Annotated in this window: 60 protein-coding genes and 3 pseudogenes (1 of these 63 only partly in view); 56 read left to right on the forward strand and 7 right to left on the reverse strand. The window is 50.8% G+C overall.

Features of this window, described 5'->3' with window-relative positions; translation table 11 throughout:
- Window positions 1-208 (reverse strand): hypothetical protein (locus tag G614_RS27185; protein ID WP_044917539.1); only part of this gene is annotated, 208 nt, incomplete at its 3' end.
- Between the two features lie 300 nt (window positions 209-508).
- Here G614_RS27185 and G614_RS0109495 point away from each other — a divergent pair.
- Together G614_RS0109495 and G614_RS0109500 are read left to right on the forward strand one after the other, a co-directional pair.
- Window positions 509-2,005, forward strand: coding sequence for an MBOAT family O-acyltransferase (locus tag G614_RS0109495; RefSeq protein ID WP_027641784.1), 1,497 nt, complete (start codon window positions 509-511; stop codon window positions 2,003-2,005).
- A 14-nt stretch (window positions 2,006-2,019) separates the two neighbouring features.
- Window positions 2,020-3,192: an alginate O-acetyltransferase AlgX-related protein gene (locus G614_RS0109500; protein WP_027641785.1), complete on the forward strand. Its 1,173-nt coding sequence runs from the start codon at window positions 2,020-2,022 to the stop codon at window positions 3,190-3,192.
- A gap of 101 nt (window positions 3,193-3,293) precedes the next feature.
- Here the strand turns inward: G614_RS0109500 and G614_RS0109505 are convergent, their stop codons facing one another.
- Window positions 3,294-4,157 (reverse strand): YitT family protein, encoded by an 864-nt coding sequence (locus G614_RS0109505; RefSeq protein ID WP_027641786.1) that lies wholly within the window; start codon window positions 4,155-4,157, stop codon window positions 3,294-3,296.
- A 328-nt stretch (window positions 4,158-4,485) separates the two neighbouring features.
- Between G614_RS0109505 and G614_RS0109510 the strand changes: the two genes are divergently transcribed.
- The 9 genes from G614_RS0109510 to G614_RS0109545 all read left to right on the forward strand — a co-directional run bounded on the left by G614_RS0109510 (window position 4,486) and on the right by G614_RS0109545 (window position 14,965).
- Entirely contained in the window at window positions 4,486-6,732 is a 2,247-nt protein-coding gene (locus G614_RS0109510) for a ribonucleoside-diphosphate reductase subunit alpha (protein ID WP_027641787.1), read from the forward strand.
- A 36-nt stretch (window positions 6,733-6,768) separates the two neighbouring features.
- Window positions 6,769-7,812 (forward strand): ribonucleotide-diphosphate reductase subunit beta, encoded by a 1,044-nt coding sequence (locus G614_RS0109515; protein WP_027641788.1) that lies wholly within the window; start codon window positions 6,769-6,771, stop codon window positions 7,810-7,812.
- Between the two features lie 13 nt (window positions 7,813-7,825).
- The gene (locus G614_RS33350) at window positions 7,826-7,948 is read left to right on the forward strand and encodes a hypothetical protein (RefSeq protein WP_278245984.1); all 123 of its coding nucleotides are present in this window, start codon (window positions 7,826-7,828) and stop codon (window positions 7,946-7,948) included.
- The gene (locus tag G614_RS0109520; RefSeq protein ID WP_027641789.1) at window positions 7,905-9,191 is read left to right on the forward strand and encodes a M20 family metallopeptidase; all 1,287 of its coding nucleotides are present in this window, start codon (window positions 7,905-7,907) and stop codon (window positions 9,189-9,191) included. The genes G614_RS33350 and G614_RS0109520 overlap by 44 nt, the downstream gene beginning before the upstream one ends.
- A 50-nt stretch (window positions 9,192-9,241) precedes the next feature.
- The gene (locus G614_RS0109525) at window positions 9,242-10,165 is read left to right on the forward strand and encodes a sugar phosphate nucleotidyltransferase (protein ID WP_027641790.1); all 924 of its coding nucleotides are present in this window, start codon (window positions 9,242-9,244) and stop codon (window positions 10,163-10,165) included.
- Window positions 10,166-10,491: 326 nt separating this feature from the next.
- Entirely contained in the window at window positions 10,492-11,001 is a 510-nt protein-coding gene (gene yyaC / locus G614_RS0109530) for a spore protease YyaC (RefSeq protein WP_002566873.1), read from the forward strand.
- Window positions 11,002-11,060: 59 nt separating this feature from the next.
- Window positions 11,061-12,593: a LysM peptidoglycan-binding domain-containing protein gene (locus G614_RS0109535; protein ID WP_027641792.1), complete on the forward strand. Its 1,533-nt coding sequence runs from the start codon at window positions 11,061-11,063 to the stop codon at window positions 12,591-12,593.
- 103 nt (window positions 12,594-12,696) lie between these two features.
- Window positions 12,697-13,986: a DUF5711 family protein gene (locus G614_RS0109540; RefSeq protein ID WP_027641793.1), complete on the forward strand. Its 1,290-nt coding sequence runs from the start codon at window positions 12,697-12,699 to the stop codon at window positions 13,984-13,986.
- Window positions 13,987-14,020: 34 nt separating this feature from the next.
- Window positions 14,021-14,965 (forward strand): ROK family glucokinase, encoded by a 945-nt coding sequence (locus G614_RS0109545; protein WP_027641794.1) that lies wholly within the window; start codon window positions 14,021-14,023, stop codon window positions 14,963-14,965.
- 226 nt (window positions 14,966-15,191) lie between these two features.
- Here the strand turns inward: G614_RS0109545 and G614_RS0109555 are convergent, their stop codons facing one another.
- The 4 genes from G614_RS0109555 to G614_RS0109570 all read right to left on the reverse strand — a co-directional run bounded on the left by G614_RS0109555 (window position 15,192) and on the right by G614_RS0109570 (window position 20,975).
- Window positions 15,192-16,232, reverse strand: a complete 1,041-nt coding sequence (locus G614_RS0109555) for a hypothetical protein (RefSeq protein WP_027641795.1) — start codon at window positions 16,230-16,232, stop codon at window positions 15,192-15,194.
- 163 nt (window positions 16,233-16,395) lie between these two features.
- Window positions 16,396-17,802, reverse strand: a complete 1,407-nt coding sequence (locus tag G614_RS0109560) for a sensor histidine kinase (RefSeq protein ID WP_027641796.1) — start codon at window positions 17,800-17,802, stop codon at window positions 16,396-16,398.
- Window positions 17,799-18,509: a response regulator transcription factor gene (locus tag G614_RS0109565; protein ID WP_027641797.1), complete on the reverse strand. Its 711-nt coding sequence runs from the start codon at window positions 18,507-18,509 to the stop codon at window positions 17,799-17,801. Before G614_RS0109565 ends, G614_RS0109560 begins: the two co-directional genes overlap by 4 nt.
- Before the next feature lie 27 nt (window positions 18,510-18,536).
- Window positions 18,537-20,975, reverse strand: coding sequence for an endonuclease MutS2 (locus G614_RS0109570; protein WP_027641798.1), 2,439 nt, complete (start codon window positions 20,973-20,975; stop codon window positions 18,537-18,539).
- Between the two features lie 188 nt (window positions 20,976-21,163).
- On the opposite strand from G614_RS0109570, the gene G614_RS0109575 reads away from it, so the two are divergent.
- The 40 genes and pseudogenes from G614_RS0109575 to G614_RS0109780 all read left to right on the forward strand — a co-directional run bounded on the left by G614_RS0109575 (window position 21,164) and on the right by G614_RS0109780 (window position 53,045).
- Complete coding sequence (locus G614_RS0109575; protein ID WP_027641799.1) at window positions 21,164-22,504, forward strand: S1C family serine protease; 1,341 nt, start codon at window positions 21,164-21,166, stop codon at window positions 22,502-22,504.
- A gap of 299 nt (window positions 22,505-22,803) precedes the next feature.
- A complete protein-coding gene (locus G614_RS0109580; protein ID WP_027641800.1) occupies window positions 22,804-23,748 on the forward strand; it encodes a 3'-5' exoribonuclease YhaM family protein in 945 nt (314 codons plus the stop codon).
- 234 nt (window positions 23,749-23,982) lie between these two features.
- A complete protein-coding gene (gene rlmD / locus G614_RS0109585) occupies window positions 23,983-25,464 on the forward strand; it encodes a 23S rRNA (uracil(1939)-C(5))-methyltransferase RlmD (protein WP_027641801.1) in 1,482 nt (493 codons plus the stop codon).
- A gap of 251 nt (window positions 25,465-25,715) precedes the next feature.
- Window positions 25,716-25,922 (forward strand): hypothetical protein, encoded by a 207-nt coding sequence (locus G614_RS0109595; protein ID WP_002587103.1) that lies wholly within the window; start codon window positions 25,716-25,718, stop codon window positions 25,920-25,922.
- 134 nt (window positions 25,923-26,056) lie between these two features.
- Window positions 26,057-26,758: a hypothetical protein gene (locus tag G614_RS0109600; RefSeq protein ID WP_242827462.1), complete on the forward strand. Its 702-nt coding sequence runs from the start codon at window positions 26,057-26,059 to the stop codon at window positions 26,756-26,758.
- 2 nt (window positions 26,759-26,760) lie between these two features.
- Complete coding sequence (locus G614_RS29860) at window positions 26,761-28,401, forward strand: antirestriction protein ArdA (protein ID WP_002587105.1); 1,641 nt, start codon at window positions 26,761-26,763, stop codon at window positions 28,399-28,401.
- Window positions 28,402-29,589 (forward strand): antirestriction protein ArdA, encoded by a 1,188-nt coding sequence (locus G614_RS0109610; RefSeq protein WP_002587106.1) that lies wholly within the window; start codon window positions 28,402-28,404, stop codon window positions 29,587-29,589.
- 23 nt (window positions 29,590-29,612) lie between these two features.
- Complete coding sequence (locus G614_RS0109615; RefSeq protein WP_002587107.1) at window positions 29,613-29,978, forward strand: LPD28 domain-containing protein; 366 nt, start codon at window positions 29,613-29,615, stop codon at window positions 29,976-29,978.
- 92 nt (window positions 29,979-30,070) lie between these two features.
- Window positions 30,071-30,968 (forward strand): annotated as a pseudogene (locus G614_RS27195) (DNA adenine methylase).
- 20 nt (window positions 30,969-30,988) lie between these two features.
- Entirely contained in the window at window positions 30,989-31,249 is a 261-nt protein-coding gene (locus G614_RS0109625) for a hypothetical protein (protein WP_002587109.1), read from the forward strand.
- Window positions 31,242-31,520, forward strand: coding sequence for an AbrB/MazE/SpoVT family DNA-binding domain-containing protein (locus G614_RS0109630; RefSeq protein WP_002587110.1), 279 nt, complete (start codon window positions 31,242-31,244; stop codon window positions 31,518-31,520). The genes G614_RS0109625 and G614_RS0109630 overlap by 8 nt, the downstream gene beginning before the upstream one ends.
- A 3-nt stretch (window positions 31,521-31,523) precedes the next feature.
- Window positions 31,524-32,096, forward strand: a complete 573-nt coding sequence (locus G614_RS0109635) for a hypothetical protein (RefSeq protein ID WP_002587111.1) — start codon at window positions 31,524-31,526, stop codon at window positions 32,094-32,096.
- A 13-nt stretch (window positions 32,097-32,109) separates the two neighbouring features.
- On the forward strand, window positions 32,110-32,670 hold the full coding sequence (locus G614_RS0109640; protein ID WP_003524930.1) for a YodL domain-containing protein: 561 nt from the start codon (window positions 32,110-32,112) through the stop codon (window positions 32,668-32,670).
- A gap of 94 nt (window positions 32,671-32,764) precedes the next feature.
- Entirely contained in the window at window positions 32,765-33,106 is a 342-nt protein-coding gene (locus tag G614_RS0109645; protein ID WP_002587113.1) for a SpoVG family protein, read from the forward strand.
- A gap of 40 nt (window positions 33,107-33,146) precedes the next feature.
- Entirely contained in the window at window positions 33,147-33,377 is a 231-nt protein-coding gene (locus tag G614_RS0109650) for a DUF6133 family protein (protein ID WP_002587114.1), read from the forward strand.
- Complete coding sequence (locus G614_RS0109655) at window positions 33,367-33,837, forward strand: prepilin peptidase (RefSeq protein WP_002587115.1); 471 nt, start codon at window positions 33,367-33,369, stop codon at window positions 33,835-33,837. Before G614_RS0109650 ends, G614_RS0109655 begins: the two co-directional genes overlap by 11 nt.
- Before the next feature lie 166 nt (window positions 33,838-34,003).
- Window positions 34,004-34,888, forward strand: a complete 885-nt coding sequence (gene cpaB / locus G614_RS0109665; RefSeq protein ID WP_002587116.1) for a Flp pilus assembly protein CpaB — start codon at window positions 34,004-34,006, stop codon at window positions 34,886-34,888.
- Between the two features lie 3 nt (window positions 34,889-34,891).
- Window positions 34,892-35,704, forward strand: coding sequence for an AAA family ATPase (locus tag G614_RS0109670; protein ID WP_002587117.1), 813 nt, complete (start codon window positions 34,892-34,894; stop codon window positions 35,702-35,704).
- Window positions 35,698-37,365, forward strand: a complete 1,668-nt coding sequence (locus G614_RS0109675) for an ATPase, T2SS/T4P/T4SS family (RefSeq protein ID WP_027641802.1) — start codon at window positions 35,698-35,700, stop codon at window positions 37,363-37,365. The genes G614_RS0109670 and G614_RS0109675 overlap by 7 nt, the downstream gene beginning before the upstream one ends.
- On the forward strand, window positions 37,362-38,291 hold the full coding sequence (locus G614_RS0109680) for a type II secretion system F family protein (RefSeq protein WP_002587119.1): 930 nt from the start codon (window positions 37,362-37,364) through the stop codon (window positions 38,289-38,291). Before G614_RS0109675 ends, G614_RS0109680 begins: the two co-directional genes overlap by 4 nt.
- Window positions 38,292-38,295: 4 nt before the next feature.
- On the forward strand, window positions 38,296-39,168 hold the full coding sequence (locus G614_RS0109685; RefSeq protein ID WP_027641803.1) for a hypothetical protein: 873 nt from the start codon (window positions 38,296-38,298) through the stop codon (window positions 39,166-39,168).
- A gap of 15 nt (window positions 39,169-39,183) precedes the next feature.
- Window positions 39,184-39,477, forward strand: a complete 294-nt coding sequence (locus G614_RS0109690; RefSeq protein WP_027641804.1) for a hypothetical protein — start codon at window positions 39,184-39,186, stop codon at window positions 39,475-39,477.
- A complete protein-coding gene (locus tag G614_RS0109695; protein WP_002587122.1) occupies window positions 39,471-39,878 on the forward strand; it encodes a DUF4320 family protein in 408 nt (135 codons plus the stop codon). The genes G614_RS0109690 and G614_RS0109695 overlap by 7 nt, the downstream gene beginning before the upstream one ends.
- Before the next feature lie 13 nt (window positions 39,879-39,891).
- Complete coding sequence (locus G614_RS0109700) at window positions 39,892-40,452, forward strand: hypothetical protein (RefSeq protein WP_002587123.1); 561 nt, start codon at window positions 39,892-39,894, stop codon at window positions 40,450-40,452.
- Window positions 40,453-40,614: 162 nt separating this feature from the next.
- Window positions 40,615-41,211, forward strand: a complete 597-nt coding sequence (locus tag G614_RS31185; protein WP_242828051.1) for a hypothetical protein — start codon at window positions 40,615-40,617, stop codon at window positions 41,209-41,211.
- Window positions 41,154-42,744 (forward strand): annotated as a pseudogene (locus G614_RS27205) (hypothetical protein). The gene G614_RS31185 and the pseudogene G614_RS27205 overlap by 58 nt, the downstream one beginning before the upstream one ends.
- Before the next feature lie 12 nt (window positions 42,745-42,756).
- Window positions 42,757-43,221: a hypothetical protein gene (locus G614_RS0109715; RefSeq protein ID WP_027641807.1), complete on the forward strand. Its 465-nt coding sequence runs from the start codon at window positions 42,757-42,759 to the stop codon at window positions 43,219-43,221.
- A gap of 100 nt (window positions 43,222-43,321) precedes the next feature.
- Window positions 43,322-43,657 carry a DUF3852 domain-containing protein gene (locus tag G614_RS0109720; RefSeq protein WP_002587129.1) on the forward strand — a complete coding sequence of 112 codons (336 nt, stop codon included), beginning with the start codon at window positions 43,322-43,324 and terminating at the stop codon, window positions 43,655-43,657.
- Window positions 43,658-43,672: 15 nt separating this feature from the next.
- Window positions 43,673-44,206, forward strand: coding sequence for a DUF4259 domain-containing protein (locus G614_RS0109725; RefSeq protein ID WP_027641808.1), 534 nt, complete (start codon window positions 43,673-43,675; stop codon window positions 44,204-44,206).
- A 15-nt stretch (window positions 44,207-44,221) separates the two neighbouring features.
- A complete protein-coding gene (locus tag G614_RS0109730) occupies window positions 44,222-44,650 on the forward strand; it encodes a hypothetical protein (RefSeq protein ID WP_002587131.1) in 429 nt (142 codons plus the stop codon).
- A 47-nt stretch (window positions 44,651-44,697) separates the two neighbouring features.
- The gene (locus G614_RS0109735) at window positions 44,698-45,600 is read left to right on the forward strand and encodes a conjugal transfer protein TrbL family protein (protein ID WP_002587132.1); all 903 of its coding nucleotides are present in this window, start codon (window positions 44,698-44,700) and stop codon (window positions 45,598-45,600) included.
- 16 nt (window positions 45,601-45,616) lie between these two features.
- Window positions 45,617-45,979, forward strand: coding sequence for a DUF4406 domain-containing protein (locus G614_RS0109740; RefSeq protein WP_027641809.1), 363 nt, complete (start codon window positions 45,617-45,619; stop codon window positions 45,977-45,979).
- Window positions 45,980-45,981: 2 nt separating this feature from the next.
- Entirely contained in the window at window positions 45,982-47,904 is a 1,923-nt protein-coding gene (locus G614_RS0109745) for a DNA cytosine methyltransferase (RefSeq protein ID WP_002587134.1), read from the forward strand.
- 114 nt (window positions 47,905-48,018) lie between these two features.
- Window positions 48,019-48,366 carry a hypothetical protein gene (locus tag G614_RS0109750; protein ID WP_027641810.1) on the forward strand — a complete coding sequence of 116 codons (348 nt, stop codon included), beginning with the start codon at window positions 48,019-48,021 and terminating at the stop codon, window positions 48,364-48,366.
- A 68-nt stretch (window positions 48,367-48,434) separates the two neighbouring features.
- Window positions 48,435-48,698: a hypothetical protein gene (locus G614_RS0109755; RefSeq protein WP_002587136.1), complete on the forward strand. Its 264-nt coding sequence runs from the start codon at window positions 48,435-48,437 to the stop codon at window positions 48,696-48,698.
- Window positions 48,680-49,288 (forward strand): annotated as a pseudogene (locus G614_RS34335) (hypothetical protein). The gene G614_RS0109755 and the pseudogene G614_RS34335 overlap by 19 nt, the downstream one beginning before the upstream one ends.
- A gap of 55 nt (window positions 49,289-49,343) precedes the next feature.
- A complete protein-coding gene (locus G614_RS0109765) occupies window positions 49,344-49,559 on the forward strand; it encodes a hypothetical protein (RefSeq protein ID WP_002587138.1) in 216 nt (71 codons plus the stop codon).
- 17 nt (window positions 49,560-49,576) lie between these two features.
- Window positions 49,577-51,457 carry a VirB4 family type IV secretion system protein gene (locus G614_RS0109770; RefSeq protein WP_002587139.1) on the forward strand — a complete coding sequence of 627 codons (1,881 nt, stop codon included), beginning with the start codon at window positions 49,577-49,579 and terminating at the stop codon, window positions 51,455-51,457.
- Window positions 51,458-51,471: 14 nt separating this feature from the next.
- Window positions 51,472-52,521: an amidoligase family protein gene (locus G614_RS0109775; protein ID WP_002587140.1), complete on the forward strand. Its 1,050-nt coding sequence runs from the start codon at window positions 51,472-51,474 to the stop codon at window positions 52,519-52,521.
- An 11-nt stretch (window positions 52,522-52,532) separates the two neighbouring features.
- Window positions 52,533-53,045, forward strand: coding sequence for a gamma-glutamylcyclotransferase family protein (locus G614_RS0109780; protein ID WP_002587141.1), 513 nt, complete (start codon window positions 52,533-52,535; stop codon window positions 53,043-53,045).
- A gap of 25 nt (window positions 53,046-53,070) precedes the next feature.
- Here G614_RS0109780 and G614_RS0109785 read toward each other — a convergent pair whose 3' ends face one another.
- Window positions 53,071-53,406, reverse strand: a complete 336-nt coding sequence (locus tag G614_RS0109785) for a helix-turn-helix domain-containing protein (protein WP_002587142.1) — start codon at window positions 53,404-53,406, stop codon at window positions 53,071-53,073.
- Window positions 53,407-53,706: 300 nt separating this feature from the next.
- On the opposite strand from G614_RS0109785, the gene G614_RS34340 reads away from it, so the two are divergent.
- From G614_RS34340 to G614_RS0109820, 5 genes are all read left to right on the forward strand, one after another.
- Window positions 53,707-54,720, forward strand: a complete 1,014-nt coding sequence (locus tag G614_RS34340; protein WP_002587143.1) for a C40 family peptidase — start codon at window positions 53,707-53,709, stop codon at window positions 54,718-54,720.
- 62 nt (window positions 54,721-54,782) lie between these two features.
- A complete protein-coding gene (locus G614_RS0109800) occupies window positions 54,783-55,598 on the forward strand; it encodes a DUF6329 domain-containing protein (protein ID WP_242827483.1) in 816 nt (271 codons plus the stop codon).
- Window positions 55,599-55,613: 15 nt separating this feature from the next.
- Complete coding sequence (locus tag G614_RS0109805; protein ID WP_002587145.1) at window positions 55,614-55,880, forward strand: DUF6103 family protein; 267 nt, start codon at window positions 55,614-55,616, stop codon at window positions 55,878-55,880.
- A gap of 437 nt (window positions 55,881-56,317) precedes the next feature.
- A complete protein-coding gene (locus G614_RS0109815; protein WP_002587146.1) occupies window positions 56,318-56,731 on the forward strand; it encodes a ribbon-helix-helix domain-containing protein in 414 nt (137 codons plus the stop codon).
- Window positions 56,732-56,815: 84 nt separating this feature from the next.
- Window positions 56,816-56,883: the 5' portion of a hypothetical protein gene (locus G614_RS0109820; protein ID WP_002587147.1), read on the forward strand. 220 nt of this gene lie beyond the right edge of the window; the window shows 68 of its 288 coding nt (coding positions 1-68); the start codon lies at window positions 56,816-56,818; its stop codon lies off the right edge, out of view.

A 56,883-nucleotide genomic window follows, 5' to 3' on the forward strand; every position in this document is an offset into this window, starting at 1 on the left:
AGGCCTCCAAGCGTTCCGCACTGTTTTTTATGGTCTGGTCCATCGTTTCCAGTGTCTCTACCAGAATGTTCCGTGCCAGATTCAGGCTTCTTTCCTGAAGTTCTTTCCCATAGGAATCAATATCAAGAGCTCCTTCCACAAATTTCCTCATGGTCTTTTCAATTTCATAGGTTTCTTTTTCGATAAAATGTTGTATACTGTTAATCATGGAAAGCACCTTTCTTTGTGAGTGTATGTTTGCAAAACTATATTATCACAAAGGGGTGCTTTCTTTTCATTCCTTTTTATGGTTTACATAAATTCCCATTACCCGAAATTTATTTTACGCTACTCTTGGACATTTAAAGGGATCCATTATCAGCCTTTTAAATCCCGTGGAGGCATGTTATAATATCGCCATGGTCCGGACCGCAGGGAAATGGACGCCAACAGACAGATGACGGCATTCTGCAGGGCATTTCCGGGGATCCTGTGGACGGAAGAATGAATTCAGGAAGGAAAAAACTTCATGCTATTTAGTTCCATGATATTTTTATGGCTGTTCCTGCCCTTTGTGCTGGTGGTCAATCTGGTGCTGCCAATCCGGTTAAGCAGCCTGTTTCTGCTGGCAATGAGCTTTATTTTCTACGCGTGGGGAGAGCAGGAGTATATATGGCTACTCCTTTTGTCCCTGGCAGTGAATTACGCAGGCGCTGTCGGTATAGAGGCTGTGCGGGGCAGCGGGCCGGATGCCGGGGCAGCAGGGGCTGCTGCCAAGGCGGCTGTCAGGTCAGACAGGCAGACCACTTCCGGCGCCGGTAAGCAGACGCTCTTTACCCCGGATAAGCTGCTCCTTGTCGTACTGGTGGCGGTGAACCTGGGGTTTCTGGGTTATTTTAAATACTTTGATTTCCTGACCGGTCTGGTGAATAAGCTGGCGGGAGGCACCGTGGTGGAGCCAAAGAACCTGCTGCTACCGGTGGGCATCTCATTTTACACATTTCAGATGATATCTTATGTGGCGGATGTGTACCGGGGGACCATACGGGCCGAGAGGAACCTGCTGAACCTGGGACTTTACATGTCCTTTTTCCCTAAGATGATACAGGGGCCCATCGAGCGCTATCAGGGGATGGGGGCATGTATCAGAAACCGCCATGTGACGCCGGAACTGTTTGCCTGCGGAGCCAGGCGGTTTATCTACGGACTGGGCAAGAAGGTTATACTTGCCAACCAGTTCGGAAGCGTGGTGGACAAGGTTCTGGCCAATCCCATGGACCAGATTAGCGGAGGTTTGGGCTGGTATGTGGGAATCCTGTATACGCTGCAGATTTATTTTGATTTTTCAGGTTATTCGGATATGGCGGTGGGCCTTGGCAAAATGCTGGGCTTTGAGCTGACAGAGAATTTCAATTATCCGTATCTGGCCAGGACCGTGGGAGAGTTCTGGCGCAGATGGCATATTTCCCTTTCCGGCTGGTTTAAGGACTACCTCTATATTCCTCTTGGCGGAAGCAGGAAGGGGACACTGGTCACCTGCCGCAATCTGATGATCGTGTTTGTCTGTACCGGATTCTGGCATGGCGCTGGCCTGTCCTTCATTGCGTGGGGAATGTATTACGGCTGCCTTCAGGTGGCGGAACGGCTGTTTTTAAAGCAGCGGCTGGAGAGGCTGCCTGCCGCTGTCAGCTATATTTATATGTTCTTCGTTACCGTGGTGGGATGGACCATGTTCCGGGCGGATTCGCTGACCAGGGGACTCATGCTGCTCAGGCAGATGTTTCTTCTGCGGCCCGGGATATATGATACGGCCATGTATATGAGCCATAAGACCATAGTCTATATGGTGATTGGAATGGTGCTGTGCGGCCCGTTTCAGGCCCTGGTTCCCCGTTTCAGGAAACATATGCAGGACGGCAGGAGCATTTACCTGTCTGAAGGCCTGGGACTTATATTGCTGTTCGCCTACTCTATTGTGATGGCTGTGGGCAGCACCTATAATCCGTTTATTTATTTCCGGTTTTAGAGAGGAGGATGCAGATGAGACAACGCGCAAAAGCATATATATTTTCAGGCATGTTCCTGGGGATGATGATACTGCCCAGACTCCTGTTCATACCTCTTAAGGACTATGTGGACACGGAGAATTACGAGAACCGGATTTACCAGGAAAAGCCGGTTCTTAATTTCAGGAATCTTAGGGCGGCGGACCTTAAATCCTATCCGGGTCAGTATGACGCCTACTTTAATGACCATCTGGCTTTTAAGAATCCCATTGTGGCCTTTGGAAAACTGGCGGACATCCACGTGTTTGGGGAAGTTACATCCGATGCCGTGCTTATGGGAAAGGACGGATGGATGTTCTACAAGCTGAAGGGGGAAATGGAGGACAGCATTGCGGACTACCAGGGAACCAATCACTACAGTGAAGAGGAGCTGGAACGGTTTGCCGCGCTGCTTAAACAGGCCAATGAAAACCTGGCTTCCAGAGGGATGAAGCTGGTTTTCTATATGGTTCCCAACAAGGAGCAGGTGTACAGTGAGTTTATGCCCTCCTCCGTGAAAGTGGTTCAGGAACAGTCCAAGGCGGATTTGCTGTACGCATATCTGAAGGAGAATACGGACTGTGATGTGTACTATCCCCTGGATGAGTTCAGAAAGGCCAAGGATGACTGGTGCCAGATATACAGGAAGTACGATACCCATTGGAATGATATGGGGGCATTCATGGCATCCCGGATGGTGATACAGGATATAGACGGGGAGCCGTTCGGACCGGAGTCATACCGCTCTTATGATATTGAAAACAGGGGAACCTTCAGCGGGGACCTGGCGACCATGCTGAATCTTCAGAAGTATTATGACGATGACCCATTCCTCAAGGTGTCAGGCTACAGGGAGGATGTGTCCTTTGAAATAGATTACCAGAATGAACATGAGACCATAACCCACTACTCCTCAGACGCAGAGGGGAAGGCAGAAAAAATCCTTATATGCAGGGATTCCTTCGGGGTACACATGGCTGAGTACTTTGCCAGGAACTACCCGGATGTGACGCTGATGGATTACCGGACAGAGGACTGCGGGGCAGCCGCCCTTGAGCTTCGGCCGGATGCAGTGGTGATTGAGGTGGCGGAACGGTATACGGATTATATGTTCGGACTGCTGGAACGCCTGGGGACCATTGGATACGGGGATGGAATTAACCGCTGACTAAAATGGGCGGAATGGAAAAACGGCAGCGAATCTGATTGGAATCAACCGGATTGTGCTGCCGTTATTTTTATATATGATATGGAAGAGCGCAACTAAGCTTACCCGGCCAGGAATCCTTTTCCGATGATTTCGCTGGAGTTGGATATCAGCATGAAGGCTGTGGGCTCAATGGTGCGGATATAGTTGCGCAGCTTTAATGCCTGGCTGCGTTTCATGGTGGTCATGATTACCGTCTTTTCATGATGGGTAAACGCTCCCTCTGCATGGTATACCGTGGCGCTGCGGTGCAGCGTGTTGATGATATAGTCGCAGATCGGCTCCGGGTCGTCACAGATAATATTAAAGCATTTGCACAGATTCAAATTCTCAATCACATCGTCGATGACCAGGGATTTGGCCGCCAGGCCGATGGTGGAGAACAGCCCTGTCTCAGGTCCGAAGATGAAAAATGAGGAGGCCACGGCCGCCACATCCACCAGCATGAGGACGGTTCCTATGTTAAGGCTGGTATATTTCTTAAGTATCATGGCGATGATATCTGTACCGCCGCTGGAAGCTCCCAGATTAAAGAGGATGGCTGTGCCCACTGCCGGCAGGAAAATAGCAAACAGCAGCTCCAGCAAAGGTTCTGTTGTCAGCGGCCTGCTTAAAGGACAGACACGTTCCAGCAGGGACAGGCTGATGGACATGACCATACTGGCATAAACGGTCTTTATTCCAAAGCCCTTACCCAGGAAAATGAACCCTAATACCAGCAGGGAGGTGTTCACAATAAATGTGAAATCACTGGCGGACCAACGGCCGATTTCACTTACTACCGTGGAAAAGCCTGTAACGCCTCCAAATGCAAAATGATTGGGAAACTTGAAAAAGTAGATTCCAACCACCATAATCCAGATGCTTACTGTAATGATGCCATATTCGGCTGCCATGCGCCAAAATGGACTTTTTATCTCGCTCATAATCCCTGCTTCCCTTGCATGATCCGAGTAACGGATACGCGGGAAGTTTACCCCCTTTGTGGCCTGAATGCCACGTATTCATTGTTGTTCCATCCATATAATAGGCTGAAACTACTACAAGTGCAATCACATTTTTTGTTGAAACAGCCACAAGTATATAATTGTAGCCGGAAAAGCCTTGTGAATAAAGGAGAATACAGTATTTGGGGTATAGGTGGCGCGAAAACAGCTTGTAACCACTATATATATGGTTTATAATGGTGGGCGTGACATCTGGAAAAGGAATGCACGGATGTCAGGAATTAGAGAAGGAGAGCAAAAGGTCATCATGGCGAATAGGAAAGTGGATATAGATTTGGACTATAAAGGGCTGGAACAATGCCTGGAAGGAATTGATAGGGATTTTCAGGGGGAGGGATATGGGCTGGAGCGTCTGCTTGAAAGGTACCGCTCCTTCCACAAGCCGGGGATGGAACCTGCGGAGGGCATGGAAGCCCTGATTCGTTCCGCGGCGGAACTGACTTCCAAGGAAACACCCCTGTGGGAATTTGCAGCGGCCAGGCTGCGGTACTGCCGTTTTGCCTGTGAGATGGAGGAACAGCTTAGGGGGCTGGGAATCAGGGGGCTCTATGAAAAGATTTCATATCTGACAGATCAGGGATTATATGGTGATTATATTCTGAAGCATTACAGCCGGGAGGAGATAGAGGAGGCGGAAGGATTTCTGGATGATGAGAGAAATAAGCTCTTTACCTATGCGGGACTGGATTTGCTCCTTAAGCGGTATGTGATCCAGGACCACAGCCATCATCCGTTAGAGACGCCCCAGGAAATGTATCTGGGCATTGCCCTGCACCTGGCCATGAAGGAAGATAAGGCGTGCAGGATAAAATGGGTGCGCCGGTTTTACGATATGCTCAGCCGGATGCAGGTAACCATGGCCACCCCCACCCTTTCCAATGCCAGGAAGCCGTACCATCAGCTTTCCAGCTGTTTTATTGACACTGTGCCGGACAGTCTGGAAGGAATTTACAGAAGCGTGGACAACTTTGCCCAGGTCAGCAAATTTGGCGGGGGCATGGGCTTGTATTTCGGAAAGGTCAGGGCTGCGGGAAGCAGGATCCGGGGCTTTGAGGGGGCTGCCGGAGGTGTGATCCGCTGGATTAAGCTGGTGAACGATACGGCTGTGGCAGTGGACCAGCTGGGGATGCGCCAGGGCGCTGCAGCGGTTTATCTGGACGCCTGGCACAAGGATCTGCCGGAGTTCCTTCAGCTTCGGACTAATAATGGGGACGACCGCATGAAGGCCCATGACATTTTCCCGGCAGTGTGTTTTCCTGATTTGTTCTGGAGGATGGCTAAGGAGAATCTGGACCAGGACTGGCATCTGATGTGCCCTCACGAGATTCAGACCGTCAAGGGATACTGCCTGGAGGACTGTTACGGGGAGTTGTGGGAGGAACGGTATCTGGACTGCGTGGGAGATGACAGGATATCCAAGCGAACTGTGTTGTTAAAGGATGTGGTGCGCCTGATTATCAAGTCCGCGGTGGAGACAGGCACACCCTTTATCTTTAACCGGGATACAGTAAACAGGGCCAATCCCAACAGCCACCGGGGCATCATATACTGTTCCAACCTGTGCACCGAGATTGCCCAGAACATGTCTCCCATAGAAAGTATATCAACTCAGGTGCTGGAGGTAAATGGGGAGACCACGGTGGTCCGGACCACACGGCCGGGAGATTTTGTGGTCTGTAATCTGGCCAGCCTTTGCCTGGGGGCCATTGATGTGGATGATTCGGACGAAGTGGAGCGTATTGCTGCCAGTGCCGTGAGGGCACTGGATAATGTGATTGACCTGAATTTTTATCCGCTGGCCTATGCCGGAATCACCAACCGGAATTACAGGGGAATCGGCCTGGGAGTCAACGGTTACCACCATATGCTGGCAAAGCACGGCATCCGGTGGGAGAGCGAGGAGCATCTGGCCTTTGCGGACCGGGTGTTTGAGCGGATTCATTACGCGGCTGTCAGGGCCAGCGCCAATCTGGCGGCTGAGAAGGGATGTTATCGGTATTTTGAGGGAAGCGAATGGCAGACAGGGGCATACTTTGAGAAGCGGGGGCTTGTGAGCGGGGAATGGAAAGCGCTGGCGGGACAGGTGGCAGAGCATGGAATGCGCAACGCCTATCTTCTGGCTGTGGCGCCTACCAGCAGTACCAGCATACTTTCCGGTACAACGGCAGGCCTGGACCCTGTGATGAAGCGGTTTTATCTGGAAGAGAAAAAGAACGCCATCCTGCCCAGGGTTGCCCCGGACCTGACACCCCGGACCTTCTGGCTGTATAAAAGCGGATACACCATGGACCAGACCTGGACAGTGAGGGCCGCAGGCGTGCGCCAGAGGCACATTGACCAGGCCCAGAGCGTGAACCTGTACATTACCAACGATTACACCATGCGGCAGCTGCTGAACCTCTATATACTGGCCTGGGAGAGCGGCGTAAAGACCCTCTACTATGTGCGCAGCAAATCTCTGGAGGTGGAGGAGTGTGAAAGCTGTTCCAGCTAAGCGGCTTTTGAAAGGTATATAAGAAAGGATGTTGATATGAGTATATTATCGGCCAAGCCCCTGTTTAACCCTCAGGGCGACACGGATAAGAACAGCAGGAGGATGATAGGCGGAAACACCACCAATCTCAACGACTTTAATAATATGAAATACGCCTGGGCCAGCAGCTGGTACCGCCAGGCCATGAATAATTTCTGGATTCCGGAGGAAATCAACCTCAGCGCGGATTTAAAGGATTATAAGAACCTAACGGCTCCGGAGCGGACTGCCTATGATAAGATACTGAGCTTTCTGGTGTTCTTAGATTCCATCCAGACAGCCAACCTGCCCTGCATTGCCCAGTATATCACAGCCAATGAGGTGAATCTGTGCCTTACGATCCAGGGATTCCAGGAGGCGGTGCACAGCCAGAGCTACAGCTATATGCTGGATTCCATCTGCAGCCCGGTGGAGCGGGACAGGATATTGTACCAGTGGAAGGAGGATGAACACCTTCTGCGCCGCAATACATTTATTGGAAATCTGTATAATGAATTCCAGGAGAAGAAGGACGATGTGACCCTTCTCAGGGTCATTATGGCAAACTATATCCTGGAGGGCATCTATTTTTACAGCGGGTTCATGTTTTTTTATAACCTGGGAAGGGGCGGCAAGATGCCCGGAAGCGTCCAGGAAATCCGCTATATCAACCGGGACGAGAATACCCATTTGTGGCTGTTTCGCAACATGATTGGGGAACTCAGGAAAGAGGAGCCGCAGTTATTCACGCCGGAGATGGTAGATATGCTTAAGTCCATGCTGGAGGAAGGCGTGGCTCAGGAAATACAGTGGGGGTGCTATGTGATTGGCGATGATGTTCCGGGTCTGACCAGCGAAATGGTTACGGACTACATACGGTATCTGGGAAACCTGCGCTGGAGCGGGCTGGGCTTCGGCACCTTGTACGAGGGGTATGACGAGGAGCCGGAATCCATGAAATGGGTTAACCAGTATTCCAATGCCAATATGGTGAAAACAGACTTTTTTGAGGCAAAGAGCACGGCTTACGCAAAAAGTGCCGCCATTGTTGATGATTTATAGATATGGGGGTATAATGGAGCAGGGATACCGGCATGAGAAGCAGTATCAGAAGCAGTATCAGAAGCAGTATCAGAAGCAGTATCAGAAGCAGTATCAGATGCAGTATCAGACGCCTGGTATCCAATCATATGATTGACAGGAGGAGCGAAAACGTGACAGTAGAAGAGGGGGACCGCAGGACCTGGGAGCTGGCAGGACAGCTGGTACAGATTGACAGCTCTGACCCGGGAGCCTATGAGGGGCAAATTGAACAGTGGATATATGAATGGCTTACAAAGGAGATAGAGGAAAAGGCAGGAGCGCTTAAGAACCGGATTGAACTGGTTCAAAAGGAAGTGATGCCGGGCCGATTTAATCTTATGGCCCGCATACCGGGGAGAGAAGAAGCTCCGGCGCCTGCCCTTGTGTACATATGCCATATGGATACGGTGATGCTGGGGGAGGGTTGGGAGGAGGATACTCCGGCCCTGGGAGCAGTGGTTAAGGAAGGCCGCCTGTACGGAAGAGGGGCCTGTGACATGAAGTCAGGCCTGGCCTGCGCGCTGTCTGCATTTTCAGACATGGCGGAGCTGGCCGGAAGCACAGGGGAGCTTCCGGTGCGGCCCTTTGTATTCATCGGAACCGTGGACGAGGAAGATTTCATGCGGGGAGTGGAAAGCGCTATCCGGGACGGATGGGTAGGCCGGGAGGACTGGATTCTGGATACGGAACCAACGGCCGGTCAGATTCAGGTAGCTCATAAGGGCAGGACCTGGTTTGAATTGACCATGCAGGGAGTCACGGCCCATGCCAGCAATCCATGGAAGGGCGCTGACGCCATTGCCGCTATGGCAGAGGCAGTCAGCCATATCCGTAAGGCCATTGGAAGCTGTCCGGTTCATGAGGACCTGGGTATGTCTACGGTGACCTTTGGACAGATAACAGGGGGGTACCGTCCCTATGTTGTGCCGGATTCCTGTAAGGTATGGATTGACATGCGTCTGGTGCCGCCTACGGATACAGCGGCTGCGAAAAATATAGTGGAGGAAGCTGTAAAGGCGGCAGAAGCCGAGATTGTGGGAGTCAGGGGCAGTTACCTCATCACAGGTGACCGTCCCTGCGTGGAAAAGGACAGCGGTTCCCGGCTCCTGGCCAGCCTTAAGTCTGTCTGCGACCGTGTGACGGGGGAGGACACATATATCGGTTCCTTTAACGGCTATACGGATACAGCAGTCATTGCAGGAACCCTGGGCAACCGCAACTGCATGTCCTACGGTCCCGGCAGCCTGGAGCTGGCCCATAAGCCCAATGAGTACGTGCCATATGAGGATGTGTGCCGATGCAGACGCGTTCTGACTGAGCTGGCACGGCAGGAGGCATTCTTTCCCTTTGCCTTTTAAGGTCAAATGTGCTATAGTGTAACCAGTTTAAATCAAAGGAGAAGATAAGGATGAAAGATACTGTATTGGTAATCATGGCAGCCGGTATCGGAAGCCGCTTTGGAGGCGGCATCAAGCAGCTGGAGCCTATGGGACCCAGCGGCGAGATTATCATGGATTATTCAATCCACGATGCCATGGAAGCGGGATTTAATAAGGTAATATTCATTATCAGGAGAGATCTGGAAAAGGATTTTAAGGAAATCATAGGACACAGGATAGAGAAGCTCCTTCCGGTGGAATACGCATACCAGGAACTGGAAAACCTTCCGGCCGGCTATGAAGTGACACCCGGAAGAACCAAACCATGGGGCACGGGCCAGGCGGTCCTTTCCGTGAAGGGTATGGTAGACGGACCATTCCTTGTGATTAATGCGGATGATTACTATGGACGGGAAGGATTCCGCAGGATTCATGATTACATGGCGGAGCATATGGACTCACAGTCTGAGATATATGATATCTGCATGGGTGGTTTTGTGCTGTCCAACACCCTGAGCGATAACGGCACAGTCACCAGAGGCGTGTGCCAGGTGGATGGGGATGGATTTTTGACGAATGTGACAGAGACATATAATATCCAGATGAAGGAAGATGGGCTCCATGCCACGGACGAGAGCGGTGCGCCTGTGACCATCAGTCCGTCCCAGCCTGTTTCCATGAATATGTGGGGGCTTCCGGCCAGCTTCATCCAGGAGCTGGAGAAGGGATTCCCTGTATTTTTGGACAGTCTGAAAGAGGGGGATATTAAATCAGAATACCTTCTTCCTAAAATTATAGACAATCTGGTACAGAATAAGAAGGCGAGAGTAACCGTTCTTGACACCCCGGATAAATGGTTTGGCGTTACCTATAGGGAAGATAAGCAGGCCGTGACAGATGCCATCAGAGGACTGATTGAGTCAGGGGTTTATAAGGAGAGGTTGTTTGGATAAGGGGTTTTATAACCTGAAGATATAAGCAGTATAAAATAAAAAACTGCCTGGCTAAAACTGCCCCAAAGGTCATGGTCCGGCCATGATATGGCCGTCAGGCAGACAGGGACATGCGGATACTGTCAATCCGTGTGTCCTTTTTTCATGCATAATTTCAAATACCCAGGCCTATACTATAAAAACAGCCCACTTAAGCCGGGCGATGATTATAACATGTTTGGGTGGACAACTTAGCTATGAAATTATGGAAAACATTTAACGTACAAAAACGGGAAGACATATGTTATTATAATACATCAGAAGGTTTTGAAACGGAGGGTTTTGCCATGCACCTGGACCGGCTTATCAGGGAGGAGATGGCAGCCAAGGGAAAGGATGGAATCATGTTCCTGTGTATCGGCACAGACCGGTCCACCGGGGACAGCCTGGGCCCTCTGGTGGGACATATGCTCCGCAGCCGGCGGCTTAAGGGAGCGGCGGTCATAGGAACACTTGATAAGCCGGTCCATGCCATGAATCTGGATTTGTACGCCAGGTATATACGGCTTCACTATCCTGACTATGTTGTGGTTGCCATTGATGCTTCGGTGGGCAGTCTGGACCATGTGGGATACGCGACCCTGGGGCGGGGAGCGCTTCAGCCGGGATTGGGAGTGTCCAAGGAACTGCAGGCCGTGGGCGACATAGCCATAACCGGAATCGTGGGCGGAGTGGGCAGCCGGGATCCGGTCATGCTCCAGAGCGTGCGCCTGTCCATGGTGATGAAAATGGCGGACTGCATTTGCGAAAGCATTTTTCTTGTCGAACGATTATGGGAAAATGCTGCCATAATATGACAAATTCTGCGCCGGGAATCTGCTATGCTTGTTTGGATTAAAAACAGCGGGGTGATTCTATGGGAGAATTATATGAACCCTTCCCTAAGCTGCCGAAGAATTTCCGGCAGATAGGTGAGAGGGACCAGGTCTTAAAATTATATCTGGAAGATTATGTAAATACTTATTTAAAACGCCTCCAGCCGGCAAAGGGGGCTGATTTGCGTGTGGGTCTGCTTTTGGGAAGCAGGGAGACCCATGAAGACATACCTTTTGTTTTTGTGGATGGAGCCCTGGAAATGGATTCGGTCACCGAGGAAGGCGGAAAGGTGGCATTCACCGAGGACGCCTGGAAAAAGGCCTACCAGGATGTGGAGCAGATGTTTCCCAAGCGCACGGTTCAGGGATGGTTCCTCTGCGCGGGACCCGGCTGTACCTTAAGCCCCCTGACCTATTGGAAGCAGCACAGCCAGTATTTTACGGGAAAGAACCAGCTCATGTATCTGAACTGCGGTCTGGAGGGCGAGGAAGCTGTTTACATAACATCCTCCGACGGATTTTACAAATTGAGAGGATACAGCATATATTATGAGCGCAACCAGATGATGCAGGATTACATGATACTGCGCAAGGATGTGCCAAGGGCAGAAACAGGAGTGGATGATAAGGTCATCCAGAACTTTAAGCAGAAAATGGACGAGCGCAGGGTGGAGGCAGGACGTCACCGGAGCACGGTGGGAGTTTTGTCAGGCCTTTGCAGCGTATTGGCTGTCACAGTACTGGCAGGCGGCGTGGCTATGTTCAACAACTATCAGAAAATGCACCAGATGGAAAGCGTGATTGCATCCGTGGTACCGGAAGGAAACATAAAGGACGGCCTGAGGGCGTTTGCCGGAAAGGGCGGAACAGAGAATCCGTCCGGAAAGGGCTGGTCCGCTGCGGACCAGCCTGATTATGTGATTGAGGAGGCATCGGGAAAGGTATATCCCACCACGGCCCCGTCACCGGAGAATGGAGATGAGAAACCCTCCAGGGTAACTCCGGAAACGCTTGCGCCGGCAAAGAGCGGCCAGACGGGCGGGACAGGCCAGGGAAATGGGCAGACGGCGGCAGGTCAGGGAAGCGGCCAGGAAGCGGCAGGCCAGGGAAGCAGCCAGGCAGCGGCAGGCCAGGCAGCGGCAGGCCAGGGAAATGGCCAGGCAGCGGCATCAGGCCAGGGAAGCGGCCAGACGGCAGCGACAGGTCAGGGAAGCGGCCAGGCGGCGGCATCGGGTCAGGAAAATGGCCAGACATCCAGCCAGGATGCGTCCAAGACTGACTCAGCCCAAAAGGAAAATGAACAGACGGAGTCCGGTCATAGCCAGGCGGCAGCGGAGACAAAAGCTCCTGCTGATGATTCCACACTTCCGCCAACCGGAGGCAGAGGGGAAGCTGATGACCAGACTGTGTCCGCTGCCAGCTACAAGGTGTATACCGTGGCGGACGGAGAGACATTGTATGGAATCTGCTTTAAGCTGTATCATAATCTGCAGCACATAGATGAAATTTGCCGGGTCAATTCCCTGACAGATCAAAACAGCATATTTGCAGGACAAAAGCTTCTGGTTCCGTAAGCATATGCCTGGAAACCTCTGGCGGAAAAAGATAATGCGTTTTATCCAAAATTGTTGTATACTATTGCATATACGCAAAAGACGAATTTTGGGAGAACGCAGGATGGGCAGTACCAATTCAATGAGCCGTGAAAATAAAAAAAAGCAGCTGAAGCGTCAAATCGTACCTTCCGCCAGTCCCTTCCAGGAAGAGGAGGACAGCCGGGAAATCGTGCATAAGGCGCACCGGCGCGTAGTCAGGAAGCGCCTGATTATTCTGGCTGTGCTTGTTGCCCTGGCCGCCATAGCAGCCCTGGTGCTGTTCCGGTATGAACGCTATCACACCTTTACGGATTACCAGACGGTTTGGGAGCGGGACCTGGTGGCTGAGGCCCAGGAAGCAGCGGCCCAGGGTGAGGGAAGCTTCTGCGGGTACAGGGATTTCGGGGACGGAGTCCTCAAATATACCAAGGATGGAGCTACCTATCTGGACGCCAAGGGCAAGGTGGTGTGGATACAGAGCTATGAAATGAGGTCTCCCGTGGTATCGGTCAACGGCGATTTTGTGGCTATTGGCGACCAGCAGGGCAACAGCATCTACATATGCGATAAAAACGGGACCCAGGGACAGGCTACCACGCTGCTGCCCATATTGAGGGTCACGGTGTCCGCCAAGGGCGTGGTGGCTGCCCTTCAGGAGGATTCCAAGGCGAGCTATATCTATTTATATAAAAGGGACGGAAGCTCCCTGGACATCATGGTAAAGTCTCTGCTGTCAGGCGACGGGTATCCGGTGGACTTAAGTCTTTCGCCCAATGGCACTCAGCTTATTACATCCTATATGTATCTGGATCAGGGCATGATAAAATGCAAGATTGTGTTTTATAATTTCGGACTGGGTAAGAATGCTCCCAACCGTGTGGTGGGTATATTCTTTCCTAAGGACCTGGGAGATGCCATGGCGGGAAGGGTCAGGTTTCTGGATGAGAGCCATTCCGTCATATTCACGGATAAGGGAATACAGTTCTTTTCAACCAGGGTGGAGACATCGCCGGAGCTGGTGAGCCAGATTCCCATAGAGGAGAATATAAGAAGCATCAGTTATGCTCAGGACAAGGTCGGCATTGTTACGGATAATGTGGAAGGCGGCGACCCTTACAGACTGAGGATTTATGACAGGGAGGGAAGCCCTGTTTTTGAAAAGACCTTTAACTACCAGTATACTGGATTTGATATTGACGGTGATTTGGTTCTTTTGTATAATGACAGTTCCTGCAAGGTTTACAACATGACAGGTACGGAGAAATACAACGGAACATTTGACTTTACGGTCAGCAAGGTATCCGCAGGAAGGTTCCCGGGAACCCTTCTTGTCATGGGACCTCAGAAAATGACGGAAATAAAGCTGCAGTGATGCAGGAATAAAAGCGAAAGGAAGTATAGATACCATGGGGATGAAATGTATCGGAGTAGATGTCGGAGGAACTTCGGTAAAAATCGGACTTTTTGAGAGTACGGGAGAGCTTTTGGACAAGTGGGAAGTAAGGACCCGTAAAGAGGAGGGCGGAAAGTATATCCTTCCTGATGTGGCACGGTCCATCCGTGCTAAGATGGAGGAAATGGGACTGAACCTCAGGACGGACTTGGCCGGAATCGGGCTGGGAGTTCCCGGGCCGGTTTTGCCGGATGGATTCGTGGAGGTATGTGTGAACCTGGGATGGCGCCGGATGAATCCCCAGGAAGAGCTCAGCAGCCTGCTGGACGGAGTCACTGTAAAGAGCGGAAATGACGCCAACGTGGCTGCCCTAGGAGAGATGTGGCAGGGCGGAGGCAAGGGATATAAGGATCTGGTCATGATTACCCTGGGAACCGGTGTGGGAGGCGGTGTCATCATTGATGAGAAAATCATTGCCGGCCGTCACGGCCTGGGCGGTGAGATTGGCCACATCCACGTAAGGGATGAGGAATGGGAGCACTGCAACTGCGGCGGAGTGGGCTGTGTGGAGCAGATTTGTTCGGCCACAGGCATAGCCAGGGAGGCCAGAAGGAAGATGGCAGCCAGCGATAAGCCCTCGGCTCTGCGTGAGCATGGCGGGAATGTCACGGCCAAGGATGTGCTGGACGCAGCCAAGGCAGGGGATGAGCTGGCCAACGAAGTGATGGATGTGGTGGGACGCTACCTGGGACTGGCATTATCCATGGCCGTCATGATAGTTGACCCGGAAATTTTCGTTATAGGCGGAGGCGTATCCAAGGCAGGACAGTTCCTGATTGATGTTATCCAGAAGCATTATGATTATTTTACCCCCATATCCAAATGCAAGGGTAAGCTGGGACTTGCCACCCTGGGAAATGACGCAGGTATATACGGGGCGGCAAGGCTGGTACTGTAAGGCTGGTACTGTAGGGCTGATACGGTGGGGGGATACCGATTTCTCTCCGCCCGCCACTGCCGTTAAGTTTGTTTCTGGCAATTCATCCCTCCACCTGGGGGGGGGGGGCGGCTTCTTTTGTTAAAAGGGAGCAGGCACGTTTGTCTTAATGTGCCTGCTCCTTGTTTGTCTGATAAAGGAACTTTTTCCAATTGTAAAGTATCTTTGCCTGTAAACACCCGGTCAGCTACATTCCGGGAATCCATACGCCGGATTCATCGACCCAGCAGTTATCAGGTGTTTGTGTATTGGCATACATGGCTCCGTTGGAAGTATCCAGGTAATAATACTTACCATCCAGTTCAATCCATCCTGTGGCCATATATCCCTCAGCGTCAAAATAGTACCACTTGCCGTCAATCTGCTGCCAGCTGGAAACCGGGTAGGAGCCGTCTGCATTGCTGTACCACCAGCGGCCGTCCGCTGCTGTCTGCCAGGTGCCTGCCGCGGGCTGGGAATTGTCTGAGACAGTATTGCCCAGGGCAGCGATGTCTGCTTCGCTTACTGTCCATGAGCCGGATGTGTTCCAGCTGCTCTTGGCGCTGTTGCTGGACTTCACGGAGCGGACCTTAAACTGATAGGAGCCGGGCGCCGTAATCTGGTCCTTGAAATTATAGGAGGTGTTATAGATGTCCTTGATTTCACCTATGGCAGCTCCGTTTTTAATGAGCTGGGTCTGATAATATTTGGCGCTTGAAACCTCGTTCCAGGAACCGTTTCCGTTGTGAGCGGAATCCCACTGAAGGTTGGACGGGGCAGCTGCCGCGCTGGTATCCGCATCCTTGTCAAATACGAGCTGGACCGTAAGGATAAGAGTGGCGTTGCTGTCCTTACGTTTGGCGTTTACAAATTTAATCTTATCAAAACGGTATTTGCTGGAGGAACCTAAGGTCAGCTTGAAGTTGCTGGAAGATGTATTGGAAAAATAGTATTCTTCCTCATCCTCCACACCCAGGGTGATGTCTACCTGAGGCGGCTTGGAACTGCTCCAGGTGTCTCCGTCATCATTGGTGACCTCCCAGGAGTCTACATAATAAAGACCGGTATTGTCTCCGGTAGCAGTGACCTCCACATCTCCTCCATCACGTCCAGTGCGTATGTCGGAGTCAATAGTGAGGTAAATCTTGCCCACCTTCTTCTTGCTTGCCGCCATGGTTGCAGGAGCCAGGACGGAAGAAATAAGAGAAGCAACTAACAATGCGGTGCCCGCTTTTTTCCATGTAATCATGTCTGCCTGTCCTTTCTTTTTCTAATCATATTGGAATGAATCATTCATTTCTCCATAATATAACTATATCACAATTTGCTGGTAAATATCTTACGATATTATAACATTTTTATATTTGAAAACATTCCCAGCAGTGCGGATAATCCGGGAGTGCAAACATTCCCTAAAGGCTGGTGGAACGGGGCAGTGAAAAAATGAACTCTGTTCCCACTCCTTCCGTGCTGACCACGTCAATGTTCTCGCCGTGTGCCTGTATGATTTCCTTTACAATGGACAGGCCCAGCCCGGTGCCCTTCTTATCCTTGCCGCGGGATAAATCGGTCTTGTAAAAACGTTCCCAGATTTTCTTTAAGCTGTCCCTGGGTATGCCGATGCCTGTGTCCTTGACCGACACAAATATCTTTTCATACCGCCCTGATGCCTGGATGTAGATGGTGGAATCTTGATGGCTGAACTTGATGGCATTGTCTATGAGGTTGTACATGACCTGCTGTATTTTTCCAAGGTCGGCAAAAACCATCTGGATGTCATCTGAGAAGGTAAGATCAAAGCTTACATTCTTAGACTCGCAGGTGCCCTCAAAGGAGGCCGCCGTATCCTTTATGACACGGTTGATATCAAAATTGGTCCTGGAGAGATATCCCTTGGCATCCAGGGAGTTCAGGGTAAGCATGCTCTCTGTCAGCTTGTGAAGACGCTCTGTCTCGGATATGACCCTGGACAGATATTTTTCATACATCTCAGCCGGTATGGTGCCGTCCAGAATGGCTTCCAGGTATCCCTTGATGGAAGTCAGGGGAGAGCGGAAATCATGGGATACATTGGCAATGAAATTTTTCTGGTATTCCTCCATTTTATTCAGCTCATCGGACATGTAATTCAGTGTATCGGAGAGATAGCCCATCTCATCGTGGGTCTTTACGTCAATCCGGTAATCCAGGTTTCCGGCCGCATATTCATTGGCGCCCACTGTAATTTTGCGAAGAGGCAGGTACACGGTTTGGGTAAACACCAGAAGGATAATGAGGGACAGGCCAAACAGGACAGCGGATGTGATGTAAAGTATGCTTAAGATGCCGTTCTGGGACTGGTTGATTTCGCTGATGGGAAGGTGAATCAGCACATAGCCGTAGGTGTTGTAATTCCCTGTGATGGGAGCTGACACGCTGAGCACGTTCCCATTAAAAATCCCATAGTAATCCCCTATGGTATAGGACCGGTTTCCGATGGATGCCGGGTCAAAACCGTTTATGGAGGACTGGACCCGCGAACCGCCCAGACTGTCCATAACCACGGTGCCCTGACGGTTGACCACCCATATCTCGGCCCTCAGGTAGTGGGATAACGCCCGTATTTGGGTGGAAACCTCTTCGGAATCCAGCCGTTTTCCCTGATACATGGTGCTGCATGACGAGGCGATGATATTTGCCTCGTCATATAGCGCGTCCGCCTTACTCTGAACCAGATAGTCACGGGTCATTTTTGATGAAAATGTGGCAATGGAGATAAAGCCCATCAGACCGAAAATCAGATATCCCAGTATGAATTTGGAATAAAGAGAACGGGTCATCGTTTCACCTCGAATTTATAGCCGATTCCCCAGACCGTGGTGATGGCCCAGCTGTTGTGGTCCTTTATCTTTTCACGCAGACGCTTTATATGTACATCCACGGTACGGGTATCCCCAATGTATTCATAGCCCCAGATATGGTCCAGAAGCTGTTCCCTGGTAAATACCTGGTTGGGGGAAGCCGCCAGAAAATACAAAAGCTCCAGCTCCTTTGGCGGCATTTCCACGGAGTGGCCCATATAGATTACGGAATAATTGGTAAGGTTTACAATCAGGTCCGGGTACTCCACGTATTCGCCCTGCTGTTCGGTGGACGAAGGAGCCGGGGCCGGAGATGCCTGGTAACGGCGCAGCACTGCCTTGACGCGGGCAACCAGTTCCTTGGAATCAAAGGGTTTAATCATATAATCATCAGCCCCCAGCTCCAGTCCCAGTACCTTGTCGAAAATCTCTCCCTTTGCGGACAACATAATGACCGGTACCTGAGAGGAAGCGCGCAGCTCCCTGCAGACCTGATAACCGTCTATACCCGGAAGCATCAGGTCCAGCAGTACCAGGTTGGGCCTGAATTCCGGAAATACCTTAAGGGCTTCCTCGCCGTCCCCTACAATCATTGTTTCATAACACTCTTTCATCAGGTAGAGGGAGATTAATTCTGCAATATTTGCATCATCATCCACAATCAGAATCCTTTGCTTTTCTGCCATGCTATAGTTCCTCCTTGCTGCTGATTTCTACTTAAATGTCACAACGGTTACACCTGAATCGCCTTCTCCAAACTGGCCCAGGCGGAATTCCTTTACATATTTGAGCTGGCGCAGGCGCTTGTGCACCGCGTTCTTAAGGGCTCCGGTTCCCCGTCCATGGACCACGCGCACTGTCTGGAGATGGGCCAGATATGCGTCGTCCAGATATTTTTCCATGGCAGGCACTGCCTCGTCCACTGTCATTCCTATGAGGTTGACTTCAGCGGACACGGTGGAGGATTTGGACATCTTAATCTGGCTGCTGCCGCTTCCCCTGCCCCTGGCAGCTTTTCCGCCATAGCTCATGGAACTTCCGTCTCCCAATGTGGCGCTTATGTCCTTTTCATTAAGAAGCTCCAAATCCCGGATATTCACCAGGGAGCGGAGAATGCCCATCTGGACATATAAATCGCCTCTGGCATTGGGAAGGGTGCTTACAGTGCCTTTCAGATTCATGGACAGAACTTTGACGCCGTCCCCTATTTTCAGTTTCTTGGGTGATATGGGCTGGCTGGGTCCCTTTGGTTTCACAGTCAGCTTCTCATCTGTTTTTTTCAGCTGGTCTCTGAGCTTGGCCCGTTCAGCCTCCAGTTCCTTGCCCACGCCTGAGCTGGCGGCCAGCTTGTTAATCTGCTTGATGGTCTGGTCCGCTGTTTCCTTGGCCTCCCGCAGGATGCGCTGGGCTTCCTCGGAGGCATTTTTAAGAATCTTGTCCTTGCGCTCGTCCAGGCGCTCTTCCTTCTGGGTCAGACGGGTTTTTAAGGAGGCAATCTCATCCTTATAGGCGTTTATTTCAGCCTGTTCCTTTTCAATAGTCAGCCTGCTGGATTCCAGACTGGTTAACAGGTCCTCGAAGGACTCATCCTTGGCCTCCAGATGGGATTTTGCGTCGTCAATGATATATCCAGGCAGCCCCAGCTTCTGGGAAATGGCAAAGGCATTGCTCTTGCCGGGAATACCGATGAGTAACCGGTAAGTGGGCTGCAGGGTTTCCACATTGAATTCGCAGCATGCGTTTTCCACTCCGGGCGTGCTGAGGGCAAATACCTTCAGTTCGCTGTAATGGGTGGTGGCCATGGTGCGGCACTTCATGTTGTGAAGGAAGGAAAGGATGGCAATGGCCAGGGCCGCTCCCTCTGTCGGGTCCGTACCCGCGCCCAGCTCGTCAAAAAGACAGAGGGACCGGGAATCGGCTTCATTTAAAATGCGCACAATATTAGTCATATGGGCGGAAAAGGTACTTAAGCTCTGTTCAATGCTCTGCTCATCCCCGATGTCCGCGAATACCTGGTCAAACACAGCCAGCTCCGAGCCTTCCCACGCAGGGATGTGAAGCCCGGACTGCCCCATAAGGGTAAACAGGCCCACTGTTTTTAAGGACACGGTCTTGCCGCCCGTATTTGGGCCGGTGACAATCAGCAGGTCGAATTCCCTGCCCAGCCATACGTTGATAGGGACAACGGCCTGGGGATTCAAAAGGGGATGGCGCCCGTCCTTGATATGGATATAGCCTCTGTCATTGAACACAGGCACGCTGCACTTATAATGGCGGGCCAGGCCTGCCTTGGCAAAAATAAAGTCCAGCTGCGCCAGAAGCTCCATGTCCATGCGAAGCTCCTCTGTATAGGGAGCCGCCTGGTTGCTCAGGGAGGCCAAAACCGCTTCAATTTCCTTTTGCTCCTGTATTTCCAGTTCCCGCATCTCATTGTTCAGCCTGATGATGGCCATGGGCTCGATGAAAAGGGTGGAACCTGTGGCTGACTGGTCGTGAACCATTCCTGATACCTGGTTTTTGTACTCTGACTTTACCGGCAGGCAGTAACGCCCGTCCCTCATGGTGATAACCGCGTCCTGAAGATAGGAGCGGTTGGAGTTAAGGATGGAGTTTAACTGGGTGTGGATGCGGTCGGCTGTCACCTTCATGGAACGGCGCACATGGGATAATCCCGGACTGGCATCATCCGCAACCTCGTCCTCAGAGAGGACGCAGCGTTTGATTTCATTGTTCAGAGGAGTCAGGGGCTCCAGACCCGCAAACAGGGGCTCCAGAGAGTCGAAGTCATCCTGGGATTCGCCGGTTCCCCTTCCGGCCTCATCTGCGTCATGACGTCCGTAGGCCTTGGCTCTGGCTGCCACGGTCAGGAGAGAGCTTATGGAGAGCAGTTCGGGTATGCTTAAGGAACTGCCGATATCCAGGCGCTTCAGGGAATCTCCGATATCCCTGATACCTGAAAATGACACGGAACCTTTAAGACGGATCCGTGTCACTGCATCCGTAGTCTGTGCCTGCCAGGTGCGCACCTCTTCCAAATCAGATGAAGGGGAGAGGTTCCGGCAGAGGGCCTTCCCAAGAGGAGAAGCCGCGTATTCGGTCAGCTGGTTTATGATTTTATCGTATTCTAAAGTTTTTAACGCTTTCTGATTCATTGATTTCACCTGTGATTTCCGTAAAATGCTGGATTTAAAAGGACTTTTTCCCAAAAGCCGACATTTAAATTATACCATAAAAATCGATATTTACTATCTTTTTTACTATCTTTTCATATATAAAATCTTGCATAATACTGGGAAGAAACGTATAATAGAGGATAAGAGTCTTCGCAAGGAGGAGTACTATGGCGGATAAACGTGCTGACCAGCATAGAGATTTAGACCGGCAGGACCAGACTCCGGACAAGTCCCATCGTTTTATTAATGAGAAGATTGTCCGGCAGCCCATGACCAGACGGCAGATTGCCCGGAAAATCCTGTTGACCATTTTTTGTGCCGTTCTGTTTGGCGTGTTGTCGGCCATCTGTTTTGTTGTGAGCAGACCTGTGGCTGAGAGAATTTTAGGTCAGGAGACTCCTGAGGAGAGCAGCCAGATTACCATACCAAAGGATGAACCGGAAACCACGGCTCCTGTGGCGTTGGAGACTGAGCCCACGGAACCGGCCATGACCGAGGCAGTGGATGAGATGGTACGCTCTGAGATGGAGAAATACCGTTATTCCATCGACGATTTGAATAAGCTGTACAGCAACCTGCGCACCATTGCCAGTGACGCGGATGACAGTCTGGTGGTGGTCCATTCCATTCAGCATGAAAAAGACTGGTTTGACAATCCCATCGAGACATCAGGACAGTTCTCCGGAATGGTCATAGCCAGGACCCGCAGTGAGATTCTGATTCTCACGCCGAACAAGGCCGTGGAGGCAGCTGATTCCATTGAGGTGGCGTTCCCGGACGGAACCATGATGGCCGGAATTGTGAAGCAGAGCGATACCATTATGGGATTATCCGTGGTAAGCGTGGACGCGGCCCAGATGGACAGCGAACAGTTTAAGAAGGTGGAGGCCATCAAGCTGGGCAACTCTTTCGGGGTAAAGCAGGGAGACATGGTGGTGGCCATCGGCGCGCCGGCAGGTATTGTCCACTCCAGCGATTATGGAAATATATCCTATGTGGTGCGCAATGTCCATACGGTGGACGGCAGCTCCAGGGTGTTCTATACCAGCGCCAGTGGAGACGCGGAGGCGGGAACATTTCTCTTAAATACTTCAGGTGAGCTCATCGGATGGGTCACGGACAAGTACGATGAGGATGGAGTGTGCAGGATGACCACGGTGGTGGCCATATCTGATTATAAAGGTATATTGGAGATGATGAGCAACGGTATTCCGGCCCCGTATTTCGGCATCAAGGGCCAGGAAGTGAGCCAGGCCATGGCGGACAGCGGAATGCCTTCCGGCATCTATGTGATATCGGCAGTGACAGACGGCCCCGCATACAACGCAGGCATACAGCCAGGGGATATCATCACATGGATGAACGGCGAGAAGGTGGGAAGCCTGAAGGATTTCCAGAATCAGGTGGAAAGCTTACACGCAGGAGACAAGATTAAGGTGGCGGTCCTGAGAAACGGTAAGGATGAATATAAGGAAATTGAGTTTTCGGTGACGGTTGGAGCCAGGTAGCGGTTGGGGTTTTGGCATGGTTTGGAACCGGGGAGAGATTAGAGGCGGAGAGTTTGGTACTCGGCGGCGGCTGTGGTCAGGCGGCAGTTAGCGTCAGGCAGTGTAAGAAGTCAGGCAGTGTAAGAAGTCAGGCAGTGTAAGAAGTCAGGCAAGGGGGCCAGGCAGTGTTAACCGCCTGGCTGCGTTGTTGTCATGGGATGGAATGCATTGGGATAATGGCAGATGGCTGCATAGCTTGCCAGGCGTATAAATAGGGTAATAATTAGGTTTATAAAATAGAAAGAAGAGGAAAATAGAACATGAGATATATCGACACCTTCAGGGAAGGTATGCACATTGCAGATGTCTACCTGTGTAAGAACAAGCAGATTGCCCTGACTAAGAATGGCAAGGAATACGGCAATCTGGTAATGCAGGACAAGACAGGTACCATTGACGCCAAGGTATGGGATTTGGGTTCTCCGGGAGTGGGGGAATTTGAGACCATGGATTACGTTCATGTGGAGGCGGATGTGACTCTGTTCCAGAACTCCTTCCAGCTGAATGTGCGCCGGATTCGCAGGGCACAGGAGGGAGAGTATGTGGAGGCAGATTACCTGCCGGTGTCAAAGAAGGATATAAAGAAAATGTACGAGGAGCTTCTGGGATACATAAGAAGTGTGAAGAATCCTTATCTTCAGAAGCTGCTGTGCAGATATTTTGTGGAGAACGCGGCATTTGCAAAGGCGTTCCAGTTCCATTCCGCAGCCAAGACCGTGCATCACGGATTCGTGGGCGGGCTGTTGGAACACACGCTCAGCGTGACAAAGCTGTGCGATTACTATGCCGGATATTACCCGATGATTAACCGTGATTTGCTGCTGACAGCAGCCATTTTCCACGATGTTGGTAAGACCAGGGAACTTTCACGCTTCCCGGAGAATGACTATACAGACGATGGACAGCTTCTGGGCCATATTATAATCGGTACTGAGATGGTGGGTGAAAGCATCCGCTCTATACCGGGATTCCCGGAGAAGCTGGCTACAGAGCTTAAACACTGTATTCTGGCCCATCACGGGGAATTAGAGTACGGATCACCAAAGAAGCCGGCGCTTTTGGAGGCATTAGCCCTCAACTTTGCCGATAACACGGATGCCAAGATGGAGACCATGATAGAGGCGCTGCAGTCCGGCGGGGAGAATAAAGGATGGCTGGGGTACAACCGGCTGCTGGAGTCTAATATCAGAAAGACAACGGAATAGGACGTTGTATTTGGGCAGTAAAGAGAAATAACAGGACCGAATAAAATAAGGCTGAAAACATTTAGTTTGGGTACGGGATTGCAGGATATGTCCTTGACCAGTGTGTTTTCAGCCTTTTGTGATAATGGGGCGGGATGGAAGAATTGTGCTGATGGGATGAGATAATGGGATGAAATAATGGAGAGCAATAGCAGATCATAATAACAGATTAAATAACAGAACAGGTGAAATGGTATGGAAAAAAATCAGGAATTTATTGTGACAATAGAGGATATGAATGAGGACGGAGCAGGCGTGGGAAAAGTGGATGGCTACATCTGGTTTGTCAAGGATGCGGTGATTGGTGATGTGGTGCGGGCAAAGGCCATGAAGATGAAGAAATCATATGGATTTGCCAGGCTGATGGAGGTGCTGGAGCCGTCAGGGTCCCGTGTCATTCCGTCATGCCCGGTGGCAAGGCAATGCGGGGGCTGTCAGCTTCAGGCCATGAGCTATGAAGAACAGCTGAAATTTAAAGAGCGGAAGGTGATGAATAATCTGATTCGTATAGGCAAATTTGCTGAGAATGAGATTCATATGCTTCCTATCATGGGGATGGAGGAACCTTGGAGATACAGGAATAAGGCCCAGTTCCCGTTTGGAAAGGATAAAGGCGGAAATGTGATTGCCGGTTTTTATGCAGGGCGGACCCATGCCATTGTTGAAGCAGGGGACTGCCTGTTGGGAGTTGAGGAAAACAGGGAGATTCTGGATATTGTAAAGCTGTTTATGAAGGAAATGAAGATAGAGCCCTATGATGAGAGCTCGCATAAAGGATTGGTGAGGCATGTCCTGATTCGGAAGGGATTTAAGACAGGTGAAATAATGGTCTGTCTGGTGATAAATGGAAAGAAGCTTCCCGGAAAGGAGCGCCTGGTGGAGATGCTGTGCGGCGGAGATGGGAAGGATGAAAAGGGACAGGGAATAAATAGAGAGGGAATAAATGGGAAGGAAATATACGGGAAGGAAACGAACGGGAATGAAACAGATGGTCATGGGATTAGAGGCATGACCAGTATTTCTTATAGCGTGAATCAGGAAAAAACTAATGTGATTATGGGGAAGGAGATTGTGAACCTCTATGGCCCTGGATTTATTACAGATTATATTGGAAATGTGAAATATCAGATATCACCACTTTCATTTTACCAGGTGAATCCTGTACAGACAGAACGACTTTATGGGACAGCGCTGGAGTATGCCGGACTTACGGGGAATGAGACTGTTTGGGATTTGTATTGCGGAATAGGCACTATTTCCCTGTTTCTGGCCCAGAAGGCTAAGAAAGTATATGGTGTGGAGATTGTACCCCAGGCCATAGAGGATGCCAGAAGGAATGCAGAGATAAATGGCATTAAAAATGCAGAGTTTTTTGTGGGAAAGGCGGAGGAAGTGCTGCCGGAACAGTTTGAAAAGAATCATGTCCATGCGGACGTGATTGTGGTGGATCCTCCAAGAAAAGGATGCGACACGGTTTGTCTGGATACCATACTTAAGATGAGGCCGGAACGGGTGGTTTATGTTAGCTGCGACTCAGCTACGCTGGCCAGGGATTTGAGGTATTTGGCAGATGGGGGGTATATGGTGGAGCGGGGGAGGTGTTGTGATATGTTTCCGGGGACGGTGCATGTTGAGGTCGTGATAAAGATGACGTATTGTGGTGACAAGAAGAAATAACAGCGGTTAACCACAAGATGTTGTGGTTTTGAAGTGAAAAAAGAGCGAAAAATGGGGCAAAAAACGAGCGTTTTTGCCCCTTGTTTTTTGCCCTTTCCACAGATGACATGGGGTATTTGGCAGATGAAAAGAGGCCAGCTTTTGAAATTCAGGCAGCACATAGCTGAAATTTTGTTGGAAGTGATGATAGCTTTCTGCAGAAACTGATGGTATTGTGTTACCTAAAACAAAACCAAGGGATGGAGGAAAAGATGATGCCAAAGATATACTATTCAGTGGAGGATGGTCAGGAAATCATGCTGGAGAAATTTTATGATTTTCCAGAGGCAGTCCGATGCGCGGAGCAGACAGAAGAAGCAAAAGAAATATTTGCCTTTAAAGAAAATGGGGATGACCATGAGCTGATTGGCTGCTATTGGATAAGAGAAAACAAAGATAACAAGGGGACACCAGAATAACGGTGTTCTCTTTTCCATATACCGGGCAGCCCTTAGATTACCAGGATGATTGATGAGAGCGGATAGGTTCTTCGTGATTTGCGAAAACCTGATCGCTTTTTTTGTTGCCTGAGAAATAGGGGACTGTAAAAAAAATGAAGAAGAAAGGACTGAGAACAATGACTGCACGATTTATGAGCAATACCCCTTATGCAAATGTGGAGTTTGAAATGCAGCGGGTTCCTGGGTTCAGTCCCAGAGGTTCCGGCATGCGTGTGAGCCGCCTGGAATACAGCGTCAGTAGCTTCGGATGCCAGCATTGTGTTTATAAGAGCAGAGAAAAAAATTGCGATATTCCCGTTGGAAGTACCTGTTTTCGCGAGCGGCTTGTGGAGGGCTGTGTACCGCTTTCGGAGCTGTTGGAGGTACTAACCAGAGAAGTGCCGGTTCGCCCCTTTGTAGCCCGTGTGTTGCGCCTGTCGCGGCAGCAAGAGCCGCTCTTTGAAAACGAAGCCCACAGACAGAGATTTGAGGAGACAGAAGAAAATGGAACAAGCTTTTCCGGTCAGACTGCTGCGTTATTTTTGCTGACTGCGGATCCATTCCTATGGAGCAAAGCGCAACCGGCTGTGGCTCTGGGAAGCATTGATTTTTCCTCTATTCGCATTCATGGGGTGGATCTGGACGGATATGTCCTGTTTCATACAGCGAAGGATTTATACAAAGGGACCAAACACATCAGCTTGTCAGAACTGACTGACCCGGAGCTGGTAAGTGACAGTGTGTTTCGGCTGTTGATAACGGCTTTCCTGATCTGCCGGTATGGAACAGCAGTTGTGACGGCAGAAAGGAGCTGATTATGTTGAAAGTTCAATTGTCGAAGCCGGATGGCAGCCACGGAGAATGGCTTCAGCTTCCTGCTGAGTACGACCGGATCAGGCGCATATTTACAGCACTTGCAGATGAAGAACACCCGGCGCTTCTGATTACAGCGGCGGAAACGGATATTGCTCCTATGCATCAGTTTCTGGTTGGAAAGTATGTGGAGCAGAGGCGTGGTATCCGGGATATGGATTTTTTGACCCGCCGGATTGAGGGGTTCACGGAGCAGGAAAAAGCTGTTTTCGGTGCGGCACTGGAGATTGAGCAGCCATCTACCATCATGGAGATGGCAAACCTTTCCTGCAACCTGGATAAGTTTGCTGTTTATCCGAAGGTACAAAATGAAGCGGAGCTTGGTGAATACTTGTTGAATATTCAGGTGGTTGATGAGCAGCTGCTTCCCTATGTGGATCGGAGAAAGTATGGCAGAGACTATGCACTCAGCCATGCCGGTGCCTTTTGTGAATCCGGTTATATAGTCAGAACCGGGGAGGCGTTAAAGCCTGTTTATACCGAAAGGAATCCGCCAGATCCTGGATATGCTCCTAACAGCCTGTTTCTGCTTCGTCTGTATTCTTCCCATTACGCTGACAGCCATCCCAATACCTACTCCCTGTCGCTTCCTGCTACAGAAGAAAAGATGGAACTGGCGAGGAAAAACCTTGGGGTCAATCATCTGGAGGAATGCAGCATTATAGACCTGACCAGCCAGATACGGGATTTGGAAAGTCATCTCCCCTATGACTACAGTATTGACGGATTAAATGACTTTGCCAGACTGCTTGGGAGCAAGGTACTGGATGGTGCAGAGGAAACCGTGGAGCGGCTGTGCGCAGTCCTGACAGCAGAAATACCAGAAACGATACAGGAAGCTTCTGAAATCGCAGAAAATCTGAATCAATATACCATTCTGCCTGACGATATCAGAACACCGGAAGAATATGCCCATCATGTGCTGCAGGAAGCAGATATCCATATTAACGATGAAATTTATGGGTTTGTGGACTTTGAGGGCTTTGGAAAAGCCAGGATGCAGAGGGATGGGGTGGTGTCAACAGTGCATGGCATGGTGCTTCGTAAGGATTATCTGCTCCGGCAGCTTCCGGAGGAACTGGTTTCCTTAAAGCTGTTCAGCCCTCTCTATCCGCAGCTTTATGAGAGAAACGAATGGGGAGATCTGATGAATGAACCGACCTACATGGGAACAGATGAATTGTGCGACTATCAGGATGAGATTCTGGCAGCCATTGAGCGGGAATGTCTGGATGAGGAGGGGAACCGTGGTCTTGCAGTCTATTTGGACAATGAACTTCTTAAACGCAAAGTGTTCAGCATGAATCCGACTGTCGAAAAATGGGATGGCCGGCTTTGGGGCGTTCTGGAGGTACAGAGCTATGGGGCGCTGTCTGATGCAGAAATGAAAGGTGTTATGGAGGAATGGTCTGGGCAGGAAAGTGATGGATGGGGCGAGGGCTTTGAGCAGAGGGAAATTAAAATCGAAGCCGGAGAACTGTGCATCAGCTTTTGGAGTTCGGATAGAGACTTTTTCATCAAGACGGAGCAGGAACTGAAGCATGAACAATCTCAGAACATGGAGATGCAGATGGGAGGAATGTAGATGCAGGTAACGATCACAGCAGACGAATACAAAGATTGCCGGGGATACAGTGATGTGGAGCTGGAGCTGCCGACAGACCGGTTCAGCCTTGCAGATGCATTGGAACGTGCCCGTGTGCCGGATGGCGGCTATGAATTGCACAGTTTTTATGACTGGCCGGAGTTTATCAAATATGCACTGACAAGGGCAGAAAACAAAACATTGGAGGAAGTGAACTTTCTGGCACATAAGGTCAGTGAGATGGATACAGATCAGCTTCACATCTATGAAGGTATTTTAAAGCTGCGTTTTGACAGCGATATAGACCATCCCATGTCAATGAAAGAACTGATCAATACTGCTTATAATCTGAAATGTTTTGAACTCTATCCCGGTGTGACAGATTACCAGGAGCTTGGCGAAATCTGCATACAGAACGAAATAATGGATTGGATTAAAAAACTTCCTGATGAAATCGTAGAAATGCTGGATCCCGAAAAGGTTGGAACTTCTGTCTGCCGCGATGACCAGGGGATTTTTATAAGAGAAGGATATCTGTTCCGCAGTGCGCCGGACGGACCGGAGATTTACGATGGCATCCATCTGCCGGATCAGGAGTATCACCATGGCGGTATCATTTCGCTGCGGTTGGAACGGAAGGACATTTTCTTGGATGCCAATACAGAAGTGTGGCTGGAGCTTCCCGCAGATAGACAGAAGATTCATCAGGTACTGGATTTTCTTGGAACAAGTGATTTGGATGTCTGTATGATTGTGGAAATGGAAAGCATTGTGCCTGCGATGAAAGATCATTTAACTGGATATGAGGACATCGAAAAGCTGAATACGCTGACAGAGCGTATCGCTGCTTTTCCGGACAGTCGGACACTTGCCAAGTACAAGGCAATCCTGATGATGGAGGATTGCTATGATCTGGACATGGTTCTGGATATTATAAACAATCTGGATTGTTATGATTTTGATACTCAGATTATGTCGCCGGGTCATTATGCAGAATATATCCTGAAAGAAGCGGGCTTTGATCCGGATGATCCGGCATTTTGCGGTTTTGATTTTTACGACTACGGGGAGCGGCAGCTTCAGGGAAGTGGCTATGTGGCAACTGCCTATGGTACAGTAATCCGCAATGACCTGCCATTTATTCTTGAATACACGAAACCGCCGGAGCAGGGAATGACCATGCAGTAAGAGCAGAGAAAGGAAGAGAAAGAATGGCACTTTTTGATGCAGCGAAAGAAGGATATGAACTGACGGAAATTGATGGAAGACCGGTTCTTTTTACTAATATGCGTCTGAACCGGGACACCGTTCCGGCTGGGATTTTTTGTTATGATGTACGGGATTCAGACGCTCTGGACGGGAGCATGGCTGAGATTAAGGCGGTGGTGGTTGTCAACCACTGGGGAACTATTCTGTGCAAAGATCCGTTTCCTGTAGATGAATATGGCAGCTATTATCCGAAGGACTGGGGATATCTTGGCAAGAACATGAGCCTTGAGGAATTTCAGGAAACCGGCAGGGAACAGCTTGCCGCTTATCTGCTGCCGGAAGCACCGCAGACAGAACCTGTTATGTAGAAAAGTTTGCCATAAAAAGGAGGTGATGCGGCATTAATAGCTTTATCAGCTGGGTAGGTGGAAAAAAAGCATTGAGGAAGCTGATTTACACCATGTTCCCGGCGAATTTCGACTGTTTACATTGAAGTATTCGGAGGCGGAGGCTGGGTACTGTTTGGCAAACCGCCGGATCAGAAATGCATGGAAGTGTATAACGATTACAATTCCAATCTTGCAAATCTGTTCTACTGTGTAAAGAACCGGACTGTAGCTTTCCTGCAGGAACTGGGGTTCCTTCCGCTAAACAGCAGGGATGAGTTTACTGTAATTAGGGATTTTATAGACAAGCAGGTGTTTGATACCAGCTTTCTGAAAGAGGAGCTGCAGCTGGCAGAGCACTCCCTTTTGCCGCCGGAATTTGAGGAACTGAAAGCCATTCTGTTGGAGAATGCGGAGGTCACCGATGTAAAGAGGGCAGCTGCTTTTTTTAAACTGATTCGCTACAGCTACGGAAGCGGCTGTACTTCTTATGGATGCCGGCCTTTTGATGTGCGAAAATGTTTTGCCGCTATCTGGCAGGCATCATACAGGCTTGCTGATACGGTAATAGAGAATAAGGATTTTGAGGCGCTGATCCGGCAATACGACCGGGAAGGCGCCTTTTTCTATTGTGACCCGCCTTATTACGAAACAGAAGGACATTATGCGGTAGTATTCCGCAGGGAGGATCATGCCAGACTTCGGGATGCGCTGGCTGAGGCAAAAGGAAAATGGATGGTCAGTTATAACGACTGTGAATTTATTCGGGAGCTGTATGCGGGATATACGATTACTGCTGTGACCCGTATCAATAACCTGGCGCAGCGGTATGACGGCGGCTGTGAATTCCCGGAGGTTATCATTACCAACTATGATCCGGGTGAGCTGGAGCGGACAAAGCCGCAGCAGCTCCATCTTTTTGCCCTGTGTGGTGAAGAGGAAGACGATTACTATGAAGTTGTGGGGCGGTAAAGCCCGGAAATGGAGGAAATATGGGACAGGCAGAAAAGAAAACACAGGGGGACACTGCCAGACTGGGGGTGCTTTCTATCCCCAATGTGATGCTGGAGGCAGCGGGGATTCCACCGGACAGTGACCTGATTGTGGAAATCCTGCCCGGCGTGCTGCTGATTGGTGCAGAACAGCCCCTGTGGCAGGCCAACCGGCCTTATTTGAAGCTGTTCGATGACCTTGGCATCGAACCGGAGGAGGTAACAGCGATTCTGGAGAAGGGAGGATATTTTGATGAATAAACCGATTTATAAGCTGGTTGACAGCAAGGGGCGTGTGCTGATTCCAAAAGCCCTGCGGGACATGGCAAAGATGGAATACGGGGATATTGTAAGGCTGGGACTCGCAGATGGAAAAGTCACGGTACGCAAGGTGGATATCGTAGAGGCAGGAGACCAGTCTCCGGAAGCAGTGGAGGCCTATGTTCGTGCTGCCTTTAAATCCATGCCCGACAGTACCAGGCTGGAGCTGATCGGGGAACTGAGCAGCCTGCTCCAGAAGAAGGAGGGATAATTCATGCAAGTGTTTCACCGTGAGGACTGCAGCCAGACAGGTAATGGGATTGACCTGAAAAATAAGGTTGTGGTTCTTTCTGCAAATGTGCTGCCCAAAGAACATTCCGGGCAGCTCTTTTTTTGTACCGGGGGAAGCGGAGCGAATCCCGCTCCCATGGGCAGCACTGTTTTTCTGATCTCTCTTTCTGATGGGGAAGCCTGCCGGTGTGAGCGAAGCGATGTGGTTGGCACGCTGGAGCCGGAACTGCTGCCGGAAGAAGCGAAGCTGCAGCTTTCCCAGATCCGGCCTGTTGGAGCCGCAGACCTGCATCACCATGAGCCGGAGTATTCCGGCTACAGCTTTTTGGAGGACGGGAGGTATGCCGCAGGTGCCTGGCTCTGCAGTCCCCAGGAAGTCATGGACTATGTGGAGATGCAGAAGCCCTATCAGCATCGTGTGCTGATCTGCGACCGGGATGACTTTGCCGTGATGGAAGTTGTAAAAGAGCAGGTGATTTTCCCTACCCAAAAGGAGCTTGAGGCATTCCGGGAGGATACACAGGAGCAGAAAGGCGGCGGTATGGAAATGAAGTAAGGAGGAATGCCCCATGAAACCAATCCGTATTGAGAACGGGATTGTCATCTACTACGGGAACCTGGCCGGCCGCATCCGAAACGGACAGGCGGTGGTCGATCCCATGTTTCAGGTACCGGAGCTGAAGGAATTTCTGGAGAAGCAGCGGAATGTGAATGAAATCAAATGGCAGGACGGAATCTTTGACCAGCTGGCCAGCGGGCAGGGAGAAACCAGGGAAATTCAGAGCCTAAAGAACTGCCGGGTCTGGCAGCTGAAACCGGAGGTGGATATCTGCAAGAAATTCATCGGATATGATGCCCTGATTCAAAAATTCGGGATGCTCAATCCGGAGGACTACCGGCTGGTGTTTGACGGTGCAGTGGACACCAATAATCTGGAAGCGCTCTATACCAAATTTAACGTGGACCATCCGGCCAGCTATGCCGGGCATTCCCTCTCCATGAGCGATGTTCTGGAACTGTACGATGAATCCGGCAGTTCCTTTTATTATCTGGATAGTTTCGATTTCAAACAGGTAGATTTTGAGCCGCCGGATCAGGAGATGGCACATATCCAGACCATGCAGTTTTAAGCAGGCAGTATCCGCTGTCTGTTTTTTACTGAAATAAATTACAGAAAGGACGCTTTTCACATGAAAAAGCAGAAAAAAAGGAGGAAGCAATTTTATGGCAACACTGGATATCCGAATCACATCCATGTACCCGCCCGGCTCACAGGGAGGGACAAGAGCTTATGCCTCAGCAACCATCGACGGATGCTTTGCCGTCCGGGGAATCAAAGTCGTCGAGGGCGGTAAGGACGGTCTGTTCGTCTCCATGCCCAGCCGCAAAAACCAGGACGGGTACAAGGAAGTCTGTTTTCCTGTAACCGCTGAGTTCAGGGAACAGCTCTACAGCGGAGTGCTGAATGCCTACCATCAGGCACTCACCATGGCGCAGGCTCCGGCCGCACCCCAGCAGGCAGCCCCGGAGCAGGAAGCCACCGGCCAGCAGATGGCCGGAATGTAACTGAAAACATCAGAGTATCAAGATAATGGAGAAATCAAGAATGAAGAAATTTGTAAACCATACCTGTGCTGTTGTTGCCATGAAAGCCATGAATCTGAGACAGAAGCTTGCCGAGCAGAGAGCGGAGGGCTATGTGGATACCGCCATCAAGATCCTGATTGCGGTTGTGCTGGGCGCCCTTTTGCTGGCAGGTCTATATGCACTGTTTAACGATACGGTTCTGCCGACTCTTGTACGCAGGGTGCAGGAAATGTTCGACTATGCCGGATAAGCTGACAGCCTCCGATCCGGCGATGCTTACCCTGCAGGCAGGGATGTTTCTCCTTCTGCTGTTGGCGGCTTCTCTCAGTGATCTGAAGCGGAGGGAGATTCCGGACCGGTTACAGCTTGCTATTGCATCCCTCACATTCCTGTCATTTTCTCCGGGAAATTTCTGGGGGATTCTTGGCGCATTGCCATATCTTCTGGTCGCCCTGTTTTTTGGAGGCTGCGAGGGCATGGGAGGCGGGGATATCAAGCTGGCGGCAGCCACCGGACTTGTGCTGGGACTGCCGGCCAGCCTGACCGCTTCTATTCTGGGACTGGGGAGTATGTGCCTGGTCTGTGGGCTGATTACTGTAAAACGGCGGCTCCATGGGAAGAAAGAAAAAATCCCTTTTCCGGTGGGACCGTTTCTGGCGGCTGGCGCGGCCGCCGCTTATTTTATGAAAATTGGAGGTTTGATTTTATGAAAAGAAAGCTCATCATTTCCCTTTGTGCAATCGTTCCTGTGGCAGCTATGGCAGCCTTTCTTATCCGCCGCCGCTGTCAGTAAGGCAGGCAAACCGGGCGGGTCTTTAAGGCCCGCCTTTTCCTATGGAATGCATATCAAATCAAAATGAAGGAGGACATACCCTTATGAATTTTCTCAAAAACAGAACTGTCATTGGTGTTATCTGTATTCTTTTGGCACTGATCATCTGCTTTGCAGTTACTCCGCTGTTTAATAAGACCATCAGTGAAAAGACGGAAATCGTGCGTGTGGTAAAGCCGGTAAAGATTGGGGAGGAGATCACCGCAGATAAGGTTTCCGTTGTGGAAGTAGGCGGCTATAACCTGCCGGAGGATGTGGTGCGGAATCTGGATACCGCCATTGGAAAGTTCGCCTCCGCAGACCTGGCAGTGGGAGACTACATCATCTCATCCAAGATTGCAGAGGAACCTGCCGCTGAGAATGCCTACCTTTACAACCTGACCGGCAAGAAGCAGGCAATCTCTGTTTCCCTGAAAGCCTTTGCCAACGGATTATCCGGAAAGCTGCAGAGCGGGGACATTGTGTCTGTGATTGCCCCGGATTACAAAAAGCAGGGTTCTACAGTGATTCCGCCGGAACTGCAGTATGTGGAGGTTATCGCAGTAACTGCAAACAGCGGCTATGATGCCAATACCAATACACAGAATGGGGAGGAGGATAACACAGAAAAAGAACTGCCCGGCACCGTCACTTTGTTAGTTACCCCGGAGCAGAGTAAAATCCTTGCAGAGCTGGAGGCAGACGGGAAAGCACACATCTCCCTGGTGTTCCGTGGTACCCCTGAGCAGTCTGCGGCTTTCATTTCTGCGCAGGAAACCGTTCTTTTGGAACTTTACCCGCCTGTGGAGGAAGAAACAGAAGATTCTGAATCCGGCGCTTTAGAGGAACAGACGGATGAGAGTGAAGCTTCTGAAACCGAACAGACAGATATTGCAGAAGATGAAACTGCCGAAACAGAAGGGGAAGTTTGGGAAAGCGAGGTGGAGTAGGGCGTGAACTTTTTGAAAAACAGCATTTTCAGCCGTAGTGCCGGTGGGGAAGACAGGGAGATGGAACCGGAAAACGATAACCAGATGCTGGCTGTCTGGGGCAGTCCCGGTTCCGGCAAGACCACTACAGCGGTCAAACTGGCTATGCGGCTGGCAATGCAGAAGCGGGATGTGGCTCTGCTTTTATGCGACATGAACACGCCCATGCTGCCCTGCATCTGTCCGCCCGGAGATCTGGAGGAAGAACATTCTCTTGGAAGCATCCTGGCTGCCAGCCATGTGTCGGAATCGCTGGTGCGCCATAACTGCATTTTCCATAAGAGATTCCGCCATCTGACCATCCTTGGAATGCGAAAAGGCGAGAATGAATATACCTATCCGGTCTATGAGCGTCAGCAGGCAGAGGAATTGTTAGACTGTCTGCGAAGCATAGCCCCCTATATCATCATTGACTGTGGCAGCCACATCGCCAACGATATCCTCTCGGCCATTGCGCTGATGGAGTCTGATGCAGTGCTGCGGCTGGTCAATTGTGATTTAAAATCCATCAGCTACCTCTCCAGTCAGCTTCCCCTGCTCAAAGAAAACCAGTGGGATGCGGATAAGCAGTATAAGGTAGCAAGCAACGTGCGTCCCAATGAAGCCAGCGACCACATCGAGCAGGTGCTGGGAAGTGTGACCTTTCAGTTGCCCCATTCGCTGGAGCTGGCGGCACAGGTTCTGGAGGGAAATCTGTTTAAGGAACTGAGCTTAAAAGACAGCCGCGGGTATCGCAAAAACCTGGAAGCCATCACAAAGGAGGTGTTCGGATGTTAGGGGAAAACCGGAGCAAAGCCGCATTTTCAGCGGGTTCTAAGGAATGTGTTCGGGAAGAAAAACCGCTGTTTGAAAGCAGTGAATCTTTCTCGGAAGCCCGGAAAAAATCGGAACACCTGCAGATTACCCCGGACGATCCGGCAGGGGAAAAAACATGGCCGGTAGCGCAGAAGGAAGAAGTGCCTGCAGAGCCGAAGCAGTCTGAGATAAGAAAGCCAGAACCAAAGCAGTCAGCATCAAAGCTGCCGGAAAGAGATACACCGGCTCCAAGGCTGGCCGCACCGGAAAAAGCCCGGACACTCCGCACCCACGACCTGTTTTTTGCGGCAGAAGATAAGAGCCGGGAGTTTGCCTCTGTACTGCGGGAGGTGCAGGCATACCTTTCCAAAGAGTACAGCAGTCTGGTAACAGAGGATACCACCGATGAGGTGAAGGCACAGATCCGCCGCTTTGCCGGAAAGTATATTCAGGATCACCGCATTGCTGTGGAGGGGATGACCACCGACCAGCTCATTGACGGGATCTATTCCGAAATGGCGGAGTTTGGCTTCCTGACCAAGTACATTTATGGGGAGGGCATTGAGGAAATCGATGTGAATGCCTGGGACGATGTGGAAGTGCAGTACTCCGGAGGCATCACAGAAAAGCTGACGGAGCATTTTGACAGCCCGGAACACGCCATCAACGTGGTGCGCCGGATGCTTCATGTATCCGGCATGGTGCTGGATGATGCCAGTCCAAGCGTTCTTGGGCATCTTTCCAAGAACATCAGAATTGCGGTATTAAAAAGCCCCATTGTGGATGAAGATGTGGGGGTGGCTACTTCCATCCGAATCGTCAATCCCCAGAGCATGAAAAAAGAGGATTTTGTAAGAGGCGGGACAGCCACCGGACAGATGCTGGACTTTTTATCGGAATGTATCCGCTATGGCATTTCGGTATGTGTGGCAGGAGCCACCAGCTCCGGAAAAACCACGCTGCTTGGGTGGTTACTTACAACCATTCCGGACAGCAAACGTATCTACAGCATTGAAAACGGTTCCCGTGAGCTGGCGCTGGTACGCAGGGATGAGAAAGGACGTGTGAAAAACTCTGTCATCCATACCCTGACACGGGACAGTGAAAATGAGCGCCAGCGGGTAGATCAGATTGCACTGCTTGACATGGCCCTGCGGTTTAATCCGGATGTGATTGTGGTAGGTGAGATGCGCGGACCGGAGGCTAATGCCGCTCAGGAGGCAGCCCGTACCGGCGTGGCGGTGGTCACCACCATCCATTCCATGAGCTGTGATGCCACTTACCGGCGTATGGTATCTTTGTGCAAACGAGCGGTAGATATGAGCGATGACACGCTGATGGGATTTGTGACGGAAGCCTATCCCATTGTGGCGTTCTGTAAACAGCTTGAAAATAAGGAGCGCCGCCTGATGGAGATCATGGAGTGCGAGATTCTGGCTGATGGCTCCCGGCGGTTTCGTCCGCTGTTCCAGTATCAGATCAGTGAGAACCGGATTGAGGATGGCAGATTTATCATTACCGGCGAGCACTGTCAGGTGAATCCCATCTCGGAAAGCCTTGCCCGCCGTCTGATGGAAAACGGGATGCCAAAGGAGATGCTGGCAAAGCTTCGCACCATCGGAAAGGAGGGAGAATCCCTATGACAGCAATCCAATTACTGGCCTGCGCAGGAATGATCGTGGGCGCTTTTTTGATTCTCGGATTAAAGCCGGTGGAGTTTACAGACAGTCTGTTTGCATTCCTGCTCTGGAAAAAAAGCAGCATCCGGGAGGATATACGGGCTTCAACCGGCAGAAAGAAAGCCGGCCCCTTAAAAAGGGAAATCATGGAGGCACAGGCGGTGCTGGAAATGACCGGGCGAAGCAGACGTTTTTCTCTGGTTTGTGCCGCTTCCCTGGCGTTGTTTTGTACAGGCGGTTCCATCGCTATCCTGCTGGGCAATTTTTTCATGGCTCCGGTTCTGGCGGTGGGGTTTATGTTCCTGCCCTTCTGGTATGTGAAGCTGACTGCCAACCACTATAAGAAAGACATTGCTGCGGAACTGGAAACAGCCCTGTCCGTGGTAACCACCGCCTATCTTCGTACAGAGGATATCGTGACAGCGGTGGATGAGAATATCGCTTACTTAAATCCTCCGGTTTCCAAAGTGTTCCGGGAATTTCTGATGCAGATCAAGCTGGTAAATCCAGATGTGGAGGCGGCACTGCGGACCATGAAAAGCCGCATTGACAATGAGGTGTTCCGGGAATGGTGCGATGCCCTGTGCGACTGCCAGCATGACCGCAGCCTGAAAACTACTCTGACCCCTATCGTAGCCAAACTTTCCGATATGCGCAATGTCAATGCAGAACTGGAATATCTGGTTGCGGAGCCAAGGAAAGAGTTCCTGATCATGGTGTTTTTTGTGGTAGGCAACATCCCGCTGATGCACCTGCTCAATCAAGAATGGTACGATGTTCTGATGCACACGCCGCTGGGACAGATTATTCTGGCTGTTACTGCAGCGGTTATTTTTATCTCGGCCAGCTTTGTGGTAAAGCTGACCCATCCCATCGAATACAGGAGGTGATGCCATGACGGGACTGTTATTTTTATTCGGGCTGTTCCTTGCCCTGGGGCTGTTCTTTCTGGCGGCATCCATCCTGCGGCTCCCCACCATAGGTACAGCCAAGGCCATGCTTGGAACTGTGAAACAGGAAAAAAAGGCAGCCAAAACCATAGAAACCTATCTGATGACCGTGGCAGTGCGGCTGGCGAAGTATATCCGCATGGATGAGTACAAACGCAGCCGGATGCACAACGTGTTAAAGGCCAGCGGCATGAACCTGACACCGGAGGTGTACCAGGCGTATGCCTTTGTGAAGGCTGGAGCGATTCTTCTGGGCGTGATTCCCTGTGTGTTTCTCCTGCCTCTTTTGTCGCCGGTTGTAATCATTTTGTCTCTGCTCACTTATTTTAAGGAAAGCCAGAAAGCAGATGAGCGGCTGAAGGCAAAACGGGATGAGATCGAGGGGGAACTGCCACGGCTGGTGGCAACCATTGAGCAGGAACTGAAAGCCAGCCGCAATGTTATTGGTATGTTGGAACGCTTTAAGGGAAATGCGGGGGCAGCCCTCACCGGGGAGCTGGATATCCTGTTAGCAGATATGCGCTCCTCCAACTATGAGGCAGCGCTGACCCGGTTTGAGGCAAGGCTTAATTCCCCCATGCTTTCTGACGTGGTGCGGGGACTGATTGGAGTGCTGCGTGGGGATGACAGCTCTGTGTATTTCCAGATGCTGGCCCACGACTTCAAACAGCTGGAGCTGCAGAGGCTCAAAGCCCAGGCGCAGAAAATCCCTCCCAAAATCAGGGTGTTTTCTTTTGCCATGCTGATGTGCTTTTTATTAACCTATCTGGTAATCATCGCTTATGTAGCGGTAACCAGTCTGGGTGGAATGTTTTAGGAAAGGAGAGAGGCGATGCGCTTAAAGGAATGGATCGAGAGTCATCCACAGAGCAGCTTTGACATGATGACACCGGGCGGCTATGTCTTTCTGACACCGAAGCAGGCAAAAGAGCTTTTGGAAGGAAAGGATATGAAAGCACATCTCGGTATTTCAGGATATGATATAACGGTATCTGCGGAGGAACTGCTTGCGCAGAACGTGGTAAATGTCAAATGGGACGGGGCTGTCTGTCATATGCTTACGGACTATATACAGAAAAGGGAACCGGAGCTGCCTGCTCCCGGACAGGGGGTGGTGATGTGCTGAAAAAACTAAAAGATAAGCTCAGATGCAGACGCGGGGAAGGCTATGTGGATGTGGTCGTGCTGGTTCTGTGTGCCATGCTGGTTTTGGCGCTGGCTATTCGGGTGCTGCCGGTGTTTATTGCCAAACAGCAGCTGGATACCTTTGCCACGGAACTGGTGAGGGAGGCTGAAATCTCCGGCAGGGTTGGTTTGGAAACCTCCCGGAGAGCTGCTGTTCTGCGTGAAAAAACAGGTCTTGACCCGGATATCACATGGTCGGCAGGCGGCAGGATACAGCTGAACAGTGAAGTGACGGTCTTTCTGACACTTCAGACCAACATCGGTTTATTTGGAGATTTTGGTTTGTTTCCTATCACGCTTCGGGCGCAGGCCACCGGAAAATCCGAAGTTTACTGGAAGTGAGGTGAGGACAGGCTTGCTTAAAAAACTAAGAATCATTTTGAAAGACAAAAGCGGAGTATCTTTTCCCCTGGTGATCGGCGTTACCCTGTCACTTCTGCTCATCTTTTGCGGCGTCAGTGAGTATTTCCGGCTTCAGATTATTGCTGCCGGTGTCCGGGATGCAGTGGAGGATGCCATCATTTCTACGGTAAATGATAATTACGCCGGGGTGTACCATGGTGTCCGGGAGGGATATTCAGGCGGATATATGCCTTACGGAGAAGGGGAATGGGAGGAAACGCTGGATGAAGGGGATATTTATGCCAGAATCGATGAGGTTCTCGGGACCAGAAAGAGCGGCGGGCGTCATGTGAAATTCGCAGGGGACAGCGGAAATGTTGTAGAATTTGCCTTGACGGATTTAAATGTAACGCTCCGCAATGCGCCTCTTGCGCCCTCTGATCCGGGAAATGCACAGCGTTTTGAAGCGGAGGCGGTCATCAGGCTGGAAGTTCCTGTCCGATTTGGCAGAAAACTCCTGCCATCCATGCACATCACTTTGCGGGTTCAGGCAGGTTATATTGAGGTATTCTAAAAAGATTCGGGAAGAATCAGGGAATTTAGTAGACTTTCAGGCGATGATGTAGTATGTGTGGTGTACAGGAAGAAAAGCAGCATGATTTCAGACAGGCGGCAGATGCTGCAGCTTGTCATAAGTACAAGGAGAGTTATACCGAAAAGAAGGAGGAGAGCGCATATGAAATGGACAGAAAAGAAAAAAAGAAACCTGACTGTGGCAGGAGGCATTGTGTTTGGAGTGATATTGGTGGCAGCCATCGCAATGCAGTTTGGAAAAACTCCGGTTACCGGGGATAAGATGGCGAAGGAGAGTCAGACGGATGTGGAGCTTGAGATAGATCCCGGAAAAACAGAAAGCGGAATGGAAAGCAAAGAAGAACCGGATGAAACGGAGCGTGATGTGGTAATTCGCCCCGATACCGGAGAAGGGACAACCGGTGCGGAGACAGAAAGGCCGGTGTACAGCCGTCCGGCCCAGACCGATCAGACCAAGCAGAGCATTCAACCGGAGGCAACAAAACCGGCGGCTCCCAGTGAGGAAGTACTGAAAGATCCGACACAAAAACCAGACGGGACTGTGGTGGATACCCCGCCGGAACCGGTAGACCATGAACAGGTAGAAACACCGGTCCAGACTGAGCCAGCACCTGGAGAGCCACAGGCCGGAGATACGAAAGATGGTCAGGAGATGGAAATCTGGATGGCGGTGGTGGAGGCATGGGACAGGGAACCAGTCAGAACAGCTGGTCGCCGGGAAATGAAGGTGTGCGGGTAACCGTCATCCGGGCAGCGGACCGGGCGGTGGTAACAAGATCGGTTGACCTGACAAATAAGAAGCCTAAGATTGTGTATTCTTTTGGAAAAGTCAGCAAAGCCATATACACAGGGGACAGCGTTGTCCGTCAATACGGGCGCTTATGAATATGTGAATCCGGCTCAGTCGCTTCCCCGGATCATTAGTTCCAAAAGCCTTGGCGCGGCAAATATCGAAGCCATCAAAAGTTATTTCACAGATGAGCAGGTAGTCAGAAGCATTGCAGGCTTGACAGGAATGGATTTTGATACCTTGATAAACGGGGATTACCGGCTGTTAATTGAGCCAATCAGCTTTTTAAAATTTCAGGGAAATCTGATTGCCTGTACAGCAACCGAGGCAGCACTTTATGATGAGCAGACAAGCGGAAATGTGCGGGCAGTTCTTCCAACGGTTGGATTCCAGAACCTGCCTCTCTCTATGTTTTTGGAAACGCCGGACCTTGGCTATCCGGCGTGGGGAGGCCCAAGATCCGGTGTCCGGAGCAACAGGGAAATCAAGAGTTCTCTGGGCTTAGGCGTGGTGCGCTTCAATGAAGCACCTCCGGAACCGCCAGAGGTCAGTACTTATGACTATGAGTACCGTACCAACACAGAGGTCATTACCGCAGTGGATGTGAGCGGAGGCCAGAGTGATCCAGATGATCCGGTATCTGTCACATTTCATGTAGGAGGTCGCAGCTATACCGTGAACAATGTGTATTATCCGGAAGGAGACAGTCAGCTTGCGTGGATACGCTGGACAACGCCTGATACGCCCCAGACCATGACGATCACAGTCAATGTGCATGGAGGCGGATCTGTCACGGACGGAACCATTCTTGTGAATATCGTAGATCTGGATGAGAATCCTCCGCCGGATCCCAATGCTGATGATCGTAATGACGGATTTACAAGACCGGCAGTGCCGGATAATCCGCAGGTTACTTCAGCAAGCTGGGGTGTCTGGCGTCCCTGGTGGCAGCCTGACTGGATCTGGCACAGTGGAGATGAGGATGATGACGGATATTGGTGCGATCATGGATGGTGGGAGTTTGATTTTGACCGCTATAGTGCCAGCTTATCTGCAGATATGAGAATTATTCCGGATGAAAAATCCCCGACAGCCAGTGGCAGGACGATGAAGTCCGGCTATGGATTTAATGAAACAGTTACCACCCACGTCAGCACCAGCCAGAGTTCTGCAGTGACAGCGGCGCAGAATGCGGTAACTTACTTCCCGGAATTTCAATATGAGGAATACTGGAGGCTGCTTGAGCGGATGAGCGGCGGCTACGATATGACCCATGAATTTAAAGAAAACCGCTACAGCACTTATAACCGGCGTACCCATTTCACACCAATCTGGTATCCGGATGGAAGCTATATGCCTTATACCTGGCTGATTGACTGCTGGACACCAGCCGGGATGCTTTCCATGAATCTGACGGATGCCCTTACGATTGACGGAAACCTGTGGAGTGACTGGCACATCGCACCCCAGTTTCCAGAGTAAGGAGGTCAGTCTATGGCATATGAAAGAATGGATAAACCTGCCGGATCTGTTTACCACTACACCAGGCGGGAGAATGTTCCCGCTATCCTTAAGGACGGACGTATCCGGCGCATGGGTGACATAGAGTGCTGGGTGTGTACGTCTCTGGAGGATACACTGGCCCTGATGCGGGATACGGTTATGAAGGAGGGAAGGCCCTATTATAAGGCGGGCGGGATACTGGGACATTACCCCAGATTTGTGCCGGAGGATTATGTGATTCTGAAGCTGGAACCCCGCTATCAGAACGGTCAGTGGGTACGCTGGAATCAGGAAGTGCCGCCGGGTAGCCCGCCGGAACTTGTAGAGGCCGCCCATGTGTTCAGCCAAAGAAAATTGGGATATCGGGGCAATCTGAAATTCTATCCCCATCCGGAAATCATAGAGATAGCTCTCCTGCTGGCAGAACAGAGCCATCAGCAGGTGCTTTCCATGTAACAAATAACAGCAGAAAAAGAACAAAGACTGCAAAGCCGGAACGAATACCGGCTCTGTGGTCTTTTCTTTTTCCCCGATCAAAAACGAAGGGAGAACCTAAATGAAAATGAAGAAGCTTCTGTTACTCGTCTGCGCAGTTATGCTGATGACCTGCGTGTGCGGTGTTCCTGCTTATGCAGCCAGCGGAGATGTGGCGGGCGCCATTGAGGGAACCTGGGATACTGCTTCCCAGCAGATCAAGACGGTGGTGGACAACGTAGTGTTTCCTGCCATTGACCTGATCCTTGCGGTGTTCTTTTTTGCGAAGCTTGGAACCGCATACTTTGATTATCGGAAACATGGACAGTTTGAATGGGCGGCTCCCGCTATCCTGTTCGCCTGTCTAGTGTTTACGCTGACTGCCCCGCTTTATATCTGGCAGATTCTTGGAATGTAAAGGAGGAAGAAAATAATGGGATGCTGGGGAATTACAGCCTTTGAATCGGATGCGGGTCTGGATGCGGTGTGCTGCATCCGCAGAAGCCTGCCAAAGGATGGGAAGCTGGAACTGGATGCTGTGATACAACGGTTACAGCAGGATAGCTGGAACCGTCCTGCGGATGTGTCGGAGGGGATATCCCATACAAGCCCCATGGCACTGGCTGAGATGATGTTTCAGCTCATGGATCATGACCTGAGCAGGTTAGATTATCCGGATGAAGGTGTGGGCAAAGATAAGAAGTTTGGCATCCTTACTTCTTTTCAGGCATCGAAAGATGCACTGCAATGGCTGAGGGATTATCTGTCCGGTACGCTGCAGAGTGCAGTTGAAAATGCCAGGCAGAAAGGAGACTGGGGCGGCTGGTTTCAAAAGAAGGATTGGGAGAGATGGAAGGAGCATATGGCATCGCTGGTGGAACATCTGGACAATCTTCTGGCATTGCCGGGAGATACCATGGATTTGCTGACCGTACAGCAGCCGGAAAATGGGCAGATCATGGGATAACAGGAGGGGTGTGTGATGACTGTTTTTGAACAGGAGCTTCATAAGCTCTTTGGAAATAACAAAGTGTTTGAGGAAACCCGTATCGTTGGAAATACCTGCTATGGCATGCTGACGGATAACATCCGGGTAAAGATCAATTTTCAGACAGGTGGAGTTGCAGATCACTATGACCGGCTGAAGGTCACGTTACTGAACCGGAATGAAGGACCGATTGACAACATGGTAATACGGTTCTGTGATTTGTGGGGCAGGAAGCAGGTCAGCAATCCGAACTTTAAAGACGGAATAGCGCCGCATCTCTGGAGTGGATATGGAGAGGTAAGCTGGTATGTGTATCAGCCCACAAAAGCAGATTATCGGCAGCTTACAGAGGCGGTCAGCACTTATCTGGATGTTTTCCGGGAACCGGTACAGGAGCCGCAGATGGGGCAGAAAATGTGCTGACAGCTCTTAAGGCCAGTATCCTGGCCGGGAAGGAGTGAGGAACGTAAGTGTTTATATGGGACTTTGTTGCCGAAACGGTGCTTGGTCAGATCATCGACTGGATCTATGGCCAGATTGTTGGATTTTTAGGCGACTTCTTTATGCAGATGGGAAATATGGGAGCGGATCTGTTCGCAATGAGCTGGGTGCAGTCAATCGTTCTGTTTTTTTCTTATCTGGCGTGGGCGCTCTATGTCACAGGGCTTGTGGTGGCGGTGTTCGAATGTGGAATTGATTACCAGACCGGGCGCGGCAGCGTGAAGGAAACCGCTCTCAATGCCATCAAAGGTTTTTTGGCAGTCAGCCTGTTCACTACAGCACCAGTGGAACTTTATAAGTTATGCGTATCACTGCAGGGCAGCTTCACGGCAGGCATCACCGGATTGGGAGACGATTTTGGAACCGTGGCAGCAGGCATTGTGAATTCTTTGAAGGATGCAGGTACCTGGGAGGCTGCAGCCACTTCCGGGGTATTTGGCGGGCTGACCAGCATTACAAGCCCGGTACTGATGATATTCATCCTGATTCTCATGGGCTATGCCATTATCAAGGTGTTTTTCGCCAATTTAAAACGGGGCGGTATCTTACTGATCCAGATTGCGGTTGGCAGCCTGTATATGTTCAGCGTGCCGCGTGGCTATATTGACGGTTTTGTCAGCTGGAGCAAGCAGGTCATCGGTCTGTGCCTGACCGCATTTTTACAGGCAACGGTACTGGTTGCCGGGCTGATGGTGGTCAAGGATCAGGCGCTTTTGGGGCTGGGACTGATGCTTTCAGCCGGAGAAATTCCGCGTATTGCGGGGCAGTTCGGTCTGGATACCACCACCAGAGCCAATGTGATGGGAGCGGTCTATGCGGCACAGGGTGCGGTTAATTTAACCAGAACCATTGTGCAGACGGTAGCAAAATAAGAGAGGTGGTGACAGATTGAGCAATAACAAACTGGTCTATATCGCATCCCCCTATGCAGGGGATGTGGAGCAGAATGTGCGGTTTGCCAAAGCAGCCTGCCGCTATGCCATAGAGCAGGGGGCAACCCCCATTGCGGTGCATCTGTTGTATCCGCAGCTTTTGGACGATGGTATCCATGCGGAGCGTGAAGTAGGACTTCAAATGGGGTTGCGGGTGCTGGAAGCTTGCGATGAATTGTGGGTGTGCGGGATGCACATCTCAAAGGGGATGGAGGTAGAGATTTTCGCCGCCGGACAGATGGGGATTCCGGTACGCAGGCTTCCTAACATTTCTCTGGAAGTGCCGGAGCAGAACTATGCCATGGTGATGGGATGCTGACGATGGGCAGCCTGTTCGATGGGATCGGAGGGTTTCCGCTGGCAGCCACCCATTATGGGATTACACCTGTATGGGCCAGCGAGATCGAAGCGTTTCCCATGGAGGTAACCAGGATACGGTTCCCGGACATGACCCATGTGGGGGATATCACGAAGCTGGATGGCAGGAAGCTTCCGCCTGTGGATGTGATCTGCGGCGGCTCGCCCTGTCAGGATTTATCGGTGGCGGGGCATCGCCGGGGGCTTGCGGGAGAACGCTCCGGCCTGTTTATGGAACAGGTAAGAATCGTAAAAGAAATGAGGGATGCAGATGAGCGAAGAAATGTACCAGCTCACCTTGTTCGACCTCGATACATGGTGTGGGAAAACGTCCCCGGAGCCTTCTCTTCCGCAGAAGGCGAAGATTTCCGGGCGGTCCTCGAAGAAATTGTCCGCATTAAGGATGGCGCCTGTCATGTTCCTCGACCTGACTCCGGGCGCTGGGAATCTGCTGGGGGAATCATTCTGGGAAACCACTTCAGCCTGGCTTGGAGAGTACTCGACGCTCAATACTGGGGAGTCGCCCAGCGTCGCCGTCGTATCTTCCTTGTCGCAGATTTTGGAGGACTCACCGCACCTGAAATATTATTTAAGCAGGAAAGCCTGTTTGGGAATCCTGCGGAGGTCGGAAAAGAGGGGCAAGGAACTGCCGCCCCAGCTCAGGGAAGCCCTGATGATACAGTCGGGGCAAAAGGCATAACAGCAGAAAAAGAAAACAGGGAAATCTTTGCGTTTCACATCAACCAGAGAGAGGAAACCATCGACCTGGGCGGTGTTTCCGGTGCGCTGTTAGCAACCCGAAATATGCAGATGCAGACGTTTATCTCAGAGAAAAAAGACACGCAGCCTCTGCTATGTCTGAACGATCAGGGCGGAGAACGGCTGGATGTGCTGGAAGAAGTAACACCCACCCTGCGGGCAGGCATGGGCGGGCATCCGCCGCTGGTGCCGCAGACATATACGGCGGGTGTGATAAGCAAAGGAAACGGTGACTGTTTTTTGACACCGGAGGTTCACACATCTCTTTGCGGTGGAAGCGGACAGGCAGGGCAGGGGTATCCCTGTATTCTGTGCTTGAACGATCAGGGCGGCAGCGTAATGGAATGTTCAGAAGATGTTTCCGGAACGCTCCGCGCCCAGGAGCATGGGCATCAGCCATTGGTGCTGGCTACCCAGCAGGGAGGTGCAGAGATTGGCGTTGGTGTGTGTCCGGCCATTACCGCAGCAGCAGGGATGAGTGGAAACAACCAGCCGGTACTGTTTGAAAACCATGGTATCGATTCACGGTACACGGGTCCCCATGCGGTTGCCCCCACCATGTCCGCCCGCTATGGGACGGGAGGAAATAATGTCCCGCTGGTTTCGCAGGAGGCGGAGAGCTTCTGTATCGCAGGGAACATCATAGACCGCCAGCCGGAGAACGGAGGGAACGGGTTTGGATTTCAGGCGGATATCGCTTATACACTGACTGGGATGGACCGTCATGCGGTATTTTCCCGCCAGAGAAGTGATGAATTTTTAGAAAACGAAGTGTCTGCCACACAGAGTGCCAGACAGCATAAGGATGCCACAGACCTGATTGCCCAGCCTTATCAACAGATCGTTGGCACGCTGTGCATGGATGATGGCAAAGGGATCAATAACCAGTATGTAGATCAGGACAAGTGTGTTGTGGAGAACCGGAACCTGATCCGCCGCCTGACTCCTCTGGAGTGTGAGAGGCTTCAGGGCTTTCCCGATGGCTGGACGGATATCCCCAGTGCCTCGGACAGCGCCCGCTATAAAGCATTGGGAAACAGTGTAGCGATTCCGTGTGTGGACTTTGTCCTGCGCGGCATCGCTTACTTTTTACGCAGGATCAGGGAGGAATGCCCTGACTTTCTATAACATTGGTACATCTGCTTCGTTTCGGAAGCAATCCTTGTTGGGTATGGTCATAGCTATTCCATCACATTGTCGATATACTTGGGGTACAAAAAAGAAAGGAAGGAGCCTTATTTTATGGAAATCAAACGTAAAAATTTATGCGCCATGATTCCGGAAGAAGTCCACACCAGAGTGCGTGAGGAACAGGAACAGATGGGGCTGAAGCTGAACGAGTATGTCGAAATGATCATCAAAGAACACTTTGAGAAAGGGGAAAAAATTATGGCAAACGGAACAAGGACACTGGCATTTCAGGTATCGGAGGAACTGTTCGCAAGGATTAAAGAACACTTAAAACTTACAGGACAGAGCCAGAAAGAGTTTGTCATCGGTCTGATTGAACAGGCGCTGGCACAGAAAGCAGACCAGGCAGAGCCGGGAGGAAACGAGCAGCCGGATGAAGCAGGAACAGAAAATGAATAATTATAAAACCATCTAAAGCCGCCAGAGCCAAAAGCCCTGGCGGTTCTTCCTTGGAGGTGAAGCAAGCTATGTATATTTACCCTGACAACCTGAAGTCCAAAGCAACCCTGTGGATCTGGCAGCTTCGGGATATCGGCATCATCGGTGTGTGCGCGCTGGTATCGATCCTTGCACTGACACAGGCAAATTTCTTTCCGCCCATTGTGGTGACGGCAGTTTATGCCTTTCTGACGATCCGCTTTGAGGATACCAGCATCATGGACTTTATCAGATATGCCTGCGGTTTTTTCTTTACCAGGCAACAGCTTTTTGAATGGAGGTACGGAGCGTGAGCAGAAAAGCAGAGAAGAAAGAGGCGAAGCAGAAAGCCTCCACCCGTCAGCTCATCGGAGCCATGGCAATCACTGATTACAGCCTTGTGACCTATAAGGAAGGCGAGCTGGTGTATTTCATTGTGAAACCCTCAAACATTTCTGTGCTGTCGGAGGCCAGTGTTGGCGCCAGGATTTATGCGCTGATGACGGTTTTGAAAGGCGTAGCCGAGATTGAAATGCTGTGCTTAAACAGCAGGGAGAGCTTCGAGGATAACAAGTCTTTCCTGCGGTCACGGATGGAACAGGAGGACAATCCCATTGTGTGAAAGCTTCTGGAGAAAGACCAGACTCACTTAGACCGTATTCAGGTACAGATGGCAACAGCCCGCGAATTTCTCATCATTGTGCGTCTTCGGGGAGAAAAGGAGTCCGAGGTGCTTCCCTATCTTTCTCGTATTGAGAAATCCCTAAAGGAGCAGGGATTCTCCGTAAAGCGGGCGGACAGCGAGGATATCAAGCGGATTCTGGCTGTTTATTATGAGCAGAATGTCACAACGGAACGTTTTGAGGACTTCGATGGCGAGCGCTGGATTATCCCGGATGATTAAGGTTTCAAAGTGTGCTGATTTATGGTATCTTGTGTCTGAAAGGACGGGATAACCTATGGACTATGAGAGATTGCAGCACAAGAAAGAACTGTTTGACCAGAAAGAGGAAACAATATCAAGAGAACTGCTGGAGCATATGGAACAAGAATTTGAGGATCAATTTATCTATGATTCTATGGCGCTATCCGGTAGTACACTGACGCTGGAGGAAACAAAGACCATTCTTGCAGAACAGCGACAAAAGGAATCATCAGAAAAAGAAACCAAATAATTATGAGCAGGTGCCGGATGCAGAAATGTATCCGGTATTTGTATGCGCAAAATACAGGAGGTGTCTATTTGAGAAAAACGAAAGCTGCCCAGGCAGCATCCCCGGAGGATGTGCGTATCCAGACCTTTCTGGATATGATCGCCCCCTCCGTCATTAAATTTGAAACCGACCATTTCATCTGCGGCAACACTTACCGCTGTGTGTGGGCGCTGAGAGAATACCCCACAGCCACGGATGAGCAGGCAATCCTGTCCCATCTGGGGGAGAAGGACGGTGTTACCCTGCGGATTTATACTCGCCATGTGACTCCTGTGGAGGAAAAGAAGATCATCAGCAACGCCGCCAATAAAAACCGCATGGACAGGAGCAATACAAACGACTTACAGCAGACGGTGCAGGCAGAATCCAATCTGCAGGACGTAGCTACGATTGTGGCGCAGATGCACCGGAACCGGGAACCGCTTCTGCATACGGCGGTTTATCTGGAACTGTGCGCCCATGACCTGGATCAGCTGAAATTACTGCAGACGGAGGTGCTGACAGAGCTGATCCGCTCCAAGCTGAACGTAGACCGGCTGATGCTGCGCCAGCAACAGGGATTCCAGTGCGTCATGCCTACCGGCTTTAATCTGTTCCGGGATCAGTTCGAGCGTGTGCTGCCGGCCAGCAGCGTGGCAAATCTGTATCCCTTTAACTACAGCGGCAAGACGGATCCACATGGATTTTATATTGGCAGGGATAAGTTTGGAAGCAACGTGCTGGTGGATTTCAACCGCCGGGCGGATGATAAGACCAATGCCAATATCCTGATCCTTGGAAACTCCGGTCAGGGCAAGAGCTATTTATTGAAGCTCCTGCTGACCAATATGCGGGAGGCAGGCATGAAGGTCTGCGCCCTTGACCCGGAGATGGAGTACGAGGATCTGACCAACAATCTGGGCGGCTGTTTTATCGATTTGATGTCCGGCGAGTACCTGATCAATCCTCTGGAACCGAAAATATGGGATGATGCGGGAAGCCCGGAGGACATGGAGGCTCCCCAGACCTTCCGCATCCGGGCCAGGCTTTCCCAGCATATCAGCTTCTTAAAGGATTTCTTCCGCACCTATAAGGACTTTAGTGACCGGGAAATTGATGTGATTGAGATTATGCTCCAGAAGCTGTATGCCGGATGGGGAATGACCGACCAGACAGACTTTACACGGCTGGGACCGCAGGAATACCCTGTCCTTGCGGATTTATATACCCTGATTGAGAAGGAATATAAAGAGTTTGATGAGAAGAAGCGACAGCTCTATACAGCTGAAATGCTCCAGAGCATCCTGCTGGGATTAAACTCCATGTGCGTGGGTTCTGAGAGTAAGTTTTTTAACGGTCATACCAATATCACGGATTCCAGTTTTGTAACCTTTGGCGTCAAAGGGCTTCTGCAGGCCAGCAGGAGCCTGAAGGATTCCCTGCTGTTTAACACGCTATCTTTTATGTCCAACGAACTGTTGACTGAGGGCAATACGGTGGCCAGCCTGGATGAGTTCTATCTGTTTTTGTCGAACCTGACTGCAGTGGAGTATGTCCGCAACTTTGAAAAGCGTGTCCGCAAAAAGGATTCGGCAGTTATCATCGCCAGCCAGAACCTGGAGGATTTCAATCTGGAAGGTGTCCGTGAGTATACAAAGCCTTTGTTTTCCATCCCTACCCATCAGTTTTTATTCAATGCCGGAAGCATTGATGCCAAGTTTTATACGGATACTTTGCAACTGGAGGACAGTGAATATAACCTGATCCGCTACCCACAGAGAGGCGTGTGCCTTTATAAATGCGGCAATGAACGCTACAACCTGATGGTCCATGCACCGGAGCATAAAGCGAAACTGTTTGGTAAAGCGGGCGGCAGATAAGGGGGTGACGGCACATGGATCTGAAAGACCAGCGTTTCGGCATAGAGATTGAAATGACCGGCGTTACCAGACAGATGGCAGCTGAGGTAACAGCCCAATACTTTGGCACATCAGTCCGTTATCTTGGGACTCATTATAATACCTATGCCGCGATTGACAGTCAGGGGCGTCAGTGGAAATTTATGAGTGATGGCAGTATTACCCCACAGCGGAAAGTAGGGGAGCGTAAGGTGATGGCAGATAATGCATATAAGACAGAGATGGTCAGTCCTATCTGCCGGTATGAAGATATCGTTACGATCCAGCAGATTATCCGCAAATTGAAAGAAGCCGGGGCAATTACCAATAGCAGCTGCGGCATCCATGTGCATATCGATGCCTCCCCTTTTGATGCAAGAACCCTGCGGAACATTACCAACATCATGGCTGCGAAAGAGGACTTGATTTATAAGGCTCTGAAAGTTTCTGTATCACGCGAGCACAGCTATTGCAGGAAGGTGGAACAGCGTTTTCTGGATGACTTGAATGCCAGAAAGCCCCGTTCCATGGCAGAAGTAGAGCGGATCTGGTATGACGGGGAGAGCAGGAGTTATTCCCATTATGATGACAGCCGCTATCATTGCCTGAACCTTCACAGTGTATTTCAGAAAGGGACTGTGGAATTCCGTCTGTTTAATGGGACGCTTCATGCCGGGAAGATCAAAGCGTATATCCAGTTTTGTCTGGCAATCGGCGCACAGGCTCTGAACCAGAGATGTGCCAGCCGTCGCAAGACACAGACCACTAATGAGAAGTATACCTTCCGCACCTGGCTGCTCCGGCTTGGGTTAAATGGGGATGAGTTTGCCACTGCCCGTCAGCATCTGCTGGCAAATCTGCCCGGCTGTATTGCGTGGCGGGATCCAGCACAGGCGGAAGCACAAAAGGAACGGTTAAGACAGAAAAGAGAAGAGGAACGGGAGCAGATCCTCCGGCAGTCAGAGGAAAGACAGGAGGAAGTTATGGAACCGGAAGAAGCAGAACAGGCCGAGGCAGAAGCCCCGGCTTTTACCATGTCTATGTGAAGGAGAATTTTATGAGTAAAAAACCAACACTGTATGTAGCCTATGGCAGCAACATGAACCTGCCGCAAATGGCTCTTCGCTGTCCCACGGCGGAAGTGGTGGCAACCAGTGAACTGAAAGACTTTGAACTGTTATTCCGCGGCAGTCGCAGCAGCGCAGTGGCTACGGTGGAACCCAAGGAGGGCAGTTCTGTTCCTGTGCTGCTCTGGAAGATCAGGGAAAAGGATGAGGCTTCTCTTGACCGGTACGAGGGATATCCCCATTTTTATGACAAACAGCACGTGGAGGTAGAGCTGGATGGAAAGGTGGTGTCTGCAATGGTGTATATCATGACACCAGGGCATGAGTTTGGCATGCCATCAGACTGGTATGCCGATGTAATCCGGCAGGGCTACGAAACAGCGGGGCTGGATGTGCAGGTGCTGACAGATGCCATCGACCATGCCTGGGAGCTGTTTGCGGAGCAGAGGCAGTCAAGATTGCAGTCCATGTTCGGCATGGGAGGATGGGAGCAGCAAAAATAACAGCCGCATCATTTTCAGATGCGGCTTACTGTTCGGACAGATGAAGTGATTTCACATATGCACCCAGCAGCTCTTCCACATAGGGAAGATATCTGGGATCGAGACCGGAAAGCATGGCATGGATGGTGGTAAGATCCCCCTGTTCTTCCCTGCCAAAGAGGATATAGTCAGCAGAAGTCCCAAGTGCTCTGCAGAGTTTTATCAGGGTTTCTGCTGTGAAGCTGCCCGCACCAAGCTCGATGGTGCCGATAAAGGAGCTGGCTAAGTCCGCTTTTTCTGCAAGTGTTTCACGGGAATATCCCAGTGCCTCGCGGGTTTTCCGGATACGTCCCCCGATTTCCACATTTAACTGTTTTTTCAAGCTGCCACCATCCTTTCAACCTCTATAGAGATAGTTTATCTCACTCAATCGAATATAAACATCATTGATACAGGTTGAAAAATAACCTTGATAGAGTATAATTGAGAACACCAAAAGAGGATATCAGGAGGGTGTGCATGAATCAGGACAGTATCCGGTGCTATGTCGGTCAGTGTCTGCAGCATCTGTTGTGGACAGGGAAATGCTTCCGAAATCAAAAGAGAAAACAAATTTATCCGGCGTAAAAGCAGGCTTCCGGCAGGGGGCAGCTTTTTGCGCCCCTGAAAGGAGGAACCGCATATGGCAGCATCAGCTGCTGTGCTGGCTGCGAAGGCTGTCCTTATCGCAGCAACGGACAAGCGTACCTGGACAGCCGCCGCTTCCGTGGTGGCGGCTGTTCTGACTCCGTTTATTTTAATCATCGTGGTGATTTTAAGTGCCTTATCCGGGACTTCAAGTCACAACAATGCCGCCGTGGATTTGACCTTTCACGGCGGTTATTTATCTTCTAAGCTCCCAGCAGACTACCGGATGTACATTGAAAAAATGAGGGAGAGCTTTGTGGATCTGGATGCCGCTCTTGCGGATATCAACGCCATGAGCGAGGACGGGGAGGTGGATGCCTATCAGGTCAAAGCCATTTTTTACTCTCTGTTTTTCGGCGCGGATCAGCCCAGAATGGACAACGGCGACTACCGGAGTTTTGCAGACTGCTTTGTGATTTATGAAGAACGGCTAGATGAGGAGGAAGAACCTTATACGGTGGCTGTTCCGATTACAAATCTGGAAACGGTGTATGGAAACCTTGCCATACTGCTTGGAAAACCTGTGACTGCAGAAAATAAAAGCAATGCACAGCGCATCTATGTGCTGGCAAAGTACGGGCAGGTTTCGCCGGGAAGCGGTCTGCCGCCCGGAGAGGCGTTAGGGGACGGCAGCTATGCAGCTTTGATCGCAGAGGCAGAAAAATATCTGGGATATCCCTATGTGTGGGGCGGCTCTACACCCCAGACTTCCTTCGACTGCAGCGGTTTTGTGTGCTGGGTCTATACCCAGTCAGGCGTTTATAACCTGCCCCGTACCTCGGCTTCCGGCATCTATAATCAATGTGCCATAGTGCCGAGGGACGAAGCCCAGCCGGGAGATCTGGTGTTTTTTACAAAGACCTATGTGAGCAGCGGCCCCATCAGCCATGTGGGGATCTATGTGGGCGGAGGAAAAATGCTGCACTGCGGATCCCCGATTCAGTACACCAGCATCGAAACCAACTACTGGAGGGAGCACTTTTATGCTATGGGTCGTTTATCTAATTAAAGGAGGGAGACAGTATAAAAACAGTATTTGAACGCAAGCCGGATTTTTCATTCCGGGATTTTGTGGTAGAGAAAACCGTGGAGATTCCGGCGGCACAGTTTGAGGAAATGCTCCGGTATCCTTTGACGAATCAGGACTTTCTGAAGGAAAACCTTAAGACGATGTATCAGGATGGCAACGGTGTGTATCACTGTCTGCTGGTTACCGGTAGAGACAGGGCAGACGGTCTTTTGGTGGAAAGCGATGGTTCTTGCTATGCCAGATATGCCGCCTATGTGCCGCAGGCCAGAGCACTTCGTTACCCGGTTCTGGCAGAGCTGGAGCAGAAACTGACAGACGCGGTAGACTTTATCATCCAGGACGGAACCAGTCATACCAGCGAGGGTAACTGGATCTTGGACTTTGATGAGCTGGAGGAACAGACGGGTCTGGCTGTGTATGACAGACCGTTCCTGCAGGAGCTGATAGGAGATCTGCTCTGCAGCCGGCCGGAGGTGGCCGACCTTTCCATTGAGGATGGTCACTTTGATGTGACATATTATCTGGATTTTTGCCAGGGATATGAGAAAAAAGAAAAGCCGCAGCAGACTCTGCGTAAGCTGATTGCACAGGGAATTCCTGCAGACACCTATCTGGTGCATCCAAGGGATGTAGGATTTATTCCGGCGGGAAGGCTGGAGGCTTCGGATTTGGAATCTGGCATGCTGGAGGAGTGGAGCGACATCCTCGATGCAGAAATCATAGAGCTGGGGAGCGGAGGCTATGGACAGGAGTTTTTGCTGGAAGGGATTCCGGTGAACCGCCTGAGGGCTTTTGATGATTTCTTATCACAGTATGCACCCCGGATGTCTGCTCTGCCAACGGAAATCAAAATGTAAAGGAGGAAGCCCGATATGAAAAATACCACACTTACTGTAACCTTTAACACGGAAAAGCTGGACGCTCTGACATTCCACATGGAAAAGAAAAGCGCGGATTTACAGAATGAGCTGAATGAAACCATTCAGAAGCTGTATGAGAAATATGTGCCCCAGGCAACCCGTGAATACATCGATGACAAGGTGAGCCGGGATGCGGCAGGCAGGGAACGTCCCCGCCGCCCATCCAGACCGGTACCCCGACCAGCAGCGGAAGCTACGGCACAGGAGGAAGCAGAATGATGCCATGTCGGAATAAGGGCAGAAAAGCCCCCAGACAAAGGGCTGGGAGATGAGAAAACCCTGTCAGCCCCGTGTTGCCCCCTGTGAGCCGCTGTGTGGGCTTTTCGGGGGCAGGGTGGCATCCATGTACCCCTGCACCGGATTTCGCCAGCGTTGGGGCAATGTGGCCGAGAGATGCAAAAAGAGGTTTGAAACCCTCATGGAAGCTGGATTTGAGGGGAAAATGGCAGGGTCGAAACGTGTGCAGGTTAAAGGGCGGGTGGCTTTGAAAAGCCCCCTCGCCCGCTTCACACCGCCCGGCAAAGCCGAGCAGGACTGTTCGTCTGCACCCACAGATTTTAGTTTTCCTGAAACGGGTGGCGGAATGGAAGAAAAGCGAGGACATAGGGGGAGATTTTAGGTGGCTGCAGGAAAAACCGGCAGAACAGGAGGATGCGATGAGCGGAAATGCGGATAAAACCAAGTTTTCCATCCGGGTGGATACTCAGCTGGTGGAGCTGGCGGACGCTTATATCAAAGAGGGGCTTCAGCGGAATCGGACGGAGCTGATTGAGGAAGCCCTGCGGTTCTATCTGGGGTTCCTTACCGCAAAGAAAGCAGAGGACTATCTGCTCCAGTCCCTTTCCTCTGTGATGAGTGGAACGGTGCAGGACAGCGAGAACCGTCTGGCGCGGATGGATTTTAAGATTGCGGTGGAGCTCTCAAAGCTGGTTCATGTGATTGCGTACACACATGATGTTGACGAAGCTGCTTTGGGTAAACTACACTTAAAATGTCTGGAAGAAGTAAGACACATCAATGGTGCAGTTGCGTTTGAAGATGCATACAAATATCAAAAACGAGAAGTATAAATAGTGAGAAAATTTTGTTGGGATTGGCTATAGACTGTTGCCGGACATTGGCTTTATTGTGATTGGAAAAAGGAGTGATCTACGATGGACAGGAATGAAATTTATGAAATGGTTATTACGGAGATGAGTGAGGAAGCACTGCGGGAACGAAA

Source organism: [Clostridium] clostridioforme AGR2157 (genome assembly GCF_000424325.1).
GTDB classification, from domain to species: Bacteria; Bacillota; Clostridia; order Lachnospirales; family Lachnospiraceae; genus Enterocloster; species Enterocloster clostridioformis_A.

What these genes read in the sequence shown, in the direction of transcription:
- G614_RS0109495 (WP_027641784.1), top strand. Translation starts at nt 509, where the DNA reads ATGCTATTTAGTTCCATGATATTTTTATGGCTGTTCCTGCCCTTTGTG.
- G614_RS0109500 (WP_027641785.1), top strand. Translation starts at nt 2,020, where the DNA reads ATGAGACAACGCGCAAAAGCATATATATTTTCAGGCATGTTCCTGGGG.
- G614_RS0109505 (WP_027641786.1), bottom strand. Translation starts at nt 4,157, where the DNA reads ATGAGCGAGATAAAAAGTCCATTTTGGCGCATGGCAGCCGAATATGGC.
- G614_RS0109510 (WP_027641787.1), top strand. Translation starts at nt 4,486, where the DNA reads ATGGCGAATAGGAAAGTGGATATAGATTTGGACTATAAAGGGCTGGAA.
- G614_RS0109515 (WP_027641788.1), top strand. Translation starts at nt 6,769, where the DNA reads ATGAGTATATTATCGGCCAAGCCCCTGTTTAACCCTCAGGGCGACACG.
- G614_RS33350 (WP_278245984.1), top strand. Translation starts at nt 7,826, where the DNA reads ATGGAGCAGGGATACCGGCATGAGAAGCAGTATCAGAAGCAGTATCAG.
- G614_RS0109525 (WP_027641790.1), top strand. Translation starts at nt 9,242, where the DNA reads ATGAAAGATACTGTATTGGTAATCATGGCAGCCGGTATCGGAAGCCGC.
- yyaC (WP_002566873.1), top strand. Translation starts at nt 10,492, where the DNA reads ATGCACCTGGACCGGCTTATCAGGGAGGAGATGGCAGCCAAGGGAAAG.
- G614_RS0109535 (WP_027641792.1), top strand. Translation starts at nt 11,061, where the DNA reads ATGGGAGAATTATATGAACCCTTCCCTAAGCTGCCGAAGAATTTCCGG.
- G614_RS0109540 (WP_027641793.1), top strand. Translation starts at nt 12,697, where the DNA reads ATGGGCAGTACCAATTCAATGAGCCGTGAAAATAAAAAAAAGCAGCTG.
- G614_RS0109545 (WP_027641794.1), top strand. Translation starts at nt 14,021, where the DNA reads ATGGGGATGAAATGTATCGGAGTAGATGTCGGAGGAACTTCGGTAAAA.
- G614_RS0109555 (WP_027641795.1), bottom strand. Translation starts at nt 16,232, where the DNA reads ATGATTACATGGAAAAAAGCGGGCACCGCATTGTTAGTTGCTTCTCTT.
- G614_RS0109560 (WP_027641796.1), bottom strand. Translation starts at nt 17,802, where the DNA reads ATGACCCGTTCTCTTTATTCCAAATTCATACTGGGATATCTGATTTTC.
- G614_RS0109565 (WP_027641797.1), bottom strand. Translation starts at nt 18,509, where the DNA reads ATGGCAGAAAAGCAAAGGATTCTGATTGTGGATGATGATGCAAATATT.
- G614_RS0109570 (WP_027641798.1), bottom strand. Translation starts at nt 20,975, where the DNA reads ATGAATCAGAAAGCGTTAAAAACTTTAGAATACGATAAAATCATAAAC.
- G614_RS0109575 (WP_027641799.1), top strand. Translation starts at nt 21,164, where the DNA reads ATGGCGGATAAACGTGCTGACCAGCATAGAGATTTAGACCGGCAGGAC.
- G614_RS0109580 (WP_027641800.1), top strand. Translation starts at nt 22,804, where the DNA reads ATGAGATATATCGACACCTTCAGGGAAGGTATGCACATTGCAGATGTC.
- rlmD (WP_027641801.1), top strand. Translation starts at nt 23,983, where the DNA reads ATGGAAAAAAATCAGGAATTTATTGTGACAATAGAGGATATGAATGAG.
- G614_RS0109595 (WP_002587103.1), top strand. Translation starts at nt 25,716, where the DNA reads ATGATGCCAAAGATATACTATTCAGTGGAGGATGGTCAGGAAATCATG.
- G614_RS0109600 (WP_242827462.1), top strand. Translation starts at nt 26,057, where the DNA reads ATGAAGAAGAAAGGACTGAGAACAATGACTGCACGATTTATGAGCAAT.
- G614_RS29860 (WP_002587105.1), top strand. Translation starts at nt 26,761, where the DNA reads ATGTTGAAAGTTCAATTGTCGAAGCCGGATGGCAGCCACGGAGAATGG.
- G614_RS0109610 (WP_002587106.1), top strand. Translation starts at nt 28,402, where the DNA reads ATGCAGGTAACGATCACAGCAGACGAATACAAAGATTGCCGGGGATAC.
- G614_RS0109615 (WP_002587107.1), top strand. Translation starts at nt 29,613, where the DNA reads ATGGCACTTTTTGATGCAGCGAAAGAAGGATATGAACTGACGGAAATT.
- G614_RS0109625 (WP_002587109.1), top strand. Translation starts at nt 30,989, where the DNA reads ATGGGACAGGCAGAAAAGAAAACACAGGGGGACACTGCCAGACTGGGG.
- G614_RS0109630 (WP_002587110.1), top strand. Translation starts at nt 31,242, where the DNA reads ATGAATAAACCGATTTATAAGCTGGTTGACAGCAAGGGGCGTGTGCTG.
- G614_RS0109635 (WP_002587111.1), top strand. Translation starts at nt 31,524, where the DNA reads ATGCAAGTGTTTCACCGTGAGGACTGCAGCCAGACAGGTAATGGGATT.
- G614_RS0109640 (WP_003524930.1), top strand. Translation starts at nt 32,110, where the DNA reads ATGAAACCAATCCGTATTGAGAACGGGATTGTCATCTACTACGGGAAC.
- G614_RS0109645 (WP_002587113.1), top strand. Translation starts at nt 32,765, where the DNA reads ATGGCAACACTGGATATCCGAATCACATCCATGTACCCGCCCGGCTCA.
- G614_RS0109650 (WP_002587114.1), top strand. Translation starts at nt 33,147, where the DNA reads ATGAAGAAATTTGTAAACCATACCTGTGCTGTTGTTGCCATGAAAGCC.
- G614_RS0109655 (WP_002587115.1), top strand. Translation starts at nt 33,367, where the DNA reads ATGCCGGATAAGCTGACAGCCTCCGATCCGGCGATGCTTACCCTGCAG.
- cpaB (WP_002587116.1), top strand. Translation starts at nt 34,004, where the DNA reads ATGAATTTTCTCAAAAACAGAACTGTCATTGGTGTTATCTGTATTCTT.
- G614_RS0109675 (WP_027641802.1), top strand. Translation starts at nt 35,698, where the DNA reads ATGTTAGGGGAAAACCGGAGCAAAGCCGCATTTTCAGCGGGTTCTAAG.
- G614_RS0109680 (WP_002587119.1), top strand. Translation starts at nt 37,362, where the DNA reads ATGACAGCAATCCAATTACTGGCCTGCGCAGGAATGATCGTGGGCGCT.
- G614_RS0109685 (WP_027641803.1), top strand. Translation starts at nt 38,296, where the DNA reads ATGACGGGACTGTTATTTTTATTCGGGCTGTTCCTTGCCCTGGGGCTG.
- G614_RS0109690 (WP_027641804.1), top strand. Translation starts at nt 39,184, where the DNA reads ATGCGCTTAAAGGAATGGATCGAGAGTCATCCACAGAGCAGCTTTGAC.
- G614_RS31185 (WP_242828051.1), top strand. Translation starts at nt 40,615, where the DNA reads ATGAAATGGACAGAAAAGAAAAAAAGAAACCTGACTGTGGCAGGAGGC.
- G614_RS0109715 (WP_027641807.1), top strand. Translation starts at nt 42,757, where the DNA reads ATGGCATATGAAAGAATGGATAAACCTGCCGGATCTGTTTACCACTAC.
- G614_RS0109720 (WP_002587129.1), top strand. Translation starts at nt 43,322, where the DNA reads ATGAAAATGAAGAAGCTTCTGTTACTCGTCTGCGCAGTTATGCTGATG.
- G614_RS0109725 (WP_027641808.1), top strand. Translation starts at nt 43,673, where the DNA reads ATGGGATGCTGGGGAATTACAGCCTTTGAATCGGATGCGGGTCTGGAT.
- G614_RS0109730 (WP_002587131.1), top strand. Translation starts at nt 44,222, where the DNA reads ATGACTGTTTTTGAACAGGAGCTTCATAAGCTCTTTGGAAATAACAAA.
- G614_RS0109745 (WP_002587134.1), top strand. Translation starts at nt 45,982, where the DNA reads ATGGGCAGCCTGTTCGATGGGATCGGAGGGTTTCCGCTGGCAGCCACC.
- G614_RS0109750 (WP_027641810.1), top strand. Translation starts at nt 48,019, where the DNA reads ATGGAAATCAAACGTAAAAATTTATGCGCCATGATTCCGGAAGAAGTC.
- G614_RS0109755 (WP_002587136.1), top strand. Translation starts at nt 48,435, where the DNA reads ATGTATATTTACCCTGACAACCTGAAGTCCAAAGCAACCCTGTGGATC.
- G614_RS0109765 (WP_002587138.1), top strand. Translation starts at nt 49,344, where the DNA reads ATGGACTATGAGAGATTGCAGCACAAGAAAGAACTGTTTGACCAGAAA.
- G614_RS0109770 (WP_002587139.1), top strand. Translation starts at nt 49,577, where the DNA reads ATGCAGAAATGTATCCGGTATTTGTATGCGCAAAATACAGGAGGTGTC.
- G614_RS0109775 (WP_002587140.1), top strand. Translation starts at nt 51,472, where the DNA reads ATGGATCTGAAAGACCAGCGTTTCGGCATAGAGATTGAAATGACCGGC.
- G614_RS0109780 (WP_002587141.1), top strand. Translation starts at nt 52,533, where the DNA reads ATGAGTAAAAAACCAACACTGTATGTAGCCTATGGCAGCAACATGAAC.
- G614_RS34340 (WP_002587143.1), top strand. Translation starts at nt 53,707, where the DNA reads ATGGCAGCATCAGCTGCTGTGCTGGCTGCGAAGGCTGTCCTTATCGCA.
- G614_RS0109805 (WP_002587145.1), top strand. Translation starts at nt 55,614, where the DNA reads ATGAAAAATACCACACTTACTGTAACCTTTAACACGGAAAAGCTGGAC.
- G614_RS0109815 (WP_002587146.1), top strand. Translation starts at nt 56,318, where the DNA reads ATGAGCGGAAATGCGGATAAAACCAAGTTTTCCATCCGGGTGGATACT.